The organism is Shewanella decolorationis (assembly GCF_004354305.1).
Lineage (GTDB): Bacteria > Pseudomonadota > Gammaproteobacteria > Enterobacterales > Shewanellaceae > Shewanella > Shewanella decolorationis.
Genome location: NZ_CP037898.1, coordinates 1,790,514 through 1,848,184 on the forward strand (window position 1 = coordinate 1,790,514; position 57,671 = coordinate 1,848,184).

Annotated in this window: 47 protein-coding genes (2 of these 47 cut by a window edge); 27 read left to right on the forward strand and 20 right to left on the reverse strand. The window is 46.3% G+C overall.

What is annotated here, in order from left to right; translation table 11 throughout:
* A protein-coding gene (gene gmk / locus EYR25_RS08265; protein ID WP_039978996.1) for a guanylate kinase crosses the window boundary here: on the reverse strand, window positions 1–104 show its beginning. The gene continues 520 nt to the left of window position 1, outside the view; the window shows 104 of its 624 coding nt (coding positions 1–104); its start codon is at window positions 102–104; its stop codon lies off the left edge, out of view.
* Between the two features lie 363 nt (window positions 105–467).
* Here gmk and EYR25_RS08270 point away from each other — a divergent pair, with 363 nt between their 5' ends.
* The 4 genes from EYR25_RS08270 (at window position 468) to EYR25_RS08285 (ending at window position 5,572) form a co-directional block, all read left to right on the forward strand.
* Window positions 468–1,964: a hypothetical protein gene (locus EYR25_RS08270; protein ID WP_133179256.1), complete on the forward strand. Its 1,497-nt coding sequence runs from the start codon at window positions 468–470 to the stop codon at window positions 1,962–1,964.
* A gap of 146 nt (window positions 1,965–2,110) precedes the next feature.
* Window positions 2,111–2,983 carry a nucleotidyltransferase family protein gene (locus EYR25_RS08275; RefSeq protein WP_133179258.1) on the forward strand — a complete coding sequence of 291 codons (873 nt, stop codon included), beginning with the start codon at window positions 2,111–2,113 and terminating at the stop codon, window positions 2,981–2,983.
* The gene (locus EYR25_RS08280) at window positions 2,976–4,040 is read left to right on the forward strand and encodes a phosphotransferase enzyme family protein (RefSeq protein WP_165953479.1); all 1,065 of its coding nucleotides are present in this window, start codon (window positions 2,976–2,978) and stop codon (window positions 4,038–4,040) included. Before EYR25_RS08275 ends, EYR25_RS08280 begins: the two co-directional genes overlap by 8 nt.
* A gap of 107 nt (window positions 4,041–4,147) precedes the next feature.
* The gene (locus EYR25_RS08285) at window positions 4,148–5,572 is read left to right on the forward strand and encodes an MFS transporter (RefSeq protein ID WP_133179260.1); all 1,425 of its coding nucleotides are present in this window, start codon (window positions 4,148–4,150) and stop codon (window positions 5,570–5,572) included.
* A 20-nt stretch (window positions 5,573–5,592) separates the two neighbouring features.
* On the opposite strand, the gene EYR25_RS08290 is transcribed toward EYR25_RS08285, so the two are convergent.
* On the reverse strand, window positions 5,593–6,411 hold the full coding sequence (locus EYR25_RS08290) for a sulfotransferase family protein (RefSeq protein ID WP_133179262.1): 819 nt from the start codon (window positions 6,409–6,411) through the stop codon (window positions 5,593–5,595).
* Window positions 6,412–6,596: 185 nt separating this feature from the next.
* On the opposite strand from EYR25_RS08290, the gene EYR25_RS08295 reads away from it, so the two are divergent.
* A complete protein-coding gene (locus EYR25_RS08295; RefSeq protein WP_133179264.1) occupies window positions 6,597–8,423 on the forward strand; it encodes an MrcB family domain-containing protein in 1,827 nt (608 codons plus the stop codon).
* A 30-nt stretch (window positions 8,424–8,453) separates the two neighbouring features.
* Complete coding sequence (locus tag EYR25_RS08300) at window positions 8,454–10,793, forward strand: DUF2357 domain-containing protein (protein ID WP_133179266.1); 2,340 nt, start codon at window positions 8,454–8,456, stop codon at window positions 10,791–10,793.
* 133 nt (window positions 10,794–10,926) lie between these two features.
* On the opposite strand, the gene EYR25_RS08305 is transcribed toward EYR25_RS08300, so the two are convergent.
* Window positions 10,927–11,811 (reverse strand): LysR family transcriptional regulator, encoded by an 885-nt coding sequence (locus EYR25_RS08305; protein WP_133179269.1) that lies wholly within the window; start codon window positions 11,809–11,811, stop codon window positions 10,927–10,929.
* A gap of 247 nt (window positions 11,812–12,058) precedes the next feature.
* Here EYR25_RS08305 and EYR25_RS08310 point away from each other — a divergent pair, with 247 nt between their 5' ends.
* The 3 genes from EYR25_RS08310 (at window position 12,059) to yjjG (ending at window position 13,916) form a co-directional block, all read left to right on the forward strand.
* Complete coding sequence (locus EYR25_RS08310) at window positions 12,059–12,550, forward strand: DMT family transporter (RefSeq protein WP_133179271.1); 492 nt, start codon at window positions 12,059–12,061, stop codon at window positions 12,548–12,550.
* Window positions 12,551–12,572: 22 nt separating this feature from the next.
* On the forward strand, window positions 12,573–13,010 hold the full coding sequence (locus EYR25_RS08315; protein WP_243729947.1) for a DMT family transporter: 438 nt from the start codon (window positions 12,573–12,575) through the stop codon (window positions 13,008–13,010).
* Window positions 13,011–13,208: 198 nt separating this feature from the next.
* A complete protein-coding gene (yjjG, locus tag EYR25_RS08320) occupies window positions 13,209–13,916 on the forward strand; it encodes a pyrimidine 5'-nucleotidase (protein WP_133179273.1) in 708 nt (235 codons plus the stop codon).
* Between the two features lie 88 nt (window positions 13,917–14,004).
* Here the strand turns inward: yjjG and fis are convergent, their stop codons facing one another.
* From fis to prmA, 3 genes are all read right to left on the reverse strand, one after another.
* Complete coding sequence (gene fis, locus EYR25_RS08325; protein WP_006083371.1) at window positions 14,005–14,310, reverse strand: DNA-binding transcriptional regulator Fis; 306 nt, start codon at window positions 14,308–14,310, stop codon at window positions 14,005–14,007.
* 16 nt (window positions 14,311–14,326) lie between these two features.
* On the reverse strand, window positions 14,327–15,295 hold the full coding sequence (dusB, locus tag EYR25_RS08330; RefSeq protein ID WP_023268964.1) for a tRNA dihydrouridine synthase DusB: 969 nt from the start codon (window positions 15,293–15,295) through the stop codon (window positions 14,327–14,329).
* A 174-nt stretch (window positions 15,296–15,469) separates the two neighbouring features.
* Window positions 15,470–16,351, reverse strand: a complete 882-nt coding sequence (prmA, locus tag EYR25_RS08335) for a 50S ribosomal protein L11 methyltransferase (protein WP_023268963.1) — start codon at window positions 16,349–16,351, stop codon at window positions 15,470–15,472.
* A gap of 442 nt (window positions 16,352–16,793) precedes the next feature.
* Here prmA and EYR25_RS08340 point away from each other — a divergent pair, with 442 nt between their 5' ends.
* From EYR25_RS08340 to EYR25_RS08355, 4 genes are all read left to right on the forward strand, one after another.
* Complete coding sequence (locus tag EYR25_RS08340) at window positions 16,794–17,519, forward strand: fumarate reductase cytochrome b subunit (protein WP_133179275.1); 726 nt, start codon at window positions 16,794–16,796, stop codon at window positions 17,517–17,519.
* A 205-nt stretch (window positions 17,520–17,724) separates the two neighbouring features.
* The gene (locus EYR25_RS08345) at window positions 17,725–18,396 is read left to right on the forward strand and encodes a fumarate reductase cytochrome b subunit (RefSeq protein WP_011627397.1); all 672 of its coding nucleotides are present in this window, start codon (window positions 17,725–17,727) and stop codon (window positions 18,394–18,396) included.
* Window positions 18,397–18,458: 62 nt separating this feature from the next.
* The gene (locus tag EYR25_RS08350; RefSeq protein WP_133179277.1) at window positions 18,459–20,465 is read left to right on the forward strand and encodes a fumarate reductase flavoprotein subunit; all 2,007 of its coding nucleotides are present in this window, start codon (window positions 18,459–18,461) and stop codon (window positions 20,463–20,465) included.
* Window positions 20,465–21,196 (forward strand): fumarate reductase iron-sulfur subunit, encoded by a 732-nt coding sequence (locus EYR25_RS08355; RefSeq protein WP_023268959.1) that lies wholly within the window; start codon window positions 20,465–20,467, stop codon window positions 21,194–21,196. Before EYR25_RS08350 ends, EYR25_RS08355 begins: the two co-directional genes overlap by 1 nt.
* A 60-nt stretch (window positions 21,197–21,256) precedes the next feature.
* Here the strand turns inward: EYR25_RS08355 and EYR25_RS08360 are convergent, their stop codons facing one another.
* Both EYR25_RS08360 and EYR25_RS08365 read right to left on the reverse strand, forming a co-directional pair.
* The gene (locus EYR25_RS08360) at window positions 21,257–21,541 is read right to left on the reverse strand and encodes a putative quinol monooxygenase (RefSeq protein ID WP_133179279.1); all 285 of its coding nucleotides are present in this window, start codon (window positions 21,539–21,541) and stop codon (window positions 21,257–21,259) included.
* The gene (locus EYR25_RS08365; RefSeq protein WP_133179281.1) at window positions 21,538–22,560 is read right to left on the reverse strand and encodes a zinc-binding alcohol dehydrogenase family protein; all 1,023 of its coding nucleotides are present in this window, start codon (window positions 22,558–22,560) and stop codon (window positions 21,538–21,540) included. The genes EYR25_RS08360 and EYR25_RS08365 overlap by 4 nt, the downstream gene beginning before the upstream one ends.
* Before the next feature lie 119 nt (window positions 22,561–22,679).
* Between EYR25_RS08365 and EYR25_RS08370 the strand changes: the two genes are divergently transcribed.
* The 4 genes from EYR25_RS08370 to EYR25_RS08385 all read left to right on the forward strand — a co-directional run bounded on the left by EYR25_RS08370 (window position 22,680) and on the right by EYR25_RS08385 (window position 28,741).
* On the forward strand, window positions 22,680–23,597 hold the full coding sequence (locus EYR25_RS08370; protein ID WP_023268956.1) for a LysR family transcriptional regulator: 918 nt from the start codon (window positions 22,680–22,682) through the stop codon (window positions 23,595–23,597).
* 323 nt (window positions 23,598–23,920) lie between these two features.
* On the forward strand, window positions 23,921–24,328 hold the full coding sequence (locus EYR25_RS08375) for a hypothetical protein (RefSeq protein WP_133179284.1): 408 nt from the start codon (window positions 23,921–23,923) through the stop codon (window positions 24,326–24,328).
* 62 nt (window positions 24,329–24,390) lie between these two features.
* Window positions 24,391–25,260, forward strand: a complete 870-nt coding sequence (locus EYR25_RS08380) for a hypothetical protein (protein ID WP_133179286.1) — start codon at window positions 24,391–24,393, stop codon at window positions 25,258–25,260.
* A gap of 22 nt (window positions 25,261–25,282) precedes the next feature.
* Complete coding sequence (locus EYR25_RS08385; protein ID WP_133179288.1) at window positions 25,283–28,741, forward strand: zinc-dependent metalloprotease; 3,459 nt, start codon at window positions 25,283–25,285, stop codon at window positions 28,739–28,741.
* A gap of 114 nt (window positions 28,742–28,855) precedes the next feature.
* Here EYR25_RS08385 and rho read toward each other — a convergent pair whose 3' ends face one another.
* Both rho and trxA read right to left on the reverse strand, forming a co-directional pair.
* Window positions 28,856–30,121: a transcription termination factor Rho gene (gene rho, locus EYR25_RS08390; RefSeq protein WP_011621213.1), complete on the reverse strand. Its 1,266-nt coding sequence runs from the start codon at window positions 30,119–30,121 to the stop codon at window positions 28,856–28,858.
* Between the two features lie 211 nt (window positions 30,122–30,332).
* Entirely contained in the window at window positions 30,333–30,659 is a 327-nt protein-coding gene (trxA, locus tag EYR25_RS08395) for a thioredoxin TrxA (RefSeq protein WP_011070766.1), read from the reverse strand.
* A 152-nt stretch (window positions 30,660–30,811) separates the two neighbouring features.
* Between trxA and rhlB the strand changes: the two genes are divergently transcribed.
* Together rhlB and EYR25_RS08405 are read left to right on the forward strand one after the other, a co-directional pair.
* Complete coding sequence (rhlB, locus tag EYR25_RS08400; RefSeq protein ID WP_133179290.1) at window positions 30,812–32,131, forward strand: ATP-dependent RNA helicase RhlB; 1,320 nt, start codon at window positions 30,812–30,814, stop codon at window positions 32,129–32,131.
* Complete coding sequence (locus tag EYR25_RS08405) at window positions 32,132–33,058, forward strand: Ppx/GppA phosphatase family protein (RefSeq protein WP_133179292.1); 927 nt, start codon at window positions 32,132–32,134, stop codon at window positions 33,056–33,058.
* Between the two features lie 74 nt (window positions 33,059–33,132).
* On the opposite strand, the gene EYR25_RS08410 is transcribed toward EYR25_RS08405, so the two are convergent.
* From EYR25_RS08410 to pilB, 8 genes are all read right to left on the reverse strand, one after another.
* Window positions 33,133–33,669 (reverse strand): DUF6568 family protein, encoded by a 537-nt coding sequence (locus EYR25_RS08410; RefSeq protein ID WP_133179294.1) that lies wholly within the window; start codon window positions 33,667–33,669, stop codon window positions 33,133–33,135.
* A gap of 141 nt (window positions 33,670–33,810) precedes the next feature.
* Complete coding sequence (gene mutT / locus EYR25_RS08415) at window positions 33,811–34,203, reverse strand: 8-oxo-dGTP diphosphatase MutT (protein WP_133179296.1); 393 nt, start codon at window positions 34,201–34,203, stop codon at window positions 33,811–33,813.
* A 34-nt stretch (window positions 34,204–34,237) separates the two neighbouring features.
* On the reverse strand, window positions 34,238–34,447 hold the full coding sequence (yacG, locus tag EYR25_RS08420; protein ID WP_011621218.1) for a DNA gyrase inhibitor YacG: 210 nt from the start codon (window positions 34,445–34,447) through the stop codon (window positions 34,238–34,240).
* A 107-nt stretch (window positions 34,448–34,554) separates the two neighbouring features.
* A complete protein-coding gene (gene zapD, locus EYR25_RS08425) occupies window positions 34,555–35,289 on the reverse strand; it encodes a cell division protein ZapD (RefSeq protein ID WP_133179298.1) in 735 nt (244 codons plus the stop codon).
* The gene (gene coaE / locus EYR25_RS08430; RefSeq protein ID WP_133179300.1) at window positions 35,282–35,899 is read right to left on the reverse strand and encodes a dephospho-CoA kinase; all 618 of its coding nucleotides are present in this window, start codon (window positions 35,897–35,899) and stop codon (window positions 35,282–35,284) included. Before coaE ends, zapD begins: the two co-directional genes overlap by 8 nt.
* A gap of 63 nt (window positions 35,900–35,962) precedes the next feature.
* Entirely contained in the window at window positions 35,963–36,889 is a 927-nt protein-coding gene (locus EYR25_RS08435; RefSeq protein ID WP_133179302.1) for a prepilin peptidase, read from the reverse strand.
* Window positions 36,890–37,011: 122 nt separating this feature from the next.
* Entirely contained in the window at window positions 37,012–38,283 is a 1,272-nt protein-coding gene (locus EYR25_RS08440) for a type II secretion system F family protein (RefSeq protein ID WP_133179304.1), read from the reverse strand.
* Window positions 38,284–38,365: 82 nt separating this feature from the next.
* Complete coding sequence (gene pilB / locus EYR25_RS08445) at window positions 38,366–40,078, reverse strand: type IV-A pilus assembly ATPase PilB (protein ID WP_133179306.1); 1,713 nt, start codon at window positions 40,076–40,078, stop codon at window positions 38,366–38,368.
* A gap of 316 nt (window positions 40,079–40,394) precedes the next feature.
* On the opposite strand from pilB, the gene EYR25_RS08450 reads away from it, so the two are divergent.
* The gene (locus tag EYR25_RS08450) at window positions 40,395–41,834 is read left to right on the forward strand and encodes an O-antigen ligase family protein (protein ID WP_165953480.1); all 1,440 of its coding nucleotides are present in this window, start codon (window positions 40,395–40,397) and stop codon (window positions 41,832–41,834) included.
* 51 nt (window positions 41,835–41,885) lie between these two features.
* Here EYR25_RS08450 and EYR25_RS08455 read toward each other — a convergent pair whose 3' ends face one another.
* Entirely contained in the window at window positions 41,886–42,296 is a 411-nt protein-coding gene (locus EYR25_RS08455; RefSeq protein ID WP_165953557.1) for a pilin, read from the reverse strand.
* Window positions 42,297–42,879: 583 nt separating this feature from the next.
* The gene (nadC, locus tag EYR25_RS08460) at window positions 42,880–43,761 is read right to left on the reverse strand and encodes a carboxylating nicotinate-nucleotide diphosphorylase (protein WP_133179313.1); all 882 of its coding nucleotides are present in this window, start codon (window positions 43,759–43,761) and stop codon (window positions 42,880–42,882) included.
* Window positions 43,762–44,014: 253 nt separating this feature from the next.
* Here nadC and ampD point away from each other — a divergent pair, with 253 nt between their 5' ends.
* The 7 genes from ampD to EYR25_RS08495 all read left to right on the forward strand — a co-directional run.
* Complete coding sequence (gene ampD / locus EYR25_RS08465; protein WP_133179315.1) at window positions 44,015–44,560, forward strand: 1,6-anhydro-N-acetylmuramyl-L-alanine amidase AmpD; 546 nt, start codon at window positions 44,015–44,017, stop codon at window positions 44,558–44,560.
* Window positions 44,561–44,742: 182 nt separating this feature from the next.
* Window positions 44,743–45,594, forward strand: a complete 852-nt coding sequence (ampE, locus tag EYR25_RS08470; protein WP_133179317.1) for a beta-lactamase regulator AmpE — start codon at window positions 44,743–44,745, stop codon at window positions 45,592–45,594.
* 345 nt (window positions 45,595–45,939) lie between these two features.
* Window positions 45,940–46,692, forward strand: a complete 753-nt coding sequence (pdhR, locus tag EYR25_RS08475; protein WP_011070781.1) for a pyruvate dehydrogenase complex transcriptional repressor PdhR — start codon at window positions 45,940–45,942, stop codon at window positions 46,690–46,692.
* 80 nt (window positions 46,693–46,772) lie between these two features.
* Window positions 46,773–49,439, forward strand: a complete 2,667-nt coding sequence (gene aceE, locus EYR25_RS08480) for a pyruvate dehydrogenase (acetyl-transferring), homodimeric type (RefSeq protein ID WP_099457080.1) — start codon at window positions 46,773–46,775, stop codon at window positions 49,437–49,439.
* A gap of 12 nt (window positions 49,440–49,451) precedes the next feature.
* On the forward strand, window positions 49,452–51,485 hold the full coding sequence (gene aceF, locus EYR25_RS08485; RefSeq protein WP_133179319.1) for a pyruvate dehydrogenase complex dihydrolipoyllysine-residue acetyltransferase: 2,034 nt from the start codon (window positions 49,452–49,454) through the stop codon (window positions 51,483–51,485).
* Window positions 51,486–51,634: 149 nt separating this feature from the next.
* Entirely contained in the window at window positions 51,635–53,062 is a 1,428-nt protein-coding gene (lpdA, locus tag EYR25_RS08490; protein WP_011715641.1) for a dihydrolipoyl dehydrogenase, read from the forward strand.
* Window positions 53,063–53,201: 139 nt separating this feature from the next.
* Window positions 53,202–57,671, forward strand: the 5' portion of a protein-coding gene (locus EYR25_RS08495) for an EAL domain-containing protein (RefSeq protein ID WP_133179321.1). The gene runs 3 nt beyond the window's last position; 4,470 of the gene's 4,473 nt are visible here — the first part of the coding sequence; it begins with the start codon at window positions 53,202–53,204; the stop codon falls past the right edge of the window.

A 57,671-nucleotide genomic window follows, 5' to 3' on the forward strand; every position in this document is an offset into this window, starting at 1 on the left:
ACCTGCATATCGGCGGGTTTGTCTTTCAGCAGCGCCGAAATCAGCGAGGATTTACCAGCACCACTCGGGGCTGACACAATAAATAAATTTCCGCGTGCGGTCATGAGCAAAATATCCAGTTGGTTAACGCAAGAAGGGCCCAGAAAGCCGAGCATTATACAGATTTTGACCTTAAAAACGCTAGCTAACAATTGCGCACTATTGGCGTTTTTGTGGGCAATACGTATTCCCTCTGACGATTTTTGCCATTAAATGCTAGCGTGAGCTTACTTGTTTAAAATCTCTACACATCTGCATCGGCGCTATCGAGGATTTAAGCCTGATTTAGTTTTAGATGGATATTATCGGCATTTTTATCCGTCTAACGCCTTATTGCACTGACAATTGCGGCTAAATTCGTTACGCTCGTGCCTATACGACATTGAGAGTCGTGTGCGCTAGGATAATTTCACTATAAAGGAAGGGTCGTGCTGTTAAAATCTCTTTTCTGCCTTCATGGGCGTGATTCCCGTCCCCGCTTTGTGGCCATCAGTGTTGGTGTGTATTTGGGCATTTCACTGGCTGTCGCCGCGTTTGGGCCGAACTTTTTAATGTATCTTTTAGCGCTAGTGGGCTTACCTTTGCTCGCCCTTACGGCGCTGCGCCGCTTAAATGATGCGGCTAAGCCTAAGGTGTTGGTTGCAGTGTTTGTCCTGCCGCTATTGATTTTACTAGCATTGTATATAGTGGCAGCACCGCCGATAGTCGCCATTCTAGGGCTGGTTTTAGGCGCTGGTGCGACCTTTTGGGGTACACGTTTAATCTCTCCCACGTTAGTGGAATACCGTTTGGGCTATTATGGTCCGGCATTAGATATCCCAACCTCGCAGGCCGTTCCCCGTCGCCGAGTCGAGCCCGTATTAACACCAAAGGCAGCCGCTGCACAGAATGCTACCGTCTCCCATGCTGCGCCGGATATCCCAGTATCGACAGAGACCGAAGTCTATTCCCATACTGAACCTGCAAGCGCTGCTCCAATGGCTGATGCCGAGTTGGATGCCTTGCGCCAAGATGAACTGCGCTTCGATGCGTTAACGAAAATGACGCAAAATCCAGCTGACTTTGTTGTGCAAGATGCATTACTCGAGGGGCACGCCGATTTTCGTCCTGCCAATCAGAGCCGAGTAGAGCAAAGCCGTATCGACATCGCTGATGTGGATTTAGCCCAAGTGGATTTGCAGGGCGCGGAGTTTAAGCGCGCACCACTCGACCCAGCCGAGCACAGTGATGAGCCAGTATGGCGTTTCGATCCCGATGAAGATACCACGGCCTTTAACGATACTGAGCATGCCGAAGAAGTACGCCGTCGCCGCGCCGAGGCGAAAGAGTCGGGCTCAATGACTGAGCTATTTAGAGGCGTTGCCGAGTTTTTTGCTCCCTATCGACGTTTTATTAAGTTGCCTTATTTACCTAAGCTTGAGCGCCGTTATTGGCTGCCCATCGGTGGCGGTGTGGGCGCCGTGCTGTTAGTCTTGCTCGTGTGGGGATTATGGCCCAATAGTGATGAGTCACAGGCTGAGGAGGCTGTTCCTGTCGTGCCTTCGGCGCCTATCACCGCAAGCGATCGTGTGACCTTAGATATGCCCGATGGTTTTTCGGTGGCGTTAGAGCAAGATGTGTTAATTATTCGCTGGTTAGGCGAACGTGGTGAGCCGCAAAACCTGTGGTCTATTGCTACGGCGAAAGGGGATAAGACTTGTAGTGCACTGGTGTTTAATAATGGTACTGAGTATCGCACTATCAGCGTCGACTTGCTTGCCGATTCGGCAACAGAGGCGCGTTTTACGCCGCTCGATACCGCTAATATCATTACCGATTTAGCCCGCCGCGGCAGTATTGGTTTGTGTGGTTATAAGTTCAGCCTCAAGGGCAGCCAAGCGGTTTTAGAACCTAATCGCACCTTTGGTAATTATTTGGCACGTTAAACCGATAAAATTCTAGTCAGGATTAGAGGGGTAGATTACACTTTTGCTCCTCTTTTTCTCCAATCTTGTTTTAAATGCGCTCGCATAGCCTATTGTGGCGAGGTTCGGGAAAATATCATTAATACGAACTGAAAACTCAATCCCACATGAATACAGATTTGACCTTAGTCATTATGGCGGCAGGGCTTGGTAGTCGTTTTGGCGGTGATAAGCAATTAGCCTCCCTCGGTCCTGCGGGCGAACCCATGTTGGTGTTATCGATACAGTCGGCGATCCGCAGTGGATTTCAGCGCGCGGTATTAGTGATCCGCCCAGAGCTTGAGGCGCAACTTACTGGGATATTGACGCAGTTTTTACCGGCGGACTTTGAATATCACTTTTGTTATCAGTCGCTCACCGATTTGCCTAACGAAGCGCAGCTTGCGGATGTGAGCCATCGTTTAAAGCCCTGGGGGACTGCGCATGCGCTCTGGTGTGCCCGTGGTAGTGTTAATGGACCAATGGCGGTGATCAATGCCGATGATTTTTACGGTGACAGCGCCTTTGCCTCACTTGCGAAGGGATTAACCGCCAGACCTAACGATTGGATGATGGTGGCTTATCCTATCGAGCTGACGTTATCTGAGCACGGTGGCGTGAATCGTGGCTTATGCCAAGTGGAGCAGGGGCAACTGCGCTCAGTCGTTGAATGGTTGAATATTCAAGCCCAAGATCATGGTTTTATCGGCGAAGGCCCAGAGGGGTTGGCACCGCTTCCTTCACAGTCGCTGGTCTCAATGACTTGCTGGGGCTTCTCGCCAAGCATATTTGATGTTATTAAACGTGAATTAACGGTATTTATCGAACAACAAGGCCAATTGCCTAAATCTGAATGCTATTTGCCCGCCGTGGTTCAGGCGGGAATTGAGCAAGGTGTGCCCGTGTTTGTTGATGTGGCCAGCGAATCTTGGCTCGGTGTGACCTATCCGCAGGATACTGTCTGGGTAAAGCAAAAATTAATGGAGTTATTGAGTGATTAAACTCATCAGGCAGTCAGTGTTGCCTCATTTTGGAATTGAAGCCGACGAAGCAAAAATCTCAGCGTTAGGGAATGGTCATATTAACGATACCTTGTTAGTGCGTTGGCCTACGGGTGAGTTAGTGCTGCAACGTATTAATACCCAAGTGTTTAAGACGCCGCAGGCATTGGTGAGTAATGCCGATAAAATTAGCCATCATTTGTGTGCTAAGGCATTACAACAGCAATATGGCTTGCAGGTTGTGAGCCCTTGTCTTACTCAAGACGGCGAGCTGGCGATCGACTTAGGTGAGCAGGGATTTTGGCGCGCCATCAGTTATTTGCCCCACAGTTTAAGTATCGAGGTGGTGAAGTCTGAAGCAGAAGCCGAAATGGCGGCTAAAGCTTTTGGTCATTTTGCCTGTGCCTTGAGTGATTTTGACGCCACTCAGCTTGAGGATGTTATCCCGCAGTTCCATCATTTGCCGGGACGGATGGAAATGCTGCGCCAAGCGGTGCAGCAGGATAAGGCTAAGCGGTTAGACTCATGCCGTAACTGGGTCGATTATGCCCTATCACAGCAGAGTTTATTGGATGAGCTGGCTGAGATTTCGCCACAGCTCCCGCTGCGTATTTGCCATAACGACACTAAAATCAACAATATGCTGTTTGATAAGCGCGATATGTCGAGCATGGCGATCATCGACCTCGATACCTGCATGAAAGGGCATTTGATGTATGACTTTGGCGATATGGTGCGTACCTTCTGCTCGCCTGAAGCCGAAGATTCGACCGCCCTTGATAATGTTAAAGTGCGCCAATCCATCTTTGCCGCCATTTGCCGTGGTTATTTAAGTGAGCTGGGTGAGGTGTTGACTGAGGTTGAAAAACGTAGTCTCTGGCTCGGGGCGCGAGTAATTTGCCTGATGATCGGCGTGCGTTTTTTAACGGACTATCTGAATGGTGACGTGTATTTCCACGTGCACCGTGAGGGCCATAATCTGGATAGAGCGGCGAATCAGTTTACCTTGTATCAAAGCCTGCTCGACCAAGAGGCTGAACTTAAAGCCTGTTTCTAGTCTGCTTTCAGTTAGCAAACGCCCCATTTGGGGCGTTTTGTTTTTTACTTATATACGACATAATTGCAACATCAAAACCCCTCAGTCTCATATGGATTTGGCTTGTAATGGGCACCCTAGAAGCTCCCACTGCATTAACGTGTTCGCGCCGTAGCGCTAGAAATCTCTGGTTAAGATGCACTCTGCGTCGCTCGCAGCAGGAAGCCGTTGCATCGTCGATGATGACGGCGACGAGTGATAACTTTTTCAATGCTTACGCAATTTTTCTCGGTGCCAGTCTTGCGCAAATGGGCTTTGTTACTGGTTTACCGCAGCTCTTCGGGGCGATGTCGCAGTTGGTTTCGGTATGGCTAGCGAGCCATTTTTCCCGTCGCGGGTTTATCGTTTGCTGCGCCGCTTTGCAGGCGGTTGTGGTATTGGCGATGGGCGGGTTAGCGGCCTTTCGCCCCGATCATGCAGTGTGGATATTTATCGCGCTTGCCGTCGGGTATCACGGTTTTATTAATCTTATTCAACCCCATTGGCGCGCTTGGATGGGGTCTATCGTACCCGAACGTCGTCGTGGTGCCTTTTTTGCGGCGCGCACCCGCTTAACCATGGGCGCATCCTTAAGCGTATTCTTTATTGGCGGTGGGATTCTTACCTTTACCGATTCGCTGCAAATGGCCTGGTTAGGCTTTACTTTACTGTTTTCGATAGCGGCCATGGGGCGTTTTGTCTCGGCTTGGTTGTTATTGCAAATGCACGACCCGGATCCGCGCGAGGCCAAGCAGCGCGGCGTGTTTATCCAAACCATTCGCAATTTTCGCGGCGCATGGAAGGATAAAACCTTTCGCCAATACAGCTTGTTTGTAGCCAGTATGCAGGCGATGGTCGCAATATCGGCGCCGTTTTTCGCCGTGTATATGCTAGAAGACCTGCACTTTAGCTACATCGAATTTGTGCTCGCGAGCGTGGCCTCGATAGCGACTCAGTTTGTGACGTTGAAATTTTGGGGGCGATTTAGCGATCAATTTGGCAATCGTTTGGTGATGATTATCACCAGCTGCATGATCCCAAGTTTGCCGCTGCTGTGGCTGTTCTCGGATAACTATCTCTATATTCTGGCGATTCAGGCATTTTCGGGTCTAGCTTGGAGCGGCTTTACCCTAAGTACCGCCAATTATCTTTATGATATTCGTCCCTTTCGCAGTGATTTTGCCACCTATGCGGCGCTGCAGGCGTCACTCAGCGCGGGATTGGTGTTTGTGGGGGCGATGGTTGGTGGCACTATTGCCTCCCATGCGGCGGACTTTTTAGTCTGGTCGGGTTGGAATACTTGGCTCAGTAGCCCGATTTTTGTGGTGTTTTTAGTATCGACCATATTGCGCGCATTTGTGACACTGTGGTTTATTCCGCGCTCGGTCGAGCCCAAAGTCAGGCCAAGGCCGCAGTTACTACAACTTATCTTCCGTATCCGCGGCTTTAATGCGATTTCGGGCGTGAGTCTCGACTGGTTAACTGTGGTAAAACGCCGAAATACCCCTGATTAGCTTTACTATCCGTTAGGGTTTTAAAGCTTATAATCGAAGAACTTTCGTTTTTCAGGCCCAGAGGCATTGGCGCTGATCTTATTGGGATGTTTATATTCATCCCAACTGGCGACATTGCGGCCGACATTCAGCTTAGGAAAGTTCTGCTGATTTTCGGCGCTGGCTAATCCCATAAATGCTAATAACTGGCCGAGGGCGCCTTGGCGGCTGACATCGATACTGAGGAAGTCATGCCTACCCGCAAAGTAGTCCAATACCTCAGCTTTATGGCGTTGATAACAATCGATAAGGTGTTGTGTATCTTGCGGGTTTTCAATCAAACCGACGCCAAAGCTATGGCGAAAGCTGCGCTTCATGATTGGGTGGAATCGGCCAGTTTTGGTATCCAAATGTGGCAGCATTCGGCTGAGTAACATCTGCATCGACGGCACCCAAGACTCTAACTCGCGGTCAAGATAAACAAATTTGGCCTCGTGGAAGAGTTTATCTAACTGCTTGAAATCACTAAAACAAGGTGCATCGGAAATCGCATCGGCCTGCATAAAGGCTGCTTTAGTAAACGCCATATGTGCCACTTTTAAGCCTTGCTCCAATAGCGCCACGCTTGCGCTCGTTGTCCCTGTACGGGGTAAGCCGATAAAAATAACCTTCTGTTTTTGCTTGGCAACCACCAACTCATGCTTAATTGCATTTGGCTCGATTGCGCTTGGCTTAATTGCATTTGACCTGATGTCATTGGGTTTAGTCGAATCGCACTGTGGCTGATTGATCTGCACATCTGCACTATGGTTATGCCCTTGAGAATCGGAAAGGGTGGCAATAGTTGGGTTATCAGGCATGGATTGGGCTCAGCATTGTTGTCAGCGTGGTCGCGATGGGTGTGTAAATTGGGGTTTAACATTAGCGTTTTATCAACGCTGGCAGTATATCGCAGTGCACAGGTTTGTTAGTATCTTCATGGTATGCAAAACAAAAAATAGAATTGGAATACCAAAAATTCTTAGTCTTGGTATAAGGGATACTTATGAGTTTAAGGCAACTTTTAATAGAAATAGCAGGTGGTTGGGTAAAGGCTAAAAGTGAGCAGTTTACTGGTCACCCAATAGCAACTTTACTAAGACAAGATTTAATTAAAGTAATAGAAAACACGCTCCCATCCTCAACTAATTATCTAATAAAAGCTAGTGCTGGAGCAGGAAATTGGGCTGACGTGTCTTGGTTGTCGATTCTCAATCCATCAATAACAGAGTCAACACAGTCTGGTATTTATCCAGTTTATTTATTCCGTTCAGATGGTAGTGGCGTTTATCTATCATTAGGTTTTGGAACTACAGAGCTGAAAAAACGATATGGAAAAACGCTAGCAAAACAGAAAGCAGAAGAACTCCGTAATAACATAAGAGGTTTAGATAAACGACTGAACACGTGGGATCAAAAAGTTGATTTACGATCTAATACGCCGTTAGGTAAGTCCTATGAGTGGGCTTCGGCTGGCGCAAAATTTTATCCTTTAGAAAATATGCCTGATGAAAATGATCTTGTTTCTGATCTAATAGAACTATTAGAAATATATTCAGATGTCAATTTAGAAACTAATAAGCATTCAAGTCAGGCAGTTAGATATGTGCAGTTTCTTTCCAAACCCTTCCTCCTTCTAGCTGGTATCTCTGGCACAGGTAAAACCCGGTTTGTACGTGAGCAAGCTAAGGCTACAGGTAGTCTTGCTGAAACCTATTGTTTAACTTCGGTACGTCCCGATTGGCATGAACCGAGTGATTTGCTGGGATATATTTCGCGCTTAAATGGCGCTGCCGAATATATCACCACAGATGTATTGCAGTTTATCGCTAAAGCATGGCGTGGTATTGCTGATCGTTGCTTAAGTATTGAAGTTCAGGACATTGAAGAACAGGGTAAACGTTTAGTTGTAACCGGTGAACGTGATGCCCTTGAACAGGTGTTGCCTTACTGGTTGTGTTTGGATGAAATGAACCTAGCCCCTGTCGAGCAGTATTTTGCGGATTACTTATCAGTACTTGAAACCCGTGAATGGCGCTGGGCGGATGACAGTTTTACCTACAGCAGTGATGCGTTATTAAAGCCCACCACCATTAACGATGTGGCTGATAAAGATAAACTACGCAAGGAATTGGGTTTTGGCAGCGAAAAATATAACGAGCTGTGGGATTTTATTTGCCAGTATGGTTTAGGTATTCCATTTAACCTAATGGTAGCAGGCACGGTTAATATGGATGAAACCACTCATGGCTTTTCGCGTAAAGTAATAGATCGAGCATTGAGCTTTGATTTTGGTGAGTTTTTTCCAAATAAAACGGAAGATTTTTTTGCGCCTAAACACAAACAAAAGGCCTTAAGTTATCCGTTATATAGCCAAGCCAAGTTGCCAATGTTTGCATCGGTTGCTGCCGATAGTGATGCATCGAAAACTACAGCGTTCTTTAATGCAATCAATGCAGTATTAAAGCAAACCCCATTTGAATTGGCTTTTCGTGCTTTCAATGAGCTTTGTCTTGCTGTGATTAGTTTTTCACCCAAAACGGAGCTTGAATTAACCGCGGTGTTTGATGACTTTTTAATGTGCAAAGTGTTACCGCGCATTGAAGGCGATGATGACAAACTGGTTGGAAATAGTGAGCAGACTCTATTGGAGCAGCTAGAAACGGTGCTCGCAGATAAATTAGCGAATATTTGGCAGGGGACTCGGCCTGATTTGTTGCGTGAAGTGATCGAGCAGCCTGATGAAACGGTCATGGTTGCCTGTCGCTCTGCGGCTAAATTAGTGCGCATGAGAAAACTGCTAGAAAGTGGTTTTACGTCTTTTTGGCCTTAACCTAAACGGATTGTTGGGTGGTATTGATTAATGGCGCAACAAACGCGTGAAACCTTGTATGTAACCCATGATGACTTTGAATTTTATGTTTATGCGGAAGGGTTAGATAAGCCAAGAAAGCGGCTGGCAAGCACTTATGCGAAGCGCTCATTCAGCCTGCCGACTGAGGATATTGCCGTTTTTGTGGGCGACAAATTGGTGGCAACGGATACAGGAGCCACCTTGGTTGAGCCATTCTTTTTTGAGAATCGTCAGTATTGGTTTGAAATTGAATTTAAAGACAGTGTTGACATCAATACGGCAGCAGTAAGTCATAAGTACAATCTAATCGAGCAAGGTTTTATGCTCAGCCCGAGACGAAAAACGCTGCATGCCATGATCAATTTTGGCAATGATATCGGCCGTTGTGCATTTCAAATTAAATATATCGTTGATGGCGTGCATAAATCGGTACCTGTACAGTTTACCGTGCTGGCAACCAAAATGGTGCAAAGCCAAGATCTTACCCTGATGAACAGGCAGATTGATCAGATTTATCCACTATGGCGCTATACCATTAGTAGTAAAACCAGTCAGTCCCAAGGCAAATTGAGCCATAAATCTGAGCCGTTCGAGCTATTTTGGTTGGCGCAGTTTGAGCGCTTAGTGTTTAATTTTAATCAAGGTATTAATCGAGTTTTACATGCACCACACAATCGTTTGCAGTCTTTTACCCAGCAAAAGCAGCTAGATCGTATTCACAAAAAGCTCAGTGCTAAACAGCAAGAACAAGCAAAAGAATTACTTGCTTCAAAACGTCTATCAAGCCGTATGGGGATTGCCCAGCAGCGCTTGAATATTAACACTCCAGAAAATCGCTTTATTAAAATGGTACTAAAGCGAACCCAAGCTAATTTGACGAAATTGATAGCAGGTATTCGCTCGAGTAAAGAGTCGAAAGCGTCTGACTCTTTTTTGCAAACTTTAGATGCTTGGCTTGGGCAGATATCAAAATATGCTAAGCATCAGCTATGGCAAGAGGTTGGGGCGTTTGAAGGGCAAAGTAGTGAGTCAAAGGTTTTACAGCAGGGTGCTGGCTATTCGAAAGTCTATAAAGTGTGGCAACAGTTAAGGCATTATTTAGATAACAATAATGGTGAGGCGCAGTTGTCGATTAAGTCTGTAGCAGATATTTATGAGGTTTGGTGCTTCCTAGAAGTAAAAACCGTGATTGAAAGCTTCGGCTTTCAGTTGCAAGAAAAGAAGTTAAGCAGCTTGAAAAAGGTGCAGTTTGAACGTCAATTTCCTGAAGACAGCATGGCTGCTGCTTTTGTTTATTATCGCCAAAGTGATGGCATGATCATTGAGCTTGCCCATGAACCTTCTTTTTCGCCAGAAGGGAAAGAAAATCGTACTTGGTCGGCAAATCAGCGCCCTGATATTGTGTTAAGGGTGACACTTGCTAACAGTGAATCATTTTTGATTTTGTTCGATGCTAAGTATCGAATTGATACTAAGCAATTGTGTAAGGAACAAGACGGTGTACCAGAAGATGCGATTAATCAAATGCATCGTTACCGTGATGCCATTATTCACCAGCAAAAAATGATGAATGAAAGGCCACTAAAAAGTCGCCCTGTAATGGGCGCATTTGCTTTGTATCCTGGCTTTTTCGACCAAACTACTCAGCAAAATCCTTACGATGAAGCAATTCAAGAGATTGGCATTGGTGCTTTTGCTTTATTGCCATCGGCGGCAGAACCAAATATTCATAACCATTGGCTACGGAGTTATTTAGCCAATAAATTGGGTAATGGCACAAATAAAATTAGTTATCTCAGGCCACCATCTAATGATTATTATTTTGTGGAGGATTCTGCGCGGATTGCCCCTTATGGCGGCAGTATAGTGCGTCACAATGGGTTAACTATGGTGGCCCCGATAAACGAAATTGATCGTGATAGTGATTATTTACTCAGAGCAAGAACTGGCCGTTTAACGGGTTACCATACTCAGCTTTTGGCGACGAATCGGCAGAATGTTCATCGTAATATTGTGCGTGAAATTCGCTACCTGTTACTGACAGTACGTGTTAATCCATCTGATCCGAATCAATTGGGTAAATTTCTATATCGTGTTGCGAATGTAAAGTTACTACCAAGGCATGATATTGATCGGCAGTTAACTGGAAAGCTTAGTAATGACAATCACCATTATTGGGTGTTTGATTTTGTTGGTGAGCCTGAAGTGTTAACAACGCCAATCGTAAAACCGTATTCTGAAAACTTTCAATTTAAGCTTACTAAAGCAGAGTATTTGCAACAAATTAGCCATTGGGATGGTCTGAAAGAAGCTTATCAGCTCTATACCGACCTAGACTTGAATTGGTAATACCTTGGCATTCAGTTGCTGTTTTATCTGATTTAAATGTGTTTTCATTAGTCTATTTTTGCTGTGTGGTTATGTTCGTTATAACCATTATGTAAAGCCGTATTTATCCTGAACCCTAGCTAATAATTGCCAATTACTTTGCTAAGAACTCCATCAAAAACTCAATCAATACCGTTACTTTGGTTGGGAGGTATTTTCGCTGTGGATACACTGCATAAATACCGTGTTCGGGTAGCGGAAAGTCAGTGAGTATGGGCTGCAAACGCCCAGCCTGTAGATCGGACTCTACGATAAAGCGCGGTAGGTTAGCTATGCCAAGGCCATCGAGACAGGCTTGGTGGATAGCATCACTATTATTCACCTGATAGTTGCCTTTGGGCTGAACACGTTGCACGCCATCGGGATTGTGAAAACTCCATTCCACACCATCTTGAAAGTAACTGTAAAACAAGCAGTTGTGCTGAGTTAACTCGCTAGGAGTCATGGGTGAACCGTGCTGAGCTAGATACGCGGGGGACGCGCAAATCACGCTCAAACAAGGGGCAATTTTGCGGGCGATAAGGCTGGAGTCGGGCAGTTCGCCGATGCGGATAGCTAAATCGAAGCCGCCTGCGATTAAATCTGTGGTCTTGTCATCCATTTGCACTTGCAGCTGAATATCGGGGTAACGTTTTAAAAATTCAGCGATTAAAGGTGCAATATACAAGCGGCCAAACACCATAGGCACGGAAATTCGCAGATTGCCTTTAGGTGTTTGCTGCAATTCGGAGATGGCATCTAATCCTTCTTGGGTGAGTTGCACGGCGGGGCGAATATATTCGAAATAGCGCGCGCCAGCATCCGTTAGGCTCAAACTGCGGGTGGTGCGTTGTAATAGTTGAATCCCTAAGTGTTGCTCCAACTGTGTGATTCGTTTGCTGATGGCTGATTTACTCAGTCCGAGTTTTTGTCCCGCCGCAGAAAAGCTACCGCATTCGACCACAGTGACAAAAATGGGCAGGGCGGAAAAATGTTCCATGCAGGGCTTCCTTTGTAAAACGATGTTGTAACAGTCGAGGCTCGGCTGTAGGTCGCTTATTTCTATCACTTTAAGCTGAGTATGAGGGGATTTAGAGCCTCACTTGCTTCTCGCATCTCGCTTAAAGCGGAAATCACTAACATTAATTGTTAGCTAAAGCTCAACAATAAGTTTCTATTACGGTGGATTATAAGGCCTAAACTATCACTGTAGACTATTTTGCAACAAAAATGGATGGACTGTTTTGATGCAAACGTCAAACAAACTTACCTTATTTATGTCCTTTGTGGCGCTCTGTTCCGGCGTTTTACTGGCATTAATGATTAAGCTCAATAGCCAGCTTGCTATGTATAGCTCACCGCTTTTGGCATCTTGGATGGCTCATGGTATTGGTGCAATAACAGTATTGTTGATGCTGTTTTTACTGAGAAAAAAGCTGATGAGTAAAGAAGCCAAGTTGGCTTTGAATGCCGATGCGAGTCGATCTCTGTTACCTTGGTGGGCGTATTTAGGTGGCGCTCCTGGGGCTGCGACGGTTGTGTTGGCCGCTGTCACAGTCAACAGTGAATTAGCCTTGGCTGGCACCTTAGCCTTGATGCTTGTGGGGCAGTTAATCTTGAGCTGTATATTCGACTGCTGCGGTTATTTTGGTGTCGTTAAGCGGCACATTCGATTCACAGAAGTCATTGCTATGGTGATGATTTTGTTGGGAGCCATGTTGGTGATTTATTCACACTAGCTGGCGTAGCAGGGGAAATTGAATGGAATTGATGGTACTTATCGCACTGCTTAATGGCGGTTTAATTGCCTTAAGCCGAACCTTTAATAGTGCTTTGGCAAAACATAGCCATGCGTTAATTGCATCTTGCTGTAATCATATTGTGGGCTTTGTAGTCTTGAGTGCATGGATAATCTGCCTAGAGAGTGGCGCAAATCAGCTACAAGTGCAGCCGCCCGTGTATTTGTATCTTGGTGGAGTCATTGGTGCTTTATTTGTCGTGCTAAATAGTTGGGCATTGCCATCGTTAGGGGTGATGCGTTGTACTTTGCTGGTGATATGTGGGCAGATGCTGACAGGCGTTGTGCTGGATATAATATCTAGTGCCAGCGGTATGCATTGGGCGTCGCTCGTTGGAGTATGTTTGATGTTAGCGGGTGTCGTGTTCCTTAATCGGGCGAAGCAACCTACGCCCAGGTAAAGCACGCGAATTGCTCATTGTGATATGGCGTTAATCGCCCTTCAATCTCATCATCTTGTGTCGAGCGGTTTGCTTAGTCATCTACAATATGCGAGAACTTACCCTAGATTGCGATTGGCTGTTGTGTTGATCATTTTGGAATTTGTCGCAGAGTTTTTCATGCTTAGTATTTGATTTTTTTTTGTTATTAGGAGTGTTATGTCGTTCTCAAGTCAGGCTAATTCTTCGGCCGCACCTTACTCTTGGGTGCTTTTCGATGCCGATGAAACCCTCTTTTATTTCGATGCTTTCGAAGGGTTGAAGCTGATGTTTTCAGGCTTTGGTGTCAGTTTTACTCAGGCCGATTTTGAGGAATACCAAAGGGTAAATAAACCGCTGTGGGTTGCTTATCAGGATGGCAAGATCAGCGCCGCCGAACTACAAACCATCCGCTTTGAGCCTTGGGCGGCAAAGCTTACAGTGACCCCACAAACCTTAAACAGTGCGTTTTTAACGGCTATGGCAGAGATTTGTGCGCCCTTGCCCGGTGCCCGTGAATTGCTGGCCGCGCTGCAAGGGAAAGCCAAAATGGGGATTATCACCAATGGCTTTACCGAGTTGCAGACAGTGCGTTTAGAGCGTACTGGTTTGCAGCACCATTTTGATATTTTGGTGATTTCAGAAAAAGTCGGCATCGCAAAACCCGATGTGGGTATTTTTGAGCATGCACTAGAGTTGATGGGGCACCCTGCGCGTGAGCAAGTATTAATGGTAGGCGATAACCCTCATTCAGACATTCAAGGCGGCATCAATGCGGGATTTCACACTTGCTGGTATAACGTCCATGGCCATGCCGCGCCTGAAGGGATCACCCCACATTATCAAGTGAGCTCCCATCGAGAGCTACAACAGATGCTGGGGCTTTAATGGGGTACATATTGTTGTACATATAATGCGAAAAGGGGTTAACCTTTGCAGGTTAACCCCTTTCCTAACAATCACTTAATCGAAAAGATTAGTTCATGCCGTATTTCTTTAATTTCTTACGCAGAGTACCGCGGTTGATACCTAGCATGTTTGCTGCGCGGGTTTGGTTGCCGCGAGTGTGTTGCATGATGATGTCAAGCAGAGGTGCTTCAACTTCACTTAGCACCATTTCATACACTTCTTGTGCTTCCTGACCGTCCAACTGTGCGAAGAAGTTAGTTACGGCACGCTTTACAGCGTCACGTAATAACTGGGGCTTGATAGTGCCGTTTGCGGTTTCGATTTTGCCAACGGTAAGCTGGTGAACTTCTGTGTTAGTTGTCTGATCAAACATTCTATTCTGCTCTTTATTAATTCTTTACTAATTCATCAAAATAATATTCCACCAGGGAATACTGTTCTGCAGCGGTTTCCAGCTGATTAAAGTCAGCCCGGAATTGGCGCTGATCCTCTTGGTCTAGGTACCATCCAATATGTTTTCTGGCGAAGCGGATACCCTTATATTCACCATACAAATCATAAAGTTTGGTGAGGTGTTCCAGCATCACTTGACGCTGTTCAGCCACCTCAATGGGCGCTAGCTTATTACCCGTATCCAAGTAGTGCTGGATTTCTCTGAAAATCCAAGGCCGTCCTTGAGCACCCCGTCCTATCATCAGAGCATCGACACCGGTATAGTCCAGCACGAAGCGGGCTTTCTCCGGACTGTCGATATCCCCGTTTGCGACAACAGGAATCGAGACATTCTGTTTAATTGCCTTGATGGTGTCGTACTCGGCGTTGCCTCTGTACATGCATTGTCTCGTGCGGCCGTGAACGGCGAGCGAGGCGATACCACAATCCTCAGCAATCTGGGCGATTTGAACACCGTTCCTGTGTTCAGGCTCCCAGCCTGTGCGAATCTTTAACGTGACAGGTACCTCTACTGCGGCAACCACGGCTTGTAAAATTTCTTTCACTAAGGGTGGATTTTGCATTAGGGCAGAACCTGCCAGCTTTTTATTCACTTTTTTTGCTGGGCATCCCATGTTGATATCAATGATGTGGGCACCTTGTTCGACGTTGAACTGGGCGGCCTGCGCCATTAACTCTGGATCTGCACCTGCAATTTGCACTGAGCGAATACCTTCCTCGCCGGAATGCGTCATACGCTGGCGGCTTTTATCTGTGTCCCAAACTTCAGGATTCGATGAAAGCATCTCCGACACCGCTAAGGCTGCGCCATAACGAAGACAGAGATTGCGGAAAGCTTGATCGGTGACACCTGCCATTGGTGCCACGATCAGCTGATTCTTCAGTTGATAGGGTCCAATCTGCATTTACTGTTTCACCTTAGCTCTTCAAAGGGGCGCTATAGTAGCCCTTTTTATTGGCCGTGAAAAGGTCAATAAATGACCTAGGAGCAATTTTTTTTCTTGACTTTTTAGCCTTGAGAAGTCATCGACAAAATAAGCCTAAGCCAGTGGTGGCGCATGTTGCGCCACCCTTTAGCGTTATTTGCGCTTACCTGTCAAGCGGCTCCAATCTTCTTTGTGAGCCGCTTCGTCCATGTCGAACCATTGGCTATAGAAGTCAGAGATTTCTTGCGCTTGCTCTTTAAGTAGTCCAGAAAGGGCTAATTTACCGCCAGATTTGACGCGCTCGGCGATAAGGGGGGCAAGTTCACGCAGTGGGCCTGCGAGAATATTGGCAACTAACACATCGGCCTTAAGATCGGCGGGTTGATCTTCTGGCAGATAAAGTGCCAATTGGTCGGCAACATCATTACGTTCGGCATTGGCTTTAGAGGCTTCGATGGCTTGATAGTCGATATCGATACCTGTGACCTTTTTCGCGCCCAGTTTTAGCGCCGCTACGGCGAGAATGCCTGAGCCGCAGCCAAAGTCGATCACTTCTTCGTTGCTGAGATCTAAGCTATCTAACCACTCTAAACACAACGCCGTTGTGGGGTGGGTACCAGTGCCGAAGGCCAGACCCGGATCTAAGATCACGTTTACTGCGCTTGGATCGGGGACTTCACGCCAGCTTGGGCAAATCCATAGGCGTTTACCGAATTGGATTGGGTGGTAGTTATCCATCCACTCGCGAACCCAGTCTTTATCTTCAATTTGCTCGATTTTGTGGCTGAAGCTTTCACCTAAAAACGGCAGGGTTTTCAGCATCTCAATAGTCGGTGCTAAATCCGTGTCAGCCTCGAATAGGGCAACTACTACGGTATCTTGCCACAGAGGGGTTTCGCCCAGTTTAGGCTCAAAAATCGGGGTGTCTTTACCATCTTCAAAGGTAATAGAAACGGCGCCTTCTTCCATAAGTAAGTCGCTGATGGTTTCAGCATCATCACTGTTGGTGTTAATGCGAAGTTGGATCCAAGGCATGGGTAAAATCCTGTGGCTAGGTTTAAAAAATATCGCGCTATTGTATACCCAAACCGCGCTAATTTGCAGAATTCGGTGGCAATTTAACACCAGTAACTGTGTTTTAGTGTGTTGAGAAATTCGCGCTAACAATTAGGGGGATTTACGGTAGGAATTGAGCTTTATCTCAGCTTGGACAAGGGGTTAGCTTGTCATCTTTTGGTTGTACGCAAAATCGAACCGCTCGTTTCGATTTTTGATATAACGCCATGAAATATAATGGTTAATTGGTTTTACCTTTGTTTGGTTTTTACGGCTTTTTTGTGATCGTCTTCTAAGAGTTGACGCTTATGCCGTGAGTTGCCTCACGCTTTAAATCTGTGACACTCAGCCGCGTATTTTGTTGCTGCTATGGTGTAGTTTGCAAAGAGGCGTCAACAAACCATTAAAGGGTAAAAGCAAGATGACAAGCGTAACGCGCGTTCACACTAGCGTGAAAATACAGGGGATAGGTCACCCTTGGTCGGCTAAGGCCGACAGACTACAGAGCGCGACTGGTATTATGCTGGGATGCTTTCTATTGTTACATATGCATTTTGAGTCGAGCATTCTGCTGGGCAAAGAGGCCTTTTACCATATGGTGCAGTTGCTCGAAGGTGGCATGTTTAGCAGTAGTGGCCATGGCTTTCCGATTGTCACTAAAGTCTTCTCAGTATTTATGCTGCTGGTGGTGATTTTACATGCCGCCGTTGCCCTTAGACGATTTCCGGCGCAGCTTGGGCAGTGGCGGGCATTGCGCTCGCACTTAGGTGGCATTAACCACCGCGATACCCATGCTTGGTTTTGGCAGTTGATCACGGGTTTTATTCTGTTTTTCCTTGTGCCAGTACATCTGTTTACCATGATCTTAAATCCTGAGATTGGCCCACATTTATCGGCTGAGCGTGTCTATCACGATAACGCTTGGTTGCTCTATGCCTTGTTGCTACCGGCAGTGGTTATCCACGCCATGATTGGCTTATACCGAGTGGCAGTGAAGTGGGGCATTACGACCCAGCGCTCCGGCCTACGCAAACTTGCTAAGGTATTGATTATCTACTTGTTATGCCTAGGTAGCGCGAGCTTAGTTTCCTATATGTTTATCGGTAGCGAGCTAAGTGTGCCCGTGCAGCCCTACGTGCCCCATTGATTGAAACCCAATACTGCTGCGTTATCCCATGATGGAATTGGGCGCAGCAGGATTTTGTTTCGCTGCTAATATTTAAGCATTCGATTAATTATTCGCCTCCTAGTTGATCTAACTCAGGTTTTTTGATGGATTTGTGAGCGATATTAATTTTCGAGGACAACTTAATGAGCAGGGCTCACGGAGCCTGTGGCGCGAGGCGAAAGTAATGGCAATCAAACTAAGTATAAAAAAATGGAGTGCGTGGCTGGATTTAAGCCAGAGTTTGTCGGGTGTCATTCTGGCGGTGTTTTTGTGGACTCACTTAGTGTTGGTGTCGTCCATTTTGTTGGGTGGCGATGCCATGAACTGGGTGGCTCGCACTATGGAGTTGAGTTTTCTCTCCAGTGATGGCCATGGCTATCCTTGGGTGGTGACTTGTATTGCCGTCGGTATTGCCGCCTTAGCACTGGTGCATGTGATTGTGGCGCTGCAAAAGTTACCCATGAGTTTGCGCCAGCAAAGGGCGCTGCAACAACAGATGCAAGTGATCAATCACAGCGATACTCGTCTCTGGCGTTGGCAGGCTATTACGGGCGTGGTGATCCTGTTATTGCTGCCGGTGCATCTGTGGCTTATCGGCTCGGCGCCTGAAACCATTGGCCCGCAGGGTAGCGCTGAGCGGATTTGGAACCAAGGTGTGTGGATGGTGTATCTGCCACTATTACTGACGGTTGAGTTACATGCTGCCATCGGGATTTACCGCGTGGCACTAAAATGGGGCGCGGCGCGGGATCTCAATAGTCGCAGCCGTTTACGTAAGATCAAAACCATTGTGAGCATCGCGTTTGTCACTGTAGGGATTGCCTCCTTATTGGCATTTTTACCCCACGCGAGTTAGCGAAATATAACAAAAGAGTGTTGTCCTAAAACAATAACAGCAGTACCCGTTAAGGAGCAGGCGTGAAACTGATTTATACCGATTCATTAGTGGTTGGTGCCGGATTGGCAGGCCTGAGGGTGGCCATTGCCTCTAAAGAGCGTGGGCTGGATACCTTAGTGTTATCGCTTATTCCTGCTAAACGTTCTCACTCCGCCGCAGCGCAAGGGGGGATGCAGGCAAGCCTTGGCAACGCAGTTAAAGGCATGGGCGATGATGAAGACGTGCACTTTCAAGATACGGTGAAAGGTTCGGACTGGGGCTGCGATCAAGAAGTCGCTAGGATGTTTGCCCATTGTGCGCCCAAGGCGGTACGTGAATTAGCCAACTGGGGCGTGCCTTGGTCGCGCGTGAGTGCAGGGCCTAGGGAAGTGATTGTTAACGCCCAAAAAGTCACGTTGCAGGAAGCCGAAGAAGCCCACGGTCTGATCAATGCCCGCGACTTTGGCGGCACTAAAAAGTGGCGCACCTGTTACACCGCTGACGGTACAGGCCACTCTTTACTCTATGCTATGGATAATAAAGCGATTTCGATGGATATTCCCGTCCATGAACGCGTCGAAGCGCTGTCGATTATCCACGACGGTCAACGCTGTCACGGGGTGATTGCCCGTTGTTTAATCACGGGGGAATTGCGAGCCTACGTCGCGAAATCGACCACCATCGCTACCGGTGGCTATGGCCGGATTTATGAAGTCTCAACTAACGCGATTATCTGCGAGGGGATAGGTCAGGCGCTGGCACTCGAAACGGGGGTAGCGACCCTTGGTAATATGGAAGCGGTGCAATTCCACCCCACGGCAATTGTGCCCGTGGGGATTTTAACCACAGAAGGTTGCCGCGGTGACGGTGGCTTGCTGCGGGATAAAGACGGTTATCGTTTTATGCCGGACTATGAGCCAGAGAAGAAAGAGCTAGCGTCGCGGGACGTGGTGTCTCGCCGCATGACCGAGCATATGCGTAAAGGTAAGGGCGTCGATAGCCCCTATGGCCCGCATTTATGGCTCGATATCACCCTACTTGGGCGCAAACATATCGAAACCAACCTGCGTGAAGTGCAGGAGATTTGCGAGAACTTCCTCGGTATCGACCCGGCTAAGGATTGGATCCCCGTGCGCCCGACACAGCATTACTCCATGGGCGGGATCCGCACTAAGGCAACGGGCGAGAGTCCGCAGCTTAAGGGCTTATTCAGCGTGGGTGAAGCGGCCTGCTGGGATATGCATGGCTTTAACCGCTTGGGCGGTAACTCGCTCGCCGAAACCGTAGTTGGCGGCATGATTATTGGCAAATATGTCGCTGATTTTTGTGAAAATAATAGCCTCGAAATCGACACTCAGCTTGCCGAAAAGTTTATGCAGCAGGTACAGACAGAAATCGATACCTTAGTCGATGGCGAAGGCCATGAAAGCCCTTTCGAACTTAAGCGCGAAATGCAGCGGATTATGATGGACTACGTGGGGATTTTCCGTAATGGCCCAGAGCTTGATAAAGCGGTGAATGAGCTAAAAGCCCTGCTTGAGCGCTCACGCAAGCTCGGGATTAAGTGCAAGAAACGCCACGCCAACCCAGAGCTGGTAGAAGCGCTAAGGGTGAAGCGCATGCTCAAGGTGGCGTTAACGGTAGCCTGTGGCGCAGCCGCTCGTACCGAAAGCCGTGGGGCCCACGCCCGTGAGGATTATCCGCAGCGTAATGACAGAGACTGGCTCAACCGTACTCTCGCCAGTTGGCCTGATGCCAATGCGTTAGAACCCGTATTAAGCTACGAGCCGCTAGATGTGATGAAGATGGAGCTGCCGCCGGGATACCGGGGTTATGGTATCGACAATGCCATTGCTCACCCTGATACCGCCAAACGCGAGCAACAAATTGCCGAGATTTTGGCAGGACTGGGTGACGACGCCGATCGATATCAACGCCAAGCGGCGCTGATGCCCTTTGAGTTGCCACCGAGCCTACAAGCTAAAAATGAACGTTTAAGCGATACCTTACAAAGACCATCCGCCAATGCGCTAGGAGAAAAATCATAATGAGCCAAGGTCGCCAGTTAACCTTTAATATTTTTCGTTATGATCCGCAGGAGCCAAACGATAAGCCGAAGATGGTGCGTTATCATCTCACCGAAACGCCGGGGATGACGGTATTTATTGCCCTCAATAAGCTCAGAGAAGAGCAAGATACGTCGTTGCAGTTTGACTTTGTCTGCCGTGCAGGGATTTGCGGTAGCTGCGCCATGGTGATCAACGGCTTCCCTACTTTGGCATGCCGCACCCTAACCGCCAAATACCCTAATGGCGAAATCACCCTGATGCCGTTGCCAGGCTTTGAATTGATTGGTGATTTATCGGTTAACACGGGTAAGTTTATGCGCGAACTTGCCGAGCGTTTAAAGCTGTGGTTACACCCAAAGGCGAATGATATCAGTATCCATCGCCTCGAGGAGCCGATGGCGCCGGAGGAAGCGGCGCGGCTCTATGAATTAGAGCGCTGCGTCGAGTGTGGGGTTTGTGTGTCTGCCTGTGCGACCAAGCAAATGCGTGAAACCTTTGTCGGTGCTGTGGGGATGATGAAAATCGCCCGCTTTGAACTCGATAGTCGCGATGCGCGTACGGCTGAAGATTTCTACCATGTGATTGGTAATCAGGACGGGGTATTTGGCTGTATGACTTTGCTCGGCTGCCAAGATAACTGTCCGAAGGACTTACCTCATATGCAGCAGATTGCCTATCTGCGCCGCAAAATGGCGATGACCTTAGTGTAATTCTGTTAGCTGTTTGATTCAAAAAGTAAAGCGCCTTTTTAGGCGCTTTACTTTTGGGCGTTAACAGGCATAGGTTTTATGGATCTCAACCTGCTTAACGAGTTCTTCTGATGCGGTTACAAAAGCATTAAAGTGTGGACTTGCCATATGTGCATCTAAGGCTGCTTGAGATTGCCACACTTCATACATCCAGAAGTGATTTGCATTATCTAAAGAGCGATGCAGAGTATACTCAAAACAACCAGCCTCTGTGTGGGTATCCCTCACTAACTGTTTGAGCAAGTTAAACAGCGCATCAGTTTGGCCTGGATGCGCTTGGATTTGCGCAAAAACCGTGATTTTCATTGGCTAAATCCTTCTAGCACAATTTTACCTATGGCCTTACCCGACTCTATTTGAGCATGGGCTTTAAGCAAGTTTTGCGCATTGATAGTGCCGTAATGCTCACCAAAGGTGCTTTTTACTGCGCCTGTATCAATCAGCTCGGCGATACGATTGAGCAGATGGTGCTGGGCAATCATATCTTCAGTTTGATATAGGCTGCGGGTGAACATAAGCTCCCAATGTAGCGATAGGCTTTTACGTTTAAGCTTCATCACATCTAAAGGACCGATAGGATCGTCAATCAGCGCCAGTTTTCCTTGCGGTCTAAGCACTTTTACGATTTCGTCAAAGTGCTTATCGGTTTGAGTCAGGCTAATCACATGGGTAACGTCGGCAATATCCAACTGCGCTAGTTCTTCCGAGAGTGGCTTGTTGTGATTTATGACTGCATCTGCACCCAAGTTTTTAACCCAAGTTGCGGATTCTGGCCGTGATGCAGTGCCAATCACCTCGGCACCAGTCAGCTTGACCGCAAGTTGAGTGATGATAGAACCTACGCCGCCAGCCGCACCGATAATCAGAATGCGTGCATCCGTGGCTGAGGCGTCCTGCGGTAGACCTAAACGGTCAAACAGCAATTCCCAAGCCGTGATACTCGTTAAGGGGAGCGCCGCAGCCTGGGCATAACTTAAGGTTTGCGGTTTATGGCCCACAATGCGCTCATCAACTAACTGATATTCGGCATAGCTACCGCTGCGGCTGATATCGCCGGCGTACCAGACCTCATCACCTACTTTAAACAGACTCACCTTGTTACCCACGGCTTTAACAACTCCAACTGCATCCCAACCGAGGATTTTATATTCCCCTGCGGTTGCAGAGCTGGATGCGCGGATCTTGGTGTCAACCGGGTTAACCGATATGGCTTTAACTTCGACTAATAGATCAAATCCTTTGGGTGTAGGTTCAGTTAGTGTGATGTTTTCTAATGCATTGTGCGCATTGACCGCGCTTGCTCTTTGGTAACCTATGGCTCTCATATTTATTCCTCACTGGCGATTCGTGTCAGTCACTTGTCATTGAGTGCCATTGTGTGAAATATTAATTCTTAGATAAACGGGGGAATGTTTGTAATTTTTTCAAAGGAAATTTGATAATTATGCTGCTCAATGATCTCGCATTATTTGTTCGCGTTGCCGATTGTGGCAGCATTTCTGCGGCGGCAGCCGAGATGGAACTCTCAGCCGCATCGGCGAGTGCTGCAATTAAACGCCTCGAAAAACAACTTGATACTAGCCTATTTGTGCGCACGACCCGAAGCCTGAGATTAACCGCTCAAGGTGAGCGCTATCTTATCCATTGTCGCCGCGCTTTAAGTGATCTCGCCCTCGGAGAGCAAGCGATCGCCAGCGATAAAGGTAAAGTCTCTGGCACGTTGAGCCTGTCGGTTTCATCCGACTTTGGGCGTAACTTATTCGTCCCTTGGCTCGATGACTTCCTCCTAGATTTTCCGCAGCTGCAAGTACGTTTGCATTTGGGCGACAATATCAGCAGCTTTTACCACGATAAAATTGATGTAGCGGTGCGTTACGGTAAGCCGCAGGATTCTAATCAGGTCGCCTTCCCGATTTTTACAGCAGATAGAGTGCTTTGTGCTTCGCCTGAATATCTTGCCAAGCACGGCAAGCCCGAAACCTTAGAGCAGCTAACACAACATAATTGCTTATTTTATAAATTAGATGAGAGAACGCACGACCAATGGCAATTTGTGCGTGATGGTCAGGAGTTTAAAATTCGCGTTACAGGGAATCGCAGCGCTAACGACGCGGAAATTGCGCGCCGCTGGGCGGTAGCAGGAAAGGGGTTAGTGTTTAAGTCGAGCTTAGATTTGGCAGAGGATATTATGGCTGGGCGTCTTGTGCCTTTGCTGCCTGAATATCGCGGTGAGGTGGTCAATTTGTACTTAGTGTGTCCTGGGCGCGAGCATGTCACTCCGGTGGTATTACTGCTTCGCGAAATGTTACGCCAGCGCTGTAAAGAGCTGCAAACGCAGTTAGCCGCGCATCAATCCACTTAAAGTACCGTTAAACGATTACATTATGGTGGCATATGTAAATAATCGCACTGCATGTTGTTATTTATTTTTAAATAAATATTTTTAAATTGTTTTTGAATGTGGTTTTTGCTGTTTATTATTGTGTTTTTTATGTTTAATTTTTCAAAATTTTTCTGAGCTAAATCAAATTTACTTTAATTTGGTATGAGTTAGCTCTTGCTTCAGTTGAAATGATTTTTTGTTAGTGTCTATGATGCAATAAATGTATCGGTTTGTATCTTTTATTGCGATGTTGCAGTGGAGATTATTTAAAGTATGACGTATTGACGAAAATGTTATCAAATTTGGCTGAAAATAATTATTCCAGAATACCAAGACGTTTATGTATCACGGTAGCTGCATTACTCGTATTCGGAATGTTATGGCTGATTTTACCTGTAATTTTTGTCGCTAAGTCTAATGTTTGTGCTTTTGAAAATAATTACTTATCAATAATTTCGGCTAAGGTTTTTGACTATGAACCTCTTGGCCTCCCATCAGTTATCAGAGTTAGTGAATATGGCGCTCCCTTTTGGACTGAGGTAACTCAAACGGATATTGAGAACATATTGGGGGGAGCGTCTTTTTTTGTTTTATTTTGTTTTGCCTATTTATTATTAACCATATTCATACGTATTTATTTTGCTAAAGTAGAAAACGGTTATTCAGTGTTACTTAATTGGATAAAGTCTATTAAAGCAAGTACTTCCTAGCGTTAAATAGAGCGAATGCTCATTATCAATATTTTTATCAAAATATAAATCAAGGTCTTATTATGCAACCAACGAATAATCAATATTATTCGTCGATTTCTCGTCGGCGAAATAAATGGTCAGTGCTTTTCTGCGTGCAGGTGATGCTGGCCAGTTTCTCATTTGTCGGCCAAGTATTGGCCGTCAATGAATTTGAGTTAGCCACGGATGCACAAGCTGCAAAATGGTCTGGCTACATTAATGTTGGGTTTACCCGAAACATTTATGACTCGGATAGTTATTACGCCTATCAAGCCTACAACATCGATAGCCGGATTGATTACAAGGCAAACTGGGGCAATGTGCTATTTACCCTTGGGGGTGAAAAGCAAACCTTGCACGGCAAGGAGTCCAGTTTTTATGACCCTCTACTGGAGTACCGCACGCCACTGTATGCCTTGAGCGATACCGTCTCATTAAAAGGCAGTTTAGGTGTGTATTTGCCTGCAGAACGCGAATCAAAACTGGATCGGTTGCAATATGCACCGCGTATGGCTGGGTACTTATTTTGGAGCCCGCTAGATAACCTAAGTTTTTATTTTTCACCGCGCTATCGCTACAACGCTTACCAATACAAAACCGCAGGTGAGCGTGTGTTGGTTGAACAGCAACTCGATGGATTACTCGATGCTTATTGGCAAATTACGGCCAATTGGTATTTGGACGTGAGTGGTCGTTATCGAATTTCCAAAAACTATTACGGTCGCCGACTCGACGATCAATTTACCTTCGCCCAAGAACTAGGTTGGTCGTTTAAGCCTGACTGGGTATTGGCTGTTGGTCATAACAATAGTGGTCGTTTTTACAACCCAGAAGTGGGGACATCTCAGGGATTTGAGATTTATGACAAAAAGAGTTCAACCTTTTATTTGTCAATCACTAAATATCTATAAAAACAGTCGTTAAGAGGAATCTATGAAGAAGTCCATGGTATGTCTGGCGATCACCAGCGCACTAACCCTTGTAGGGTGTGGTGCTGGCGATGAGCCTTATAAAGAACTCCCCAAAGATGAAAAGCAAGTCACCACTGCCGACATCGATAAAGCCACTGAGCGGCAATATCTTTATATTCGCAGCGTAGGTAAGGCTCCGCGTTATGCCGCCGAGGTGCGAGGTTTTACCCAAGGTGATCCTAAGCTGGTGACCTTGCACAAAACAGAGAATGGCATCCAAGTGCGTCAAATTGACCGGGATAATATCGGATTAGGCCATGACAGCCGTTATCCTAATGAGTATAACCAAGCCCCAGTGTTAACCATTCCTGGCGAATATATCGACTTTAAATGTACTGAAGACAAATGGCGCGAGTGCATTAACGTAGAGCAAGTTAATACCGATGCTAATTTAACATGGCAGGATAAGCGCTACTTTGTTCCTGACTTTGCGAAAGCTAAAATTGCTGAGTTAGATATTAATGACATTATTACCTTCGGTGAATGTGTGACTGAAACCGAAGCCCCCCGTTTGGTTACCTCTAATGGTCAAAAAGGCTATGAAATGGATTTAGCCAAAGGGGTGGTCAACTTTGAAATTGAGCATACTTATCAAGCTTCTCCAAGTTGCTTTAACCAATTTTACGGTGGCAACCTTGACAACTTATCCTTTACGACCACCGAGTTTATTTCGATTGTGGCGGTGGATCAGTTAGCCAGTAAAGACTATGAAGCAATACCCTATGCTGAAAACGAAAAGGGGACATTTGGCTTCTTTACCTCCTCCCATACCTATCGCGATGCGACGGACTCAGAGGGCGTTGATGGGTATGTGCGCACTTACTTGAATCGCTTTAATCCGGCCAAATCGGAACTGACTTATTACCTGAGTAATAATTTCTACGATGCGAAAAATAAACCCTTTTTGGATGCAGCCATTGAGTCCGTGACGGCAATAAACATTCAAAACAAGTTGTATAAAACCGGTTTTCCACAGATAAAACTTGAGCAAGCCCATGATAAACGCCATGGCGATCTACGTTATAGCAACATCACATTATTCGATGAACCACTGGATAATGGTTTAGCGGGTTACGGCCCATCAGCGGCAAACCCGCTCACGGGCGAAATTGTGAGTGCGCGAGTCAATCAATACAGCTCGAATCTAAAACAAGGCGCCGTTCGTTACTATCGCCAAGTGCGTTTAGATTATAACAGAGGCAAATTGGACGCGAATTCAGTGACGTCGTTAACGGGTGAGCCATATGCTGCTCGTTTGGCTCAACCTGATGTCAGCCTAGATACTGCGCCTGTTGAGGCGGCCGCATTTGAGCAACCGACTCAGCAACTTATCGCAGCACCTCAATCGATGCCATTAACGCCCAAGGATAATAGCTTCGATGCCTTGGCGGATTTTGATGAAAAAACAAAAGCATTTTGGTCTGAAAACTCAATGATGCATGTCGATACCGTATTTGCTACGGGTGGCAGCGCTCGTGAATTACCTCGCGGTATCAAAGGTCATGAAATTGACTGGAAAAAAGCGGAAATGTGGGTTGATGGCAAAGTGGGCGGTAAGTTAGCGGCATTTGAAGATTTGCCACTAAGTTTACAAGACTCATTAACCACAGCGCTTGCTGCACAAGCATTTGCCGGTACCTTGACCCATGAGTTGGGTCATACTTTTGGCTTAAGACATAACTTTGCAGGGAGTCGTGACCACGACAATACCTTTAACCAAGCACAACTGGCTGAATTAAAAGCAGCCTTTAGTGATGCAGGTTACCCAGACATTACTGTTAATGCCGAGTTTTCGAGCCAAATGGACTACAACGTGAACCGATTTGCGACCACGTTTGAACCCTATGACTTAGCTGCGTTACGTTTTGGCTATGCCCGTGAAGTAGAATCAAAAACCAATGAATTCGTATCACTCAAAGCGGAAGATGCTAAGCGTCGTGATGAACTCGCTAAAGGTGTGGTGAACGGTGAGACCCGATTTGGCGCGCTTTATAACATAGAGCAAAACAACAGCCTACGTCAGTATTCTTTCTGTACCGATGAGCACGTGTCTCTGAACAGCAACTGTAATCGCGGTGACGCGGGTAAAAACTTAGATGATATTGGTCAGTTTTATATCGAAAAGTACTTCGATAGCTACGAGACCATGAACCTACGCCATAATCGTCAATCTTTGTTTGAGGATCATAGCCTAAGTTACACCATCAATCGTAAAGCGCAGTTTGATGAAATACGTCAATTCATTGAAGATGTGAGCTTTTTAGAACAATTGTTTGGTTTATCAGAGAACTTTTTTGCTGGTGAGTGCGAACGATTGGCGGCCACAGGAAGTGATGCTTGGTATTGCGCGAATCAGCGGGCGATGAATCAGGCGGCAGATTTCTTCCTCAAGCTGGCGGGAGAAAATGATGCAACCCTCGATGTGACATACAAACAAGCCGATGGCAGCGTAGCTCTAAGACAACAGTACAATTTTGCCAAAGTGCTTGAACAATATCGTTTTAAAAGCGGCGATATGAAGGCAAAGTTTGAACCAGGTGAAGTGATAAGTCAGTTCTCTGATTCTCCAGAAGCCTTAAAAGAGTTGATCATTAAGTCACAAATAAATCCTAAATATCAGGATTTGTTAACGGCGGATGTCAGCTTTTCGGGTCGCTTACTCAACGGTATTAAAACGCCAGCATCTTCACCTAACCATCCCTATGTGAATGAGCGCGATGTATTGGGTGTGTGGCCAGATAAATTGTTAGCCGTGAGAGCCTTAGTATCACGCACTACCCCTCGTAGCACGTCAAGCCGCGGCTATAAAGCCTTGGTTGATTTGCCTAATGTGGGTCCGGTATTCCAAGACATGCTATGTAAGATGACTATGGGTGAGGGTCCAGGGCTGACTCGTGGTAATACGCCACTCTTTACCGAAAGCTGTGGCGTGAGTGGTAAGCTCGATAGCTATCTGCCTTATTACACTGATTTTGCGCAACAAAGTATTGAGCCATTACCTAATTACGACCGTTCAGTATCACGTTACTTCCAATTTGATACTGTTAACGGCCAACCAAAAGGTAAGAGTAATTTATTGCAGATGATATTACGCCAAGTGGTGCTTGCATCCGTAGACAGCGATTATCAAGGTGAGCAAAAAGCTAGGGTATGGCGTGAATATGTTGGTATTCATCTCGCAGGCCCTGCATTAGCCACGCAAGCGGAAGTGACGGTAAATGGTCGAGTGTACGCAGCAACAGCCGAAAACACCTTAGCACTGGCGTTGATTAACCGGATTAAAGAGATGGAAACCTTTAAGGCACAAGTAGGGGAAGCTACGCTTGCTATTAAGTTAAATAATGGCACCGTAGGTGAGATTATTGATAGACAGCTAAGTCGAGATCAGTTGGTGCTCAGTTATTTACCTGTGCTTGACTAAGTCACTTGAATTGAGTGAGCCGCAGCCGCGGCTTTGTAATGCATAAACATGGTCAATACATAAACGAAAGGCCGCTCACTGAGCGGCCTTATTATTCATACAAACTTGTATGGCTTAAGACTTAGCGCGTTTCATCGCGGTGAAGAATTCTTCGTTGGTCTTAGTCATTGCTAGCTTATCGATCAGGAACTCCATTGCGCTGACTTCATCCATAGGATTTAAGATCTTACGCAGGATCCACATCTTTTGCAGCTCATCAGGTGTCGTCAGTTTTTCTTCGCGACGAGTACCACTGCGGTTGAAGTCAATCGCTGGGAACACGCGTTTTTCAGCGGCCTTGCGTGACAGATGCAGTTCTTGGTTACCTGTACCTTTGAACTCTTCGTAAATCACTTCGTCCATTTTAGAGCCAGTATCAACCAGTGCGGTAGCAATAATGGTTAAGCTGCCGCCATTTTCGATGTTACGAGCCGCACCGAAGAAGCGCTTAGGACGGTGCAGGGCGTTTGCGTCCACACCACCAGTTAACACTTTGCCCGATGATGGAATAACAGTGTTGTAAGCACGCGCTAAACGGGTGATAGAGTCGAGTAGGATCACAACGTCTTTCTTGTGTTCGACTAAGCGTTTGGCTTTTTCAATAACCATTTCTGCCACTTGTACGTGACGGCTGGCAGGCTCGTCGAAGGTTGATGCAATTACTTCGCCTTGAACTAAGCGTTGCATCTCGGTCACTTCTTCAGGACGTTCATCGATCAACAGTACCATCAACACGACTTCAGGGTTGTTGTAGGTGATAGACTGAGCAATGTTTTGCAGTAATAATGTTTTACCCGCTTTTGGTGGCGCGACGATCAGGCCACGTTGACCCTTACCAATAGGTGAACATAAATCCAGAATACGGGCAGTGATGTCTTCAGTAGAGCCATTACCACGCTCCATACGCATACGTTCTTCTGCGTGGAGTGGGGTTAAGTTTTCAAAGAGGATTTTGTTGCGAGAGTTTTCGGGCTTATCGAAGTTAACTTCGTTAACTTTTAGCAGGGCAAAATAACGTTCACCTTCTTTTGGTGGGCGAATCTTGCCAAAAATGGTATCGCCCGTTCGCATGTTAAAGCGGCGAATTTGGCTTGGTGATACGTAAATATCATCAGGGCCAGCTAAGTAAGATCCATCTGCACTACGTAAGAAACCGAATCCGTCTTGGAGTATTTCTAATACACCGCCACCGAAAATGTCTTCACCACTTTTGGCGTGGGCTTTAAGAATAGAGAAAATAATGTCCTGCTTGCGAGCACGGGCCATATTTTCGAGTTTCATATTTTCGGCTAGCGAAACTAGGTCGGATATCGGCGTGTCTTTTAATTCAGTTAAGTTCATGTTGGGGATCTTGTGTTACGCGACAAAGCTTACCGCGATCAATCAGTAAAGTTTGTGATTCAGGATAGTGATTGACGAGCGAGAAGTGGTTTAGTTAGAAAGAATCTGGTTATTAAAGTAGCACTAACAAAGCGGGGCGTCCAGAAATTTAGGGGTATTCCGGCACAATTAATTAAAGCGTGTGCCGGAGGTCACTCATAGCGACAACAAATTAGATTTGTGCGTCGATGAACTCTTTTAATTGAGTTTTAGACAGTGCACCAACTTTAGTCGCCGCTAATTCACCGTTCTTGAACAGCAATAGAGTTGGGATACCACGAACGCCATATTTCGCTGGAGAAACATTGTTTTGGTCAACGTTTAATTTAGCGATAGTCACACGACCTGCGTACTCTTCGGCAACGTCGTCAAGGATTGGCGCGATCATTTTACATGGACCACACCATTCAGCCCAAAAGTCTACCAATACTGGTAAATCGGCCTTTAATACGTCGTTTTCGAAGCTGTCGTCGCTCAGGTATATAATTTTATCGCTCATGATGTTCTCCAGTTTGGTTGCCATTGCTGGTTTGTTAATGGCTTACCATGTATATTGGGGCTGAAAAATAGCTTTTCAAGTTACCTTTTTACAATGTGGCTATTTCAAACGATCGAGTATCTTATTGCAACCCCAAATGGTATGCTTGCGCTATGAGCCAAACACATTTATCTAATCAAAAATTTGCCGACCTTCCTCTACATCCAGAGGTTAAACAGGCACTTGCCGAGAACGGCTTCGAATTTTGTACGCCAATTCAGGCGTTATCATTACCCGTATTACTTCAATCAAAAGACATCGCCGGCCAAGCCCAAACGGGCACAGGTAAGACAATGGCGTTTTTGGTTGCCACATTTAACCATTTATTGTCGACACCAGTCCCTGAGAACCGTCAGTTAAATCAGCCGCGCGCCATCATTATGGCTCCAACCCGTGAGCTGGCGATTCAAATTGCGAAAGACGCGATTCTCCTTGCCAAGCATAGCCACCTAAAAGTGGGTATTGTTTATGGCGGTGAAAGCTATGATATTCAACGTAAAGTGCTCGACCAAGGTGTTGATATCTTAATCGGAACGACTGGGCGTATTATCGATTATGTGCGTCAGGGCATTATTAGCTTAAATGCGATTCGAGCCGTGGTGTTAGATGAAGCCGACCGTATGTTTGACCTCGGTTTTATCAAGGATATCCGTTTCCTCTTCCGACGTATGCCTAGTGCCGATCAGCGCCTGAATATGCTGTTTTCGGCGACACTTTCGATGAAAGTTCAAGAACTCGCCTACGATCATATGAATGATCCTGTGAAAGTCGAAATTGCCCCCGAAGAAAAAACCTCCAAGAATATCAAAGAAGAAATTTTCTATCCTTCCCAAGAAGACAAAATGCGTTTGCTGCTGACGCTGATTGAAGAAGATTGGCCAGAGAAAGCCATTGTTTTTTCAAACACTAAACACAGCTGTGAAAACCTATGGTCTTGGCTTGAAGGTGATGGTCATCGCGTCGGTTTGCTGACGGGTGATGTGCCGCAGAAGAAACGTATTCGTATTCTTGAGCAATTTACCCAAGGCCAATTAGATATTTTGGTCGCGACCGATGTTGCGGCGCGCGGGCTGCATATTTCCGATGTTTCCCACGTCTACAATTATGATTTACCTGATGATTGTGAAGATTACGTCCACCGTATTGGTCGCACTGGGCGTGCGGGTAACAAAGGTGTCTCTGTCAGTTTTGCCTGTGAAGAATACGCACTGAATCTGCCTGCGATTGAAAGCTATATCAATCACTCCATTCCCGTGAGTAATTATGACCGTGATGCGCTGCTGGATGATATTCCGCCGCCGGTTAAAATTCATCGCAAACATCCTGCAGGTGCACGCAATTTACGTGAGCGCTCTGGTGCTGGGCGACCACAAGGTGCCCATCGTAGTGGTGGACGTCCACCTCGCCATGACAGGACGCGTAGACAGCCTTAAATGCCAACACCCGCTTATGCCGCCATTACTTTAGGCTCTAATAGCTTTAATATGCTGATCGCTAAGACAAAAGGCGGTCAGCCTCACATTATTGCCAAATACAAACGTAAAGTAAGGTTAGCCGAAGGCATTGGCGAAGACGGCCATTTAACCGCAGAAGTGATGCAGCGAGGCTTAGATTGCCTCGCGATGTTTGCTCAAATGTTAGCGCTGCATAAAATCCATCCTAATCATGTCGCTGTAATTGCCACTGCGACGCTGCGTACCATCAATAATGCCGATGAATTTAATCAGAAGGCGATTCCGATTTTAGGTCATCCAATTGAGATTATCTCAGGCATGCGTGAGGCCGAGCTGATTTATCAAGGTATGGTGGCGACCACTTGCGGCCAAGGGCGACGTTTAGTGATCGATATTGGTGGCGCCAGTACCGAGTTTATTATTGGTGATGGTCACCAAGTTCAGTTTAAGACCAGTCTGCCTATGGGCAGCGTGACCTTTAACCGCCGCTTCTTTAACAATGCACCATTGCAAGAGCTCGACTTTGACGATGCCAAACAAGAAGTGTTGGAAGTCTTAGATGAACATAGGCAAAGGTTAAAAGACTTAGGATGGCACTGTGTGGTGGGGGCTTCTGGTGCGGTGCAATCTGTGGTTGAAGTGTTAATGCACCGAAAGCAGTCTGAAATCATTACCTTAGCTGTGTTGACACAGCTTAAAGCAGAAATCCTTGCCGAGGAAGATGCGAGTCTTGTTGGGATTATCGGCTTAAGTACCGAACGTGCACCGACATTTGCCGCTGGAGTGGCGATTTTACTCGCACTCTTTGAACTCTTAGGAATTGAGCAGTTGGCACTATCGGGCGGTGCACTGCGTGAGGGAGTGTTAGTGATGCTGGCGCAGCGGATTTTAGAAGAAGCGATTTAACTCTCAAACCCATTTTAAAAAGATAAAGGCCGTCAAGTGCACACTTGACGGCCTTTAACTTTTAATGGATTGGGTTACTTTAAGATTTCGACTAAATCTTTTTCGAGCGAAACGGTTGGACGCTCAACGATGCGGCCAATTTCTTTACCCTGTTGTAGTACGATAAAGGTGGGAATACGTTTGAAGTCGTATTTTGCCGCCAGTCCTTCTGGATCTTGCTTGCTGCGATCAACCCCGATATAAGTCACTTTGATATTAGGGTTAGCCACTTCTTCTATAATGCGAATAAAACGTGGCGTTTCGCGGTGGCAGTCTGGGCACCAAGTGCCGATGATGACGACGATTTCGGTTGGCTCAGTGATATTTTTCAGAGGTGCTAAGGATGCGGTATCTACCTGATAGCTCTTGTAACCCTCTGCAAACTCATTAAGATCTTTTACTAAATGTTGCGCTTCAACGACACCGGTTAAAATCACTTCTTGTTTCTCCTCGCTGCAGGTGGCAATCAAGCCCTGTTGTTGCTCTTCAAAGCCACAGCCGCCATTTGCTAGTGTCTGACAACTAAAAAATAACGCGGTCGTGGCGAGTAATGCTTTAACGTTATTGTGCATGATATGCCCTCGAAATCGAAGAAGAATAATGAGTTTGCATTCAAACACTAATTTTCGTTTTCTAAAAGTTGCCAATGAGTTTGCTGCAAGCCAGATCACGTATCGCTAATGTAAAACTTGCTTCTGCCCGCAAAAAGTTAGCTATTGCTCCAATAACTTAGCGAGGATAGGTTTATTCGCCTCAGGGAAATCGTAACGACTTAGCTCATGCTTATCGACCCAAGCAATCTGTTGTCCTTCAAGCCCTTGCGCCTCTCCAGTAAACTCAGTAACAGTATGAATATCGAGTAATACTTGTTTATCTGGATAATCGTAGCTTAGCGCCATAAAAGACTCGCTTGCGCTGACGATGAGCGCGACTTCCTCTTTTAACTCACGAATCAAGGCTTGGGTGACGGTTTCGCCCTGTTCGACCTTGCCTCCTGGAAATTCCCACTTACCGCCTTGATGTAAATGTTCGGGGCGCTTAGCGAGTAGGATTTGCCCATTAGGGTTGAGGATGATGCCGACGGCAACATGAATGCGTTTTGTCATAAAATTCTGCTTATAAAAGACTGATTATTGAGTATTACTCTTTGAAAAAGCTTTCTTCGTCGTAACCGAGTTCATCTAACGCATCGAGGTCAAACTCAGATTTGACCGGAATAGCGTGTTTTTCGGAGGCCCAATCACCGAGGTCAATCATCTTGCAGCGCTCGCTACAAAAGGGTTTGAATTCCGATTGAGGGACCCATTCTACTGGGGTTTTACAAATTGGACAGTTGACGGTTAACGGCATAATAGACTTCTCCTTAGCAGTCGACTGAAATAACAAGGGAATCGCTGAGTATCGCAATTATGCGGCTTTAACTCGGCAGCAGCTTAGAGGTCGTTAGTGTAAAGGCTTCAAGCACAGGTCGCTAGTAGGAATTCGATGCTGCGGTCAGAGTGGCGCTGTTGGTCGAATTGCACAAAGTGGATGGCGTAGCGATTGCGATGACCACTGATGGTGGGGTAGCAGCCGTGGGCGGCATCGACTTTGACTCGTACTAGCGAGAGTGCTTGAGCGCTATCACCTTGGTAAAAACCGGCATGGGCGGTGGCATTATCGAAATGGGCGGTACTGCGAGTTAACTGAAGCAAAAGCGTGATGGGATTGAGTAAAGGATCAAAATGGCTGATCCACGCTTTATAGTCTTGCAGCCTTTCTTCCCAGGGTTTGGCGAGCCAAAAATGCAGCTGGGGAAGGTCGAAGTTGCAACAGGCGCCCGGCATACCAAAACGCTGTCGCAGGGCAGAAAGAAAGCGGTCTTGTTTGAGTTGGCTGCCACAGCGCTCGGGACGTTGTAGCGGCTCTCTGGCTTGCATTAATGCTTGAATGTAAAACTCAATTTGTTCGTTATCAGCATGGTCGAGCTCTTGCCATTTACTCAGTTGCAGCAGATTGCGCTCGATATCTTTAAGGACTTCACTGCGATAGTCGCAACGCTCCGATAATTCGCACAGGGAAAAAAGAGGGTAGAAACATCTATGCTGGTGGTCGTGATTTAGATTATTACTGAGCTGTTTATTGAGATATTCGAGCCGCAAGTAGCTACGGATTTTCTCATTTAAAGGCTGTTCATAAACTAAGTCAGTCATGGGCGTCGTGATTACCGGATAATTGTAAATAGCGCTGGTGCAATGCTTGCACCTCTTGTTTTAGTGTTGATATCTCTCCCTGATTATCAATTACGTCGTCGGCTCTGGCGAGCTTTTCACTGCGACTACATTGGCTATTAATGATGTTATTTACTTGAGCTGCATCGACATTATCCCGCTTTACGGTACGGCTGATTTGCAACTCCGGCGAAATATCCACCACTAAAGTCCGATTGACTAACCTATCTAACCCGTTCTCAAATAGCAAGGGGACAACCATAATTACATAGTCAGAGGTCGCATTTTCGACTTGAGAAAGCATTTCTTGGCGGATCATTGGGTGAAGTAATTGATTCAACCATTGACGTTCTTGCTCATCGCTAAATACCCGTTGCCGCAATTGTGCTCGGTCAAGCTCACCAGCTTCAGTTAATACTTCAGTGCCGAAGTGAGCGATAATGGCTTCGAGCCCTTTTGATCCTTTTGCTACCACTTCGCGAGCAACAACATCGGCATCGACTAAATCGACACCTTCTTCGGCAAATAGATTAGCAACAGTAGTTTTACCGCTACCAATGCCACCCGTTAGACCTACGACAAACTTGGACATAAAACTCTCTTAAAAGCGAAGAAGGACGTTACGCTGCTAGGACCTATAAGGCCGAAGCCTGTTCTATAACGTGCTTAGATACCAATCCACTATAGGCTGTCCCCATATTAGGGCGATCCAACCTGCTGCGGCAATATAAGGCCCAAAGGGGATTGGATTAGCAAGCTGATTACGCTTGCTAATTATTAGACTGATACCGACAACCGCGCCGACTAAAGAAGAGAGTAAAATCACCAGCGGCAGCATTTGCCAACCGAGCCAAGCACCAAATACGGCAAGCAGTTTAAAATCGCCATAACCCATGCCTTCTTTACCCGTTAACAGCTTAAACAACCAAAAAATCGACCATAAACTTAAATAGCCAACAGCAGCACCGATAATGGCATCGGTTGGATTGGTAAAGGTATGGTTGAGGTTAATCAGTAATCCTAGCCATAACAGTGGAAGGGTCATTTGGTCTGGAAGTAGCATTTCATCCAGATCGATACCCGTTAATGCAATTAATACAAAGGTTAATATTGCAGCAAAAATAAATTGCCAGCTTGGCCCAAAATGCCAAGCGAGTGTTGCAACGAGTAACCCTGTTATTAGCTCAATAATCGGGTAGCGTGAGGAGATTGGCGTATTACAGGCAGCGCATTTTCCCCTCAACATTAACCAACCTAAGATGGGTAAATTATGCCAAGGCTTGATGGCGGTTTTACATTTAGGGCAGGCAGAGCCAGGTACCACTAGATTGTATTTTTCAGGATAGTTATCTATAGGCTTGTTAAGCTTTTCTAAACCCACTTGTTTGATGACATCTGCATGATATTCCTGCAGATACTGATTACACTCCTGTTGCCATTCGCGCTTCATCATCACCGGAAAACGGTGAATAACCACATTTAAAAAGCTACCAATAGTGGCTGCAAACACAAAACTTAATAAGATAAAAAGCCATGGTGCTTGGTCAAAGGTGTGACCCAATAAAGTGAAAAATTCAGTCATTATTTTTACTTAATTATATTGTTCAATGTAAAACGGATTTTGGGCGTCGAGGACGCTTCGCTGCTCTAGAATCTAAAAGGCCGCAGCCCGCTTTTGCTAGCTGCTGCGCTTTTTGCAACCTTCTAACCGCTAACCACTTTACCCATTTGGAAGATAGGTAAATACATAGCGACAATAAGGCCACCAACAACAGTACCAATCACCACCATCATAATGGGTTCAATTAGGCTGGATAAACCATCGACAGCGTCGTCTACTTGCATCTCATAGATGGTTGAAACCTTATTGAGCATATTATCGAGCGAGCCAGATTCTTCGCCAATCATCACCATTTGGATCAACATATCGGGGAATAATCCGGTCGTACGCATAGCCACGTTCATTTGCATCCCGGCCATTACTTCTTGGCGGATTTTTAAGATAGCCTTACGGTATACCGCATTGCCCGATGCCCCAGCGGCGGATTCTAAGCCGTCAATTAAGGGGACACCCGCCGCAAAGGTGGTCGCTAAAGTGCGGGCAAAACGTGCCATAGCGCCTTTATGTAAAATTGGCCCGATAGCAGGAATTTTTAAAATGACTTCATCCACTCTATCCCTCACTATCTGTGAGTTTCGGTGGGCGCGGACAAATAAAAACACACCAGCCACAATCGCGCCCAAAAAGATATACCAAGAGGATTGTAGGCCGCGGGAGATATGCAACACCAATTGGGTAAATGCTGGTAGCTCGGCGCCAAAGCCTTTAAAAATATCTTCAAATTGTGGCACTACAAAGAGTAAAAGCAGGGTTGTGACTAAAACCGCGACTATAACTACTGCTGCCGGATAAAACATGGCTTTTTTAATTTTTGATTTTAATGCTTCAGACTTTTCACGGTAAGTCGCAATACGATCAAACACTACATCGAGTGAGCCTGAATGTTCACCCGCAGCAACTAAATCGACATAAAGATCATCAAAATAACGTCGGTGGGGACGCAAAGCATCGGACAATGGAATACCCGATTGGATTTCTGAAAGAATCGTTGCCAGCAGCTCACGCATTTTTGCTTTTTCATGGCCACGACCCAGTAATTCAATCGTGGTCACTAATGGCACCCCAGCGGCAAGCATAGTAGCAACTTGCCGAGTTACCATAGCAATATCCATAGGAGTGATTTTGGCATCGCCTAATTTAAACAGGGCGGCCGATTGTTTGCGTACGGTTTTAGGATTTACTCCTTGAGATTTGAGCTGACTGCGGATTTCGGCCGCAGAAGCCCCCCTCAGCTCACCACTGGTTTTCTGACCGTCGCGATTAACACCTTTCCATTCAAAGGTATAAATTTTAGGTTGGCTTTTTTGCTCCATTTTTTTGGAGCGAGGCTTTTTTGTTGTCGTTGCCGTAGCCATAAATTATCCCTGTTGGTTTTAGAGCGCGCCGCGTGCCGTTCACGCTACTTTTTATCGCTGTTAAGTGTTCTCTAATTGCTTGTTAACCAAAGCTCGTAACCCGATTGACTTCGGCAATACTGGTAACACCTTGGACGACCTTTAGCAGCCCTGACTGACGCAGGTCGCGCATGCCTTGAGCCTTGGCTTGATCTGCTATCTGCAATGAATTGCCACCTTCCATAATAGTACGGGCAATTTCATCTGACATCTTCATCACTTCGTAAATACCTACCCGTCCTTTATAGCCACCAGAACAATGTTCACAACCCACAGGTTTAAAGGTGGTAAACCCTTGAGCGATTTGCTCATCGGTAAAGCCTAAGCGTTGTAGTTCATGTTCGGGTATCTGTTCGGGTTGTTTGCATTCTGGGCAAAGCCGCCGTGCAAGGCGCTGAGCAATAATTAAATTAACTGAGCTGGCAATATTATAGCCGGGTACGCCCATATTAATTAAACGGGTGAGCGTTTCTGCCGCTGAGTTAGTATGCAGGGTCGATAATACTAAGTGACCAGTTTGCGCGGCTTTAATGGCAATTTCGGCGGTTTCAAGGTCACGGATTTCCCCGACCATCACCACATCGGGGTCTTGACGCAAAAACGAACGTAGTGCTGAGGCGAAGGTTAAACCCGCTTTTAAATTAATATGGACTTGGTTTACCCCCTCAAGGTTAATTTCCACCGGATCTTCGGCGGTGGAAATATTACGCTCGGCGGTATTGAGGATATTTAAGCCTGTGTAGAGCGAAACGGTTTTACCCGACCCCGTTGGGCCTGTCACTAATATCATGCCCTGGGGTTTGGCTAGCATCTCAAGGTAAAGCTTTTCTTGATCGGGTTCGTAACCGAGTTTTTCGATACCGAGCTGGGCGGAAGAAGAATCTAATATCCGCATTACAATCTTCTCGCCCCACAGGGTCGGCAATGTACTTACCCGAAAGTCAATCGACTTAGTGCGGGATAGCTTCATTTTAATCCGGCCATCTTGGGGAACGCGGCGCTCGGCAATATCCAGCTTCGACATTACCTTTAAGCGTGCCGAGAGTCGCCCTGCTAAACTAATGGGCGGTTCTGAGACCTCATGCAAAATACCATCGATACGAAAACGGATACGGTAGCGTTTTTCATAGGGCTCAAAATGTAAGTCAGAGGCGCCTTTACGAATGGCATCGGTTAATATTTTATTGATATAAATAACAATAGGGGCGTCATCACTGGCTTCGCCTGCGTTTTCTTCTTGGCGCTTATCGGTATCGGTAACTTCGATACCGGCAAGTGCTGCTTCATCCATGCCGCTTAAATCAAGGCCAGTAATATCTTCTTCTAGTACCTTTTCAAGGGCCTTAGCGAGCTTATCTTCTTCCACCAAAATCGCTTCGGCATGTAGGCCTGCACTAAATTGAAATTCCTCAAGGGCGGCAATATTGGTGGGATCGGAAGTGGCGATATATAGGCGATTGCCGCGCTTAAATAGTGGTAAACAGCGATGTTTTTCAATCAGTTTTTTGTTAAGAAACTCTTCGGGAATGGCACTAATATCAAATTCGGCTAAATCCAGCAGCGGGGTGCCATATTCCTCATAGCAAAGCTCGGCAATGCTGCGGGCCGACACTAGCTTGGTCTGCACTAAGGTAGTGACTAAGGTTTGTTTGTTTTGGCGGGATTTAGTGATGGCACTTGCCATCTGCTCTTCATTAAGCAGACCTTTACGGATGAAAAGGGTGGATAATCCCAGGTGAAGGCCAGCGGATGGCATGAAAAACTCCTATCTCCATTAGTTTTTCCATCATAGCGGCAAAAAGGTTATTTGTCATATATAAAAAAGCTCAAATAATCAGAAAAAAATGAGTATCATCATAAGGATGCGAATTTATATACCGCTTGCAAAAGTGGCAATGTTTTACCATAAACTGTACTGTGGATTAATGGTCGATAAATAACAATGCCTTATCTTCAAGTCGCTCCGATTTACTTGACTAGAACGCGCAAATAATCGGTCATTTGGCGATAAAATCTAACGCTCACCATCGGGGATAAATGCATGATGGTATGCTCAATTAAGGATGCAAATATTGAAATCAATCCCGATTGTTAGCCGGATTATCCTGCTCACTTTCTTCGCGCTATTTTTTCTTGGGTCGGTATTATCTGGTTATATCACTGGTTATCTGGGCGTGGATAATGCTTATGATCTTAAGCGAATACTGGTTGTCCTATTTATCGTGTGTTCAGCGGTTGGCCTTTTGTGGCGACCGAGTATTCCAATAATTGTCCCATCGTCTTTTACACTGTGGGTGGTGGCAAGCCTATTTATACTCGGTTTGTTATCAACCTTTTTTAGCCAGCATCCATTTTGGTCATTCGTTGAATTAGCCAATTTTTTATTATTGCTCAGTTTGTTTTACGTCATTGGTGTACTGATTGCGGATATAGGCAGAACTGCTGCGCTGCAATACTTTTTTGGGTTTGCATTATTTTTCTCGGTTTGTATTGCGGTTAAGTTTTTTTTGCTGCTGCTATTTCATGCCCTTGATGACAATCGGCCCGATGTGCATTCTTTAGTGGCTGGCTTTATGAATGTAAGGTTTTTCAACCAGTTGCAAGTTATGCTGCTGCCGCTGTTGTGTTTGTCTTTTTATATCGAACCACTTAAAAAATATAAACGGGCAGCCATGGTGACCTTTAGTGTGTTGTGGTTAATCCTGCTGCAATCGGAGGCTCGCGGCGCAGTACTAGCACTGCTAGTGGCGGCTGTTGTGGTATATCGCTTTTTATCTACCGATCTGCGTAAAGGGTTTATTCGCCCCATTATGAAGGCGGTGGCTTTCGGCACGCTTTTATGGCTGGTGCTGATCATTATTATTCCACTGTTTATTTTTGATAGCCCAATTTGGCAACTAAGAACCAATAGCTCAGGCCGGATTGATATGTGGATTTATATTTTGCAGGCGATCCCTGAACGTATTGGCTTAGGTTACGGGCCAATGAGTTTTGCATGGGCAGAAGCAAGACCTTTACCTAATGCTCACCCACATAATGCCCTCATGCAGTTTTTATATGAGTTTGGTGTGGTTGCATTTATCTTGGCTACGAGCTGGTCGCTGATAACATTATGGGCAATATTAAAGTGGCTTACCTTATTACGGGAAAAAGTAGGGGAAAACCTGAGTGAGCATTTGGCTAAAAACTCACAAAGTAGCCTCGACACAGGCTCACATATAGGCATAGAGAAGGACACTACTGATATAGTATTGGTATTTGCCCTGTTTACACTATGGATTTATGCCATGTTTGATGGGGTAATTGTAATGCCATTATCCCAAGCATTATTGATGGCATTATTGGCACTTAATTGCCACCACTATCAATCGCGAGTGATTGCATTACCTTGGAAAGTGGTATTAATGGCAGCCGTGATAACCTGTGCTGCACTATTAATCGAAAGCCTTAATGAGGCCACGCTAAATCAGCAAATGTTTCCAAGACTATGGTTAACAGGAATAATTAATTGATATCGATAAAAAAGCCCCTTTAAAGGGGCTTGATAATAAACTACGATATTATTAGCTACCGATACCAGCGGCTTTTTTACAGAGAGCTAAATCGGCGTCGGTTCCAGTTCCAACTTTATCCATTGCGAAGGTAACAGAACCAGTACTGGTGAATGTTGCTGTGAGCTTACATTTTGCTTCGGTCCACACCAACGTAATGCCGTTATCCTGGGTTACGTCACTTATAGTGGTAAATTTAGGATTAGCATTAACTTCTGCTTTGATTGTTGAACATCCAACACCAGTTTGAATACAGGTTGGGATTTTTTGTGCAAATGTAGAAACACCTTTCATTGCACCGCTACCTTGAGCAGATGTTACATAGTCTTTATAAGCTGGCAATGCTACAGCAGCCAAAATACCGATAATGGCTACTACAATCATTAATTCGATCAAGGTGAAACCCTGAGCATTCTTATTCATTTTGATACCTTTCATTTTTAACTCCAATACAGTGCAAAGTGTCATTTATCGATTGTGTTCGTTTCGGCTGCTTATCTTAATTGCTTGGCATGAATTGCTGGTTTTTTGGCTAGCGACAATTCACTTTGAGCTCATTTTGATAAGGAAGGCCGAAACGGCCATCTCGCCTGTGGTAAAAGTTAGTACAAAGTTAAGTAAATTGAAACTACTTTTACGCATAAAGTATTAATTAAATGATTATTTTGTCTAAAAACTTGATGCTAAAACGTATTGCGTTCTAACAAAGTATTGACAATGTTAGTTAAGTTGACGCAATTAACACAGAGTCAAAACATCGACGCAAGTTATACCTGTTTTTAATCTGCGTATTTAGTGGGGTTATGCTGTAAAGGTGAGGGTTTAGATTCTAGGGCGTTGCTGCGCAACGGCTAGGACGCTGGCAAGCTCATTCTAGAATCTAGAATCTAGAATCTAGAATCTAGAATCTAGAATCTAGAATCTAGAATCTAGAATCTAGGAGCTACGAGCTACGAGCTACGAGCTAGGCCCTAGGAACTATTCCCTAGAGCCTATAACCTTCTTTTTAACCTTTCAGTCGCATTGATAGATCTAAGGCGCGAACATGCTTGGTGAGGGCGCCAACGGAGATATAGTCAACCCCAGTTTTGGCAAATTCTGCCAAGGTATCTAAGGTGACATTGCCTGAAACTTCAAGTTTTGCACCGCTGCCTTTCGCTTTGTACAGATTATTCAGCTCGACGGCTTCGACCATCATGGTGATATCAAAGTTATCTAACATAATGATATCTGTGCCTGAATCTAGCGCTAATGCCAGTTCTTCTAGTGATTCGACTTCGACTTCTACGGGTTTATTAGGATGTAAACTGCGCGCTGCATCCACTGCTTGGCGTATGCCACCACAGGCCATAATGTGATTTTCTTTAATTAAGAAGGCATCAAACAGACCGATTCGATGGTTTTTACCACCGCCACAGGTCACTGCGTATTTTTGAGCCGTGCGGAGTCCTGGGATGGTTTTGCGAGTATCGAGCAGGCGTGTGTGAGTGCCCGCTAACTTATCGACATAGTGTTTTGTCAGCGTCGCCACTCCTGACAAAGTCTGAATAAAGTTCATTGCCGTGCGCTCGCCCGTCAGCAGGGTGCGGGCAGGGCCTGATAATTCACATAACACTTGGTTTGGCAGCACGAGATCGCCATCATCAACATGCCAGTGCAGGGCAACTTCGCCACCTAATTGATTAAAGACTTGTTCGGCCCAAGCTTTTCCGCAAAAAACGCCTTCTTCACGGGTGATTAGGGTTGCTTCAGCATATTTATCAGCAGGAATAAGTTGGGCGGTAATATCGCCGTAGGCAATGGCTTTGCTGTGCTCGTTGATCTCGGTTCCACCAAGGTCTTCATTGAGGGCGGTTTTTACGGCGTGGCGAATATCGTTCTCTAGCATGATTGGGTCCTTGCATTCTTGCATGCCACAGATGGCGTGCTTGAAATTGCTTGCTTGCTTGCATTTAGGGCTAAGATTACCACCTCGTGCGGGTGATAAAAAGTCACACGGATTTGGCCGAGTAATATTATCGTGCCGAAAAATAGCGATTTTGTTTGCGGCAGGTTATTTCTGGCTTGTCATTGAATTGCATATATTCAGTCACTTAATGCTGTTAGAGTAGTGCAGTTATTGCGGTATTTAAGGGGGAAATATGGGCTTTGATGCCGGATGGTTTACCTCGGCGCGGCGCTGTGAATCACCACATTTTAACCGTCGGCCCTTTGGAGAGATCAGCCTGTTGGTGATCCACAATATTAGTTTGCCCGCGGGATGCTTTGGGCTGCCTTATATTGATCAATTATTTCAAGGGTGTTTAGATACCAGTGCCGATGAAAGTTTCGCCGATTTAGCTGGGCTGCAGGTGTCAGCACATTTTTTAATTCGCCGCGATGGCGAATGTGTGCAGTATGTGAGTTGTGAAGATAGAGCTTGGCACGCGGGTGTATCCCGTTATGGCGAAAGGGAAAATTGTAATGATTTCTCTATTGGTATTGAACTTGAAGGTACGGATACTGAGCCCTATACTGCCGCCCAATATCAGCAACTTACCGCATTGACCCAAGCTTTATTGGCACAATATCCTGCGTTAACCGCAGAGCGGATTGTGGGACATTGTGATATTGCGCCAATGCGGAAGACTGACCCAGGCCCAAGCTTTGACTGGCAAAGATATTTAGCGGCGCTGCGCGACTTTTAGTATCTAGGACGTTGCTGCGCAACTGCTAGGACGCAGCAAAAGCACAGCTCTAGGACGCAGCAAAAGCACAGCTCTAGGACGCCACTTCGTGGCTCTATAACCTAGAATCTAGGGCCTAGAAGGGCGAAGCCCGCGCTGTTTGTTTCTAGCCTGTCCAGCTTTTTTTACAAGGAGTATTACCGATGGCATTATTTTCATTATTGGTCGCCATTCTCGTAGAACGATTGAAGTTTCTTCCTGCCTCCTGGCAATGCGATCGCGTGCTGCAATCCTATCAATCGACCTTTTTTGGGGATAAAGCTTCTCTTACTAGTACTAACATGTTGCTCGCCCTCGTGTTACCGGCTTTGGTCGTGCATGTTTTGGGGTGGGTTGCGTCTGGCATGTTTTGGGGTTTATTAACCCTTGCCCTGTGGGTGGTAGTGGCAATTATTTGCTTTAATCATCAAAAACAGCGCGATAGCTTCAAAAAGTATATGCAGGCGGCGTGTCGCTCCGATGTGCAAGCCTGTTACCACTATGCCGCCGAACTAGATTGCAGTGAGTGTTTGGATGCGGTGTCTGAAAAAGACTTAGGCGCTAAGGTCGGGCAGAGTGTTGCCTGGATTAACTATCGTTATTACGGCGCAGTGGCATTATGTTTTATCTTCCTAGGCCCAGTCGGCGCGGTGTTATATTGCACCGCCCGCTTTTATGCCGAAGAGAATGTGCGTAAGTCGCTTAATTTACCGCTGATTGAAGATATTATGTTTGTTATGGATTGGATCCCGAGTCGGATATTTTCCTTTGGCTATGCGCTCAGCGGTCAGTTTAGTGAAGGGCTCTCGGCGTGGCGTGACCATGCTTCAAATATTCATGCGAGTGCCAGACGAGTGGTGACAGAAACCGCTTTAGCGGCGCAGCCGCTGCCGGAGGAGTCGAGTGCACCAGTTTGTGTACAATCGACCTTAGCATTATTAGTCTTAAGTAAACGCAACTTTACGCTGATGGTTGCTGTGCTATCGCTGTTGACCATTTTTGGGTTGGTGAGTTAATAAGAAGGACACTGCGCGGCTTCTAGAATTTAGGACGCCACTTCGTTGCTCTAGCACCTAGAACCTAAAATCTAGAATCTATAAGGGCGCAGCCCGTTCTGCTTTTTCTAGCAGCTGCGCTTTTGCAGCGTTCTAGAATCTAGCACCTAGCACCTGCTCTTGCTGTGGTTTAATGGTCTGACCCCATGATGAGTTTTTTAGGCTATGCTCTCTCATCGTGAGCGGTTTTGGATGGGATCACCTTTTAAGGTCGATTTTCAATCTAGACATCAAAAGTATGATTTGATAAAGTGCGCTCACTCATAAAAATTGGTAAGACCAATTTACAACGGAGCTGAGCGCCAAATGGCCTATAGTAAAATTAATCAGCCAAAAATTTCTGATGTGATCATGGCGCAACTCGAGCAGATGATCCTCGAAGGCAGTTTACAGCCGGGTCAGAAATTACCGCCGGAGCGAGAACTGGCCATCCAGTTTGAAGTGTCTCGCCCTTCCTTGCGTGAAGCCATTCAAAAGCTTGAGGCGAAAGGGCTATTAATGCGCCGTCAAGGCGGTGGCACTTATGTCAAAGAACAACTCTGGCAGAGTCTTGCCGATCCTATCGTTGAATTAATGACTGCCGATCCAGAAAGCCAATACGACTTGCTGGAGTTCCGTCATGCGACCGAAGGCATGATGGCCTATTTTGCCGCGTTGCGTGGCACAGACGCCGATATGCAAAATATCAAGCGTATGATCCTTGAGGTGGAAGCCGCCACCAATATCGAACAACAAGCCGCTGCCATTGTGCGTTTTTACCGCGCAGTAGCTGAAGCGTCACACAATGTGGCTATGTTGCATCTCGTACTCAGTTTAACCCCTGTGCTGCATAAGAATGTGGCGCAAAACTTGGAGCTTTTAAGCCGCCGCGAAGAAGCCTCCACTATGGCCAACGATCACAGACGTGCTCTGCTCGCTGCTATCGTTCGTCGTGATCCTGAAGCCGCCAGAGAAGCCTCGAATGAACACTTAAGTTACATCGAAGAGGTGATGTTATCTGTGCGGGAAGAAGATAGCCGGTTGCAGCGAAGTTTGCGCCGTTTAAAGAGTGGCGCTTAAGTTCCCGACTTTAGCACTCGCTAAAGCGGAATATGCCGCAAACACCATTCATCATCATGTATATAGAGAAGGACAGTGTCATGTCTGAAGATATGCTACAAGACTTAGATCCGTTAGAGACTCAGGAATGGGTTGACGCCCTGCAAGCTGTATTAGAACAGGAAGGCCCTGAACGCGCCCATTTCTTATTAGAGAAACTGATCGATAAAGCCCGTCGCAACGGCACGCACTTGCCTTACACTGCGACCACGGCCTATTTGAACACTATTCCTGCGGGTCAAGAGCCGCACATGCCAGGCAACCAAGAGATGGAACGTCGCATTCGCGCTATCATCCGTTGGAACGCCTTAGCTATGGTTCTGCGTGGTTCTAAGAAAGATTTAGAGTTAGGCGGCCATATTTCGAGTTTCGCGTCGAGCGCAACCATTTATGACGTGTGCTTCAACCACTTCTTCCGCGCGCCAAACGAGAAAGACGGCGGCGACTTAGTGTATTTCCAAGGCCATATCGCTCCAGGTATCTACGCCCGTTCATTCTTAGAAGGTCGTTTAACTGAAGATCAGCTGGCTAACTTCCGTCAAGAAGTGGATGGCAAAGGTTTATCTTCTTATCCGCACCCTAAGTTGATGCCTGACTACTGGCAATTCCCAACGGTTTCTATGGGTCTGGGTCCAATCCAAGCGATTTACCAAGCTCGCTTCTTAAAGTACCTGACTGACCGTGGTCTGAAAGATTGTTCTGAGCAAACCGTATACTGCTTCTTAGGTGACGGTGAGTGTGACGAGCCAGAAGCCTTAGGTGCTATCGGTTTAGCTGCCCGTGAAGAATTAGACAATTTAGTCTTTATCATCAACTGTAACCTGCAACGTCTGGACGGCCCAGTACGCGGTAACGGTAAGATCATCCAAGAACTGGAAGGCGAATTCCGCGGCGCTGGCTGGGAAGTGGTGAAAGTGATTTGGGGTCGTTACTGGGATCCATTATTGGCCCGTGATACCAGTGGTAAGTTACTGCAGTTAATGGAAGAAACCGTTGATGGTGAATACCAAAACTGTAAAGCCAAAGGTGGCGCTTATACTCGCGAACACTTCTTCGGCAAATACCCAGAAACCGCCGAAATGGTAGCGAACATGTCAGACGATGACATTTGGCGCTTAAACCGTGGTGGTCATGACCCAGTTAAAGTGTACGCGGCATTAGACCATGCGCGTAAGACTAAAGGTCGTCCAACAGTGATCCTAGCGAAAACCGTTAAAGGTTACGGCCTAGGTGATGCGGGTGAAGGTAAGAACATCGCCCACAACGTGAAGAAAATGGGTATCGAGTCTATCCGTTACTTCCGCGATCGTTTCAATATCCCAATTCCAGACGATCAATTAGAAGATCTGCCGTTTTACCACCCAGGTCCAGATTCGGAAGAAGTGAAGTACATGATGAGTCGTCGTGCCGCGCTGCATGGTAGCGTGCCACAACGTCGTCAGAAGTTCAGCGAAGAGCTGGAAATTCCTTCACTGAAGATTTTCGACTCGATTCTGCAGGGTTCTAACGGCCGTGAAATTTCGTCAACTATGGCGTTTGTTCGCGTACTGACTGCACTGTTAAAAGACAAGAAGATTGGCAAAAACATCGTGCCAATTATTCCTGACGAAGCGCGTACCTTCGGTATGGAAGGTCTGTTCCGTCAAGTGGGTATTTATGCTCACGAAGGCCAAAAATACGTCCCGCAAGACTCTGACCAAGTGGCTTACTACCGTGAAGATAAGTCAGGCCAAGTACTGCAGGAAGGTATTAACGAATTAGGTGCTATGTCATCTTGGGTATCGGCTGCGACCAGCTACTCAGTGAACGATGTGCCAATGATCCCATTCTACATCTACTACTCAATGTTCGGTTTCCAACGTATTGGTGACATGGCTTGGGCTGCGGGTGATATGCGTGCACGCGGCTTCTTAGTCGGTGGTACTTCTGGCCGTACAACGCTGAACGGTGAAGGTCTACAGCATCAGGATGGTCACAGCCACGTACTGGCGAACACTATTCCTAACTGTATTACCTACGATCCAACTTACGGTTATGAAATTGCGGTTATCGTTCAAGATGGTATTCGTCGTATGTACGGCGAGAGCCAAGAAGATATCTTCTACTACCTGACCACAATGAACGAAAACTATATTCAGCCTGAAATGCCAGAAGGTGCCGAGGAAGGTATCGTTAAAGGTATCTACAAGTTGGAAACGGTTAGCGGTTCGGGTAAAGGCAAAGTTCAGTTAATGAGCTGTGGCACCATTCTTGAGCAAACCCGCAAAGCGGCTCAAGCACTGGCAAAAGACTTCGGCATCACTGCCGACGTATTCAGCGTCACCAGCTTCAACGAACTGACTCGCGATGGTCAAGCGGTTGAGCGTTGGAACATGCTGCACCCAACTGAAACGCCAAAACAAGCGTATATCAGCCAAGTGATCTCCAGTGATGCTCCGGCAATCGCAGCGACTGACTACATGAAGATCTATGGCGAGCAGTTACGTGCATTTATGCCAACTGATTACAAAGTGTTAGGTACTGACGGTTTCGGTCGTTCAGACAGCCGTGACAACCTGCGTCACCACTTCGAAGTGGACGCTAAGTTCATCGTTATCGCGGCACTGAAATCTCTGGTTGATCGTAAAGAGCTGCCTGTTGATGTGTTAGCGAATGCCATCAAGGAATACGGCATCGACGCTGACAAGATCAATCCACAGTACGCGTAAGAGGCAATAAAAATGGCTGAATTAAAAGAAGTTTTTGTTCCTGATATCGGCGGCGATGAAGTACAGGTTATCGAAATCTGTGCTTCTGTGGGCGATACCTTAGCAGCGGAAGAGTCGATTCTGACCGTTGAAAGCGACAAGGCGACCATGGACATTCCTGCGCCTTTCGCGGGTGTGTTAGCCGAATTGAAAGTGGCCGTCGGTGACAAAGTCAGCGAAGGTACCTTAATTGCGATGATGCAAGCAGCGGGCACAGCTAATGTTCAAGTTGCCCCGGTTGCTCAAGCTGCCGCTCCTGCGCCAGCTCCAGCAGCACCTGCTCCAGTACAAGCGGCTCCTGCCCCTGTGGCTGCCGCGCCAGCCACGGGTGCAACCCAAGTGGTTGAAGTCACTGTGCCGGATATCGGTGGTGACACAGATGTGTCTGTTATCGAAGTCTTAGTTGCCGCTGGCGATAAGATTGAGGTGGACGCTGGCCTTATCACGCTTGAAACCGACAAAGCGACCATGGACGTACCATCGCCATTCGCGGGTGTGGTAAAAGAAGTGAAAGTGGCTGTGGGTGACAAGGTTTCTCAGGGCTCCTTAGTGATCATGCTCGAAGTGGGCGGCGCGGCACCTGTCGCAGCGCCACAAGCGAGCGCGCCAGCAGCCTCTGCACCTGTAGCTCAAGCCGCTCCTGCGGTGGCTGTTGCTCCAGTAGCCGCTGTGACGCCAGTGATTGCGGTTAAAGAAATCCAAGTGCCTGATATTGGCGATGCCAGCTATGTCGATGTGATCGAAGTGCTGGTGTCTGTGGGCGATGACATCACAGTTGACCAAGGCTTAATTACCCTTGAAACCGACAAAGCGACCATGGAAGTACCAGCGCCATTCGCCGGTAAACTGTTGTCGTTAACCGTTAAAGTGGGTGACAAGGTTTCTCAAGGTAGCGTGATTGCGACGATTGAGACTACTTCCGTTGCAACAGCAAGTGCTGGCAGTGCACCAGCGCCAGTAGCTCAAGCCGCAGCGCCTGCACCAGTCGCCCAAGAAGCGGCACCAGCACCTGCTGCAGCGCCTAGCCGTCCACCTGTGCCACATCACCCAAGTGCGGGTGCGCCAGTGGCAACCGGTGTGGTGCATGCGTCTCCTGCGGTTCGCCGTTTGGCCCGTGAATTTGGTGTGGATCTCACTCAAGTGACGGGTTCTGGCCGTAAAGGTCGCATCATGAAGGAAGACGTACAGGCGTATGTGAAGTACGAACTGTCTCGTCCTAAGGCGACAGCAGCAACTTCAGTTGCAGCGGGTAACGGTGGTGGTCTGCAAGTGATTGCTGCACCGAAAGTGGATTTCAGCAAGTTTGGTGAAGTGGAAGAAATTCCATTAAGCCGTATCCAGAAGATCTCTGGTCCAAACCTACACCGTAACTGGGTAACTATTCCTCACGTGACTCAGTTCGATGAAGCTGATATCACCGAAATGGAAGAGTTCCGTAAGCAGCAGAACGACGCGGCGGCGAAGAAAAAAGCCGATTATAAGATCACTCCGCTGGTCTTTATGATGAAAGCTGTGGCGAAAACGCTGCAACAATTCCCTGTGTTCAACTCAAGCCTAAGCAGCGACGGCGAATCACTGATCCAGAAGAAGTACTACCATATCGGTGTGGCGGTGGATACGCCAAACGGTCTTGTTGTGCCAGTGGTACGTGATGTGGATAAGAAAGGCATTATCGAGTTATCTCGTGAGCTGGCCGATATTTCTATCCGCGCCCGTGACGGTAAGCTGAAGTCTGCCGATATGCAGGGTAGCTGCTTCACTATTTCAAGCCTAGGTGGCATTGGTGGTACTGCATTTACCCCAATCGTTAACTACCCAGACGTGGCGATTTTAGGTGTGTCTAAATCTGAAATTAAGCCTAAGTGGAATGGTAAAGAATTCGAGCCTAAATTGATGTTGCCACTGTCGCTATCATACGATCACCGCGTGATCGATGGTGCTATGGCTGCACGCTTTAGCGTGACCCTGTCAGGAATTCTGTCCGATATTCGTACTTTGATTCTGTAAACAAATAAGGCTGCTCAACTTGAGTGGCCTTTTGTTTATTGTGATCAGTATCAAACACAGGTTAAAATGCGCCCACCTTACGCGCTGGCGCATTTTCGGTTGGCAGGATTACTCTCCTCCAACGGATTGAATGAGAATTAGAGGAAAACATGAGTAACGAAATCAAAACTCAGGTAGTGGTATTAGGTGCAGGTCCTGCTGGATATTCTGCTGCCTTCCGTGCGGCTGACTTAGGTCTGGAAACCGTTATCGTTGAACGTTTTAGCACTTTAGGTGGTGTGTGTCTGAACGTGGGTTGTATCCCATCTAAAGCCCTGTTACACGTTGCTAAAGTTATCGAAGAAGCCAAAGCCGTTGCTGCACACGGTGTTGTGTTCGGCGAGCCAACAATCGATTTAGACAAGTTACGCAGCTTCAAGCAAAAAGTGATCAGCCAGTTGACTGGTGGCTTAGGCGGCATGTCTAAAATGCGTAAAGTAAACGTTGTTAATGGCTTCGGTAAATTTACTGGCCCTAACAGCTTAGAAGTAACTGCTGAAGACGGTACTGTGACCGTTGTTAAGTTTGACCAAGCGATTATCGCTGCGGGTTCTCGCCCAATCAAACTGCCATTCATTCCCCATGAAGACCCACGTATTTGGGATTCGACTGACGCATTAGAACTGAAAGAAGTTCCTGGCAAACTGCTGGTTATGGGCGGCGGTATCATCGGTCTAGAAATGGGTACTGTGTATTCATCTTTAGGCAGTGAAATCGACGTGGTTGAAATGTTCGACCAAGTGATCCCTGCGGCTGACAAAGACGTTGTTCGCGTATTCACTAAGCAAATCAAGAAGAAATTCAACCTGATCCTCGAAACCAAAGTCACTGCGGTTGAAGCCCGTGAAGACGGTATCTACGTTTCGATGGAAGGTAAGAGCGCACCAACTGAGCCAGTACGTTACGATGCAGTGTTAGTGGCTATCGGTCGTACGCCAAATGGCAAGCTGATCGACGCTGAAAAAGCAGGCGTTAAGATCGACGAGCGTGGTTTCATCAACGTAGACAAGCAATTACGTACTAACGTACCGCACATCTACGCTATCGGTGACATCGTTGGTCAACCAATGCTCGCTCACAAAGGCGTGCACGAAGGCCACGTAGCGGCTGAAGTTATCGCGGGCATGAAGCACTACTTCGATCCAAAAGTCATCCCATCAATCGCTTACACAGACCCTGAAGTGGCCTGGGTTGGTCTGACTGAGAAAGAAGCGAAAGAGCAAGGTATTGCTTACGAAACCGCGACTTTCCCATGGGCTGCCTCTGGCCGTGCTATCGCTTCTGATTGCAGCGAAGGTATGACTAAGCTGATTTTCGATAAAGACACTCACCGCGTAATCGGTGGTGCTATCGTGGGTGTGAACGGTGGCGAACTGTTAGGCGAAATCGGCCTAGCAATCGAAATGGGTTGTGATGCTGAAGATTTAGCATTAACTATCCACGCGCACCCAACGCTGCACGAGTCAGTAGGTCTAGCGGCTGAAATCTACGAAGGTTCTATTACTGATCTGCCAAACCCAAAGGCAAAGAAAAAGTAAGCTGATACCTTTCTTAAAAAGCGTCCATTAGGGCGCTTTTTTATTGCCTAAATAAAAATGTAAATTTAATGTGAATAAGCGAGTGTATTGGGATTGTTGAACTGCTACAGTACAACTATGGTGTGAAGTAAGTCATCAAATGAAAAAAATAATAATCCACTTCATTTTGCCCTCCATGTTGCTTGTTTGCTTGAGTCTCCAGTCGGCTTGGGCGGGTAGTTTTGTGCAACGGGTTTTTACTGATAGAGATGGACTAGAAGCCACGAGCATTCGTGCGCTCACACTTGATGACCATGGTTTTGTGTGGGCAGCAACCGAGCAAGGTTTGTATCGGGTTAGTAATTCTAAAGTGAGACGGATTGATAAAACTGGGTCTGAATTAAGGCTTGCGGATGAGTTTTTAACAACCGTTATCAATGTCGATCGCGATATGCTTTTACTGAGCACAAATGCTGCGACTTACCTTTACGATATTGCAAAAAATCAGTTTATCCAGATGGGGTCTCCCAATTTATTTCCACATTTCCCCGGTGGTGTTTTACTTTCTGCAGCGCGTAAGAATACCCAAGAATGGCGATTATTGATTGATAATGGTCAGATTTACGATTTTTCCCCTTCAAAACTTACTCTGACTTTAGTCAACCAATTGCCTGTGAATCGCGATTTACCATGGCGAAAATTATTGAGCATGCCTGATGGTCAGTTTCTTGTTGCGGGCCAATTTCAATTGCTACTTCTCAACGGTGCGGGGGAAAAAGTCGTTGATTATCAATGGACCGAATCCATGGGTAGTATTCTGGATATGCTTGAGGATTCAAAACAGCGTATTTGGATTGCAACGAGTCGAGGGGTTTATCGATTAGAACCAAAAACCTTACAGATTTTTCCTGTTCCAGAATTACCCGATTGGAGTACCGCTATGGTTGAGGGCCATAATGGTGAAATTTGGTTTTCAAGTCGAGCGGGGTTACTCAAGTGGTCTCCCGATACCCACCAGATTGAAAATTATCAACAAGAGCTTAAGACGCAAGCCAATATGGAAACATTGAAGGCCATCTTATTTGATAATGCTGGCTTAATGTGGGTGGGCGGCTCTGGTGATGGCTTGGCATTGCTGGCTTCGCAGCCGGATTTTATTCTCGATACCTACACAAGCGAACCCCCCTATGGGCTACCCGATCCTATGGTGTGGTCTGTGTTTGCAAGTGATGAAGGGTTATGGTTTGGTGCTTCAAATCTTAGTTTTGTGGGGAAAAATAACCAGAAAGCGGTGACCGTTGAGATAGACGGGTTGAAAGCCCATGAGAGTATTTATGGGATCAGTCAGTTTATCGAGCATTATTTATTAGTTTCGACCACCAGTGGGTTATTTGTTGTCGATAAATTAACCCTAAAAGGAATGAGTTTTTCACAGTGGGCCCATGGGAGTGAAGAGTTTAAAAATAAGCTCATTTATAGCACCTATGTTGATCCCAAATTAAAGGGACGATTTTGGATCGCGACAGGAACGGGTCTCTATTTTTGGGAGCAAGGGCTGTTTGAGCCACAGCCTTTTAATATTGATGGATCGACGGGGGACTCACCAGAACCCAAGCGACCTACTATTCGTACTTTGTATCGAGCTTCCGATGGCAAGTTATGGTTAGGCGGAAGACGAGTGTTTGGTTTTATTGATGAGCAAAACCTATTCCACGATAAGAGGGGATTATTCAGCGGTTTGAGCTCTGAGCCATCGATTAGTCATATTGAAGAAATATCTCCTGGAGTGATGTGGTTTGGTTCCTATGAGAGAGGCCTATTTGAATATCGGCTTAATACTGCTGAGTTAATTTCGCTTACTTCGCAATGGCAAGTTAACTGTAACTCGGTATTTTTTATCCAAAAAACCACGAATGCCAATGTGGTTGCCTGTGCTGATTCCCTGATCCGACAAGATACGTCAACAGGGCATATTGCTATGTTCAATCAACTCGATGGTTTGATTTCAAATGAGATGAATGAGGGGGCATATTTTTATTCTGCGGCGACAGGGCTTTATATCGGTACCCCTGAAGGGGTAATGCACATAGATGTGGATAAACTGTCGAATCGCATAACAGATGACCATGTGATGTTGGAGTCAGTGTCTGTTTATTATGACGATAATACGCAAGTGTCTTTATTGCCTAAGCCTATGATGGTGATTAAGCCAGGTGCCAATATGGTCAGTCTGCAAATCACAAACTTAGATTATTTAGACGACTCACCCATCCAATTTAAGTATCGGCTGCGATATCAAGGAGAAGAAGATAACTATGTGCTACTTCAGGGGGAATCTCAGATAAACCTTGCTGGACTGGCCGCTGGAGAATATGTACTTGAGGTGTTGAGCCAAGAAAATGGAATTTGGTCAGATAAGCCCTTTGCATATCCATTTTATGTTGAGCAGTACTGGTGGCTTTCTCAAGGCTTTAAGGGAATATTACTACTAGTATTTTCGACTCTTGCACTGAGCTTGGCTTGGTATCGTCAGCGTCAAGTACGCACTTTCATGACAATGAATCAGGCATTAACCGAGAGTGATGACCGTTTACGCCAATCGCTTCGTGGTAGCGACTCCGACCTGTGGGAATGGCATAGAGATACCCAGAGTTTTTACCTTGATAATCGCGGCTCAGTGCTGGGTAGCCATGCCAATGAGATAGTCGTTTCCCTTGAGGAGCTCCCCGTTCATTCTGAGGATAGGGATAAGGCGCTGGCACAGTGGAACAGTATGCTGGCAGGCGAGATTGATCGGTTTGAGGCCGAATATCGCTACCAGCGTCGTGATGGTAATTGGGGTTGGTTGAGGGTTCGTGGTCGTCCCGTACAGCGGAATAAGCAAACCAAGGTAATTGAGCGAGTAGCCGGTATCTACAGCGATATTACTTTGCAGCGTCAGCTTGAGGATGAGGTCAGTCTATTAGCTCAAGCATTTGAAAACACATCAGAAGGTGTATTGATTTTAGATGTGAATGAAAACATCCGTGTCGCAAATCATGCTGCACAGCACATCTTAGGTTCTGAACAAAAGAGCCTAGTAGGCTTATCGTTTTCGCAATTTGTGCAAATGAAGGACGGACTGTCAACGGAAGTGGCGCAGTTACTTGGCCAAGATAGCTCATGGACTGGAGAGCGTGAACTTGTTGGGCAAAATGGATTGGTGTGTCCTGTATGGCTTAACGTGTCTGTGATGCAGTCAGTGAATGAAAATGCACTTCATTATGTTGTTGTATTCTCAGATATTACAGACAGAAAACGTACTGAGGCTGACCTTCGTCGACTAGCAAATTATGATGTATTAACTGGGCTACCTAATCGATCTTTATTCTCAAATCGGTTAACGCAGGCGATACAGACTGCACAACAGCATGGTCAAAAGTTAGCGTTACTGTTTCTCGATCTTGACCGGTTTAAGCATGTGAATGACTCCTATGGTCATAGTATGGGGGATGCGCTTCTGGTCGAGGCTTCAAATCGATTGCAATCCTGTATCGGCAGTGAGCATTTGCTTTGTCGCTTTGGTGGTGATGAGTTTGTTATTTTATTAAAAAATGTGAAAGAGTTAGATGATATCAATCATTTAGCAGAACAACTCTTAGCGCAAATTGTGGCGCCTTTTAGATTATTTGGTAGGGAGTTTTATATTTCTACCAGTATTGGGATTAGCATATGGCCCGATGATGCAATACAGCCAGAAGCCTTTATTAAAAATGCCGATTTAGCCATGTATCACGCTAAAGAAGAAGGGCGAGGAAACTTTAAATATTATTCTTCAGAACGCAATGCCCAAGCCTTATATCACCTACGTTTAGAAGCTGATTTACGTAAAGCCATCGAGCGAGAAGAGTTCGAGCTCCATTATCAACCACAAATTGATATTTTGCGTGGAGATAAATTTATCGGAATGGAAGCACTCATTCGCTGGCGGCATCCCGTCGATGGATTTGTGCGCCCCGATATTTTTATTAAAGTTGCTGAGGCTTGTGGTTTGGTTGTGGATATTGACCGTTGGGTTTTGCGAACGGCATGTTTGGATGGGGCAAGATGGGCTAAAGCAATGACTCAGCCCTTTAAGTTGTCGGTTAATATTTCGGCTGTGCATTTCCGTCAACCTGATTTTATTGACGGTGTAAAGAAGATACTCAGCGATACTGGGATGCCTGCTGCCTCTTTGTGCTTGGAAATCACCGAAGGGGTATTAATGAAAGAGTTGCAAGTGGCTAAGACCCATTTAAAACAACTTGATGACCTAGGGATTGAAGTCGCGATTGATGACTTTGGTACGGGTTACTCCTCTTTGGCATATTTACGAAATTTTGAAGTGGATACGCTTAAAATTGACCGTTCATTTTTAATTGATATCGCTTCAAATGCTGCTGATCAGGCGATTGTGAGCAGTATTATTGAATTAGCGCGTAACTTGAAACTAACCGTTGTGGCTGAAGGTGTCGAAACGGTTGAGCAACTTGAGCAAATCTTTAGCCGTGGTTGTTATATTATCCAAGGCTATTATTTTGCTAAGCCTATGCCTGTCAGCGATTTTGAGAAATATTTGCAGCAACAGTGCCCGCAGGCTTCATTGCAATCT

Excerpts from the sequence above, each read along its gene's own strand:
- aceE (WP_099457080.1), top strand. The coding sequence starts at position 46,773 with ATGTCTGAAGATATGCTACAAGACTTAGATCCGTTAGAGACTCAGGAA.
- EYR25_RS08405 (WP_133179292.1), top strand. The coding sequence starts at position 32,132 with ATGCCAACACCCGCTTATGCCGCCATTACTTTAGGCTCTAATAGCTTT.
- EYR25_RS08310 (WP_133179271.1), top strand. The coding sequence starts at position 12,059 with ATGCAAACGTCAAACAAACTTACCTTATTTATGTCCTTTGTGGCGCTC.
- zapD (WP_133179298.1), bottom strand. The coding sequence starts at position 35,289 with ATGACTGACTTAGTTTATGAACAGCCTTTAAATGAGAAAATCCGTAGC.
- lpdA (WP_011715641.1), top strand. The coding sequence starts at position 51,635 with ATGAGTAACGAAATCAAAACTCAGGTAGTGGTATTAGGTGCAGGTCCT.
- pilB (WP_133179306.1), bottom strand. The coding sequence starts at position 40,078 with ATGCCATCCGCTGGCCTTCACCTGGGATTATCCACCCTTTTCATCCGT.
- EYR25_RS08275 (WP_133179258.1), top strand. The coding sequence starts at position 2,111 with ATGAATACAGATTTGACCTTAGTCATTATGGCGGCAGGGCTTGGTAGT.
- EYR25_RS08380 (WP_133179286.1), top strand. The coding sequence starts at position 24,391 with ATGCAACCAACGAATAATCAATATTATTCGTCGATTTCTCGTCGGCGA.
- ampE (WP_133179317.1), top strand. The coding sequence starts at position 44,743 with ATGGCATTATTTTCATTATTGGTCGCCATTCTCGTAGAACGATTGAAG.
- rhlB (WP_133179290.1), top strand. The coding sequence starts at position 30,812 with ATGAGCCAAACACATTTATCTAATCAAAAATTTGCCGACCTTCCTCTA.
- yjjG (WP_133179273.1), top strand. The coding sequence starts at position 13,209 with ATGTCGTTCTCAAGTCAGGCTAATTCTTCGGCCGCACCTTACTCTTGG.
- trxA (WP_011070766.1), bottom strand. The coding sequence starts at position 30,659 with ATGAGCGATAAAATTATATACCTGAGCGACGACAGCTTCGAAAACGAC.
- EYR25_RS08435 (WP_133179302.1), bottom strand. The coding sequence starts at position 36,889 with ATGACTGAATTTTTCACTTTATTGGGTCACACCTTTGACCAAGCACCA.
- yacG (WP_011621218.1), bottom strand. The coding sequence starts at position 34,447 with ATGCCGTTAACCGTCAACTGTCCAATTTGTAAAACCCCAGTAGAATGG.
- EYR25_RS08290 (WP_133179262.1), bottom strand. The coding sequence starts at position 6,411 with ATGCCTGATAACCCAACTATTGCCACCCTTTCCGATTCTCAAGGGCAT.
- mutT (WP_133179296.1), bottom strand. The coding sequence starts at position 34,203 with ATGACAAAACGCATTCATGTTGCCGTCGGCATCATCCTCAACCCTAAT.
- EYR25_RS08295 (WP_133179264.1), top strand. The coding sequence starts at position 6,597 with ATGAGTTTAAGGCAACTTTTAATAGAAATAGCAGGTGGTTGGGTAAAG.
- EYR25_RS08360 (WP_133179279.1), bottom strand. The coding sequence starts at position 21,541 with ATGAAAATCACGGTTTTTGCGCAAATCCAAGCGCATCCAGGCCAAACT.
- pdhR (WP_011070781.1), top strand. The coding sequence starts at position 45,940 with ATGGCCTATAGTAAAATTAATCAGCCAAAAATTTCTGATGTGATCATG.
- EYR25_RS08440 (WP_133179304.1), bottom strand. The coding sequence starts at position 38,283 with ATGGCTACGGCAACGACAACAAAAAAGCCTCGCTCCAAAAAAATGGAG.
- ampD (WP_133179315.1), top strand. The coding sequence starts at position 44,015 with ATGGGCTTTGATGCCGGATGGTTTACCTCGGCGCGGCGCTGTGAATCA.
- nadC (WP_133179313.1), bottom strand. The coding sequence starts at position 43,761 with ATGCTAGAGAACGATATTCGCCACGCCGTAAAAACCGCCCTCAATGAA.
- prmA (WP_023268963.1), bottom strand. The coding sequence starts at position 16,351 with ATGCCTTGGATCCAACTTCGCATTAACACCAACAGTGATGATGCTGAA.
- EYR25_RS08300 (WP_133179266.1), top strand. The coding sequence starts at position 8,454 with ATGGCGCAACAAACGCGTGAAACCTTGTATGTAACCCATGATGACTTT.
- dusB (WP_023268964.1), bottom strand. The coding sequence starts at position 15,295 with ATGCAGATTGGACCCTATCAACTGAAGAATCAGCTGATCGTGGCACCA.
- EYR25_RS08340 (WP_133179275.1), top strand. The coding sequence starts at position 16,794 with ATGACAAGCGTAACGCGCGTTCACACTAGCGTGAAAATACAGGGGATA.
- rho (WP_011621213.1), bottom strand. The coding sequence starts at position 30,121 with ATGAACTTAACTGAATTAAAAGACACGCCGATATCCGACCTAGTTTCG.
- EYR25_RS08305 (WP_133179269.1), bottom strand. The coding sequence starts at position 11,811 with ATGGAACATTTTTCCGCCCTGCCCATTTTTGTCACTGTGGTCGAATGC.
- EYR25_RS08385 (WP_133179288.1), top strand. The coding sequence starts at position 25,283 with ATGAAGAAGTCCATGGTATGTCTGGCGATCACCAGCGCACTAACCCTT.
- EYR25_RS08455 (WP_165953557.1), bottom strand. The coding sequence starts at position 42,296 with ATGAATAAGAATGCTCAGGGTTTCACCTTGATCGAATTAATGATTGTA.
- EYR25_RS08410 (WP_133179294.1), bottom strand. The coding sequence starts at position 33,669 with ATGCACAATAACGTTAAAGCATTACTCGCCACGACCGCGTTATTTTTT.
- EYR25_RS08345 (WP_011627397.1), top strand. The coding sequence starts at position 17,725 with ATGGCAATCAAACTAAGTATAAAAAAATGGAGTGCGTGGCTGGATTTA.
- EYR25_RS08285 (WP_133179260.1), top strand. The coding sequence starts at position 4,148 with ATGGGCACCCTAGAAGCTCCCACTGCATTAACGTGTTCGCGCCGTAGC.
- fis (WP_006083371.1), bottom strand. The coding sequence starts at position 14,310 with ATGTTTGATCAGACAACTAACACAGAAGTTCACCAGCTTACCGTTGGC.
- EYR25_RS08315 (WP_243729947.1), top strand. The coding sequence starts at position 12,573 with ATGGAATTGATGGTACTTATCGCACTGCTTAATGGCGGTTTAATTGCC.
- coaE (WP_133179300.1), bottom strand. The coding sequence starts at position 35,899 with ATGTCCAAGTTTGTCGTAGGTCTAACGGGTGGCATTGGTAGCGGTAAA.
- aceF (WP_133179319.1), top strand. The coding sequence starts at position 49,452 with ATGGCTGAATTAAAAGAAGTTTTTGTTCCTGATATCGGCGGCGATGAA.
- EYR25_RS08370 (WP_023268956.1), top strand. The coding sequence starts at position 22,680 with ATGCTGCTCAATGATCTCGCATTATTTGTTCGCGTTGCCGATTGTGGC.
- EYR25_RS08355 (WP_023268959.1), top strand. The coding sequence starts at position 20,465 with ATGAGCCAAGGTCGCCAGTTAACCTTTAATATTTTTCGTTATGATCCG.
- EYR25_RS08365 (WP_133179281.1), bottom strand. The coding sequence starts at position 22,560 with ATGAGAGCCATAGGTTACCAAAGAGCAAGCGCGGTCAATGCGCACAAT.